Annotated in this window: 53 protein-coding genes and 1 riboswitch (1 of these 54 cut by a window edge); of the genes, 28 read left to right on the plus strand and 25 right to left on the minus strand. The window is 75.5% G+C overall.

Annotation, left to right across the window (positions count from 1 at the left end; all coding sequences use genetic code 11):
* From MY526_RS10000 to MY526_RS10010, 3 genes are all read left to right on the plus strand, one after another.
* The coding region (locus MY526_RS10000; RefSeq protein ID WP_436703809.1) for a LytR C-terminal domain-containing protein at positions 1-1233 on the plus strand (1233 nt) is incomplete at its 5' end.
* An 89-nt stretch (positions 1234-1322) separates the two neighbouring features.
* Positions 1323-4202 carry an alpha/beta fold hydrolase gene (locus MY526_RS10005; RefSeq protein ID WP_436703810.1) on the plus strand — a complete coding sequence of 960 codons (2880 nt, stop codon included), beginning with the start codon at positions 1323-1325 and terminating at the stop codon, positions 4200-4202.
* Positions 4199-5080, plus strand: coding sequence for an ABC transporter permease (locus MY526_RS10010; RefSeq protein WP_436695317.1), 882 nt, complete (start codon positions 4199-4201; stop codon positions 5078-5080). Before MY526_RS10005 ends, MY526_RS10010 begins: the two co-directional genes overlap by 4 nt.
* Positions 5081-5121: 41 nt before the next feature.
* Here MY526_RS10010 and MY526_RS10015 read toward each other — a convergent pair whose 3' ends face one another.
* The gene (locus MY526_RS10015) at positions 5122-5943 is read right to left on the minus strand and encodes an HAD family hydrolase (RefSeq protein WP_436695316.1); all 822 of its coding nucleotides are present in this window, start codon (positions 5941-5943) and stop codon (positions 5122-5124) included.
* Between the two features lie 59 nt (positions 5944-6002).
* A riboswitch (SAM riboswitch) is annotated at positions 6003-6130 on the plus strand.
* A gap of 12 nt (positions 6131-6142) precedes the next feature.
* Between MY526_RS10015 and thrC the strand changes: the two genes are divergently transcribed.
* From thrC to groL, 3 genes are all read left to right on the plus strand, one after another.
* Positions 6143-7444, plus strand: coding sequence for a threonine synthase (gene thrC, locus MY526_RS10020; protein WP_436695315.1), 1302 nt, complete (start codon positions 6143-6145; stop codon positions 7442-7444).
* 198 nt (positions 7445-7642) lie between these two features.
* The gene (locus MY526_RS10025; protein ID WP_436695314.1) at positions 7643-7843 is read left to right on the plus strand and encodes a cold-shock protein; all 201 of its coding nucleotides are present in this window, start codon (positions 7643-7645) and stop codon (positions 7841-7843) included.
* 300 nt (positions 7844-8143) lie between these two features.
* Positions 8144-9772, plus strand: a complete 1629-nt coding sequence (groL, locus tag MY526_RS10030; RefSeq protein ID WP_436695313.1) for a chaperonin GroEL — start codon at positions 8144-8146, stop codon at positions 9770-9772.
* 132 nt (positions 9773-9904) lie between these two features.
* Here groL and MY526_RS10035 read toward each other — a convergent pair whose 3' ends face one another.
* Positions 9905-10273 (minus strand): VOC family protein, encoded by a 369-nt coding sequence (locus MY526_RS10035; RefSeq protein ID WP_436695312.1) that lies wholly within the window; start codon positions 10271-10273, stop codon positions 9905-9907.
* Positions 10274-10398: 125 nt separating this feature from the next.
* Positions 10399-12123, minus strand: coding sequence for a fibronectin type III domain-containing protein (locus MY526_RS10040; protein ID WP_436695311.1), 1725 nt, complete (start codon positions 12121-12123; stop codon positions 10399-10401).
* Positions 12124-12464: 341 nt separating this feature from the next.
* On the opposite strand from MY526_RS10040, the gene MY526_RS10045 reads away from it, so the two are divergent.
* The gene (locus MY526_RS10045) at positions 12465-13250 is read left to right on the plus strand and encodes a DUF72 domain-containing protein (RefSeq protein WP_436695310.1); all 786 of its coding nucleotides are present in this window, start codon (positions 12465-12467) and stop codon (positions 13248-13250) included.
* A 49-nt stretch (positions 13251-13299) separates the two neighbouring features.
* Here MY526_RS10045 and MY526_RS10050 read toward each other — a convergent pair whose 3' ends face one another.
* Together MY526_RS10050 and MY526_RS10055 are read right to left on the minus strand one after the other, a co-directional pair.
* Positions 13300-14043: a hypothetical protein gene (locus MY526_RS10050; protein WP_436695309.1), complete on the minus strand. Its 744-nt coding sequence runs from the start codon at positions 14041-14043 to the stop codon at positions 13300-13302.
* Positions 14044-14132: 89 nt separating this feature from the next.
* Positions 14133-15131: a Gfo/Idh/MocA family protein gene (locus MY526_RS10055; protein WP_436703811.1), complete on the minus strand. Its 999-nt coding sequence runs from the start codon at positions 15129-15131 to the stop codon at positions 14133-14135.
* A 35-nt stretch (positions 15132-15166) separates the two neighbouring features.
* Between MY526_RS10055 and MY526_RS10060 the strand changes: the two genes are divergently transcribed.
* Entirely contained in the window at positions 15167-15469 is a 303-nt protein-coding gene (locus tag MY526_RS10060; protein ID WP_436695307.1) for a DUF4031 domain-containing protein, read from the plus strand.
* On the opposite strand, the gene MY526_RS10065 is transcribed toward MY526_RS10060, so the two are convergent.
* Both MY526_RS10065 and MY526_RS10070 read right to left on the minus strand, forming a co-directional pair.
* On the minus strand, positions 15414-16067 hold the full coding sequence (locus MY526_RS10065) for an HD domain-containing protein (RefSeq protein ID WP_436703812.1): 654 nt from the start codon (positions 16065-16067) through the stop codon (positions 15414-15416). The two genes, MY526_RS10060 and MY526_RS10065, sit on opposite strands and share 56 nt — an antisense overlap.
* The gene (locus MY526_RS10070) at positions 16064-17335 is read right to left on the minus strand and encodes an ArgE/DapE family deacylase (RefSeq protein WP_436695305.1); all 1272 of its coding nucleotides are present in this window, start codon (positions 17333-17335) and stop codon (positions 16064-16066) included. The genes MY526_RS10065 and MY526_RS10070 overlap by 4 nt, the downstream gene beginning before the upstream one ends.
* A 62-nt stretch (positions 17336-17397) precedes the next feature.
* Between MY526_RS10070 and MY526_RS10075 the strand changes: the two genes are divergently transcribed.
* From MY526_RS10075 to MY526_RS10095, 5 genes are all read left to right on the plus strand, one after another.
* The gene (locus tag MY526_RS10075; RefSeq protein ID WP_436703813.1) at positions 17398-18201 is read left to right on the plus strand and encodes a phospholipid scramblase-related protein; all 804 of its coding nucleotides are present in this window, start codon (positions 17398-17400) and stop codon (positions 18199-18201) included.
* 301 nt (positions 18202-18502) lie between these two features.
* Positions 18503-19810 carry an MFS transporter gene (locus tag MY526_RS10080; RefSeq protein WP_436695303.1) on the plus strand — a complete coding sequence of 436 codons (1308 nt, stop codon included), beginning with the start codon at positions 18503-18505 and terminating at the stop codon, positions 19808-19810.
* A 131-nt stretch (positions 19811-19941) separates the two neighbouring features.
* Complete coding sequence (locus MY526_RS10085) at positions 19942-20073, plus strand: hypothetical protein (protein WP_436695302.1); 132 nt, start codon at positions 19942-19944, stop codon at positions 20071-20073.
* Between the two features lie 41 nt (positions 20074-20114).
* Entirely contained in the window at positions 20115-23165 is a 3051-nt protein-coding gene (locus MY526_RS10090) for a helix-turn-helix transcriptional regulator (protein WP_436703814.1), read from the plus strand.
* Between the two features lie 386 nt (positions 23166-23551).
* On the plus strand, positions 23552-24406 hold the full coding sequence (locus tag MY526_RS10095) for an IclR family transcriptional regulator (protein WP_436695300.1): 855 nt from the start codon (positions 23552-23554) through the stop codon (positions 24404-24406).
* 3 nt (positions 24407-24409) lie between these two features.
* On the opposite strand, the gene MY526_RS10100 is transcribed toward MY526_RS10095, so the two are convergent.
* The 3 genes from MY526_RS10100 to MY526_RS10110 all read right to left on the minus strand — a co-directional run bounded on the left by MY526_RS10100 (position 24410) and on the right by MY526_RS10110 (position 27630).
* Positions 24410-26197: a DEAD/DEAH box helicase gene (locus tag MY526_RS10100; protein ID WP_436695299.1), complete on the minus strand. Its 1788-nt coding sequence runs from the start codon at positions 26195-26197 to the stop codon at positions 24410-24412.
* A gap of 253 nt (positions 26198-26450) precedes the next feature.
* Complete coding sequence (locus tag MY526_RS10105; RefSeq protein WP_436695298.1) at positions 26451-27311, minus strand: CPBP family intramembrane glutamic endopeptidase; 861 nt, start codon at positions 27309-27311, stop codon at positions 26451-26453.
* Between the two features lies 1 nt (position 27312).
* On the minus strand, positions 27313-27630 hold the full coding sequence (locus MY526_RS10110; protein ID WP_436695297.1) for a hypothetical protein: 318 nt from the start codon (positions 27628-27630) through the stop codon (positions 27313-27315).
* A 104-nt stretch (positions 27631-27734) separates the two neighbouring features.
* Here MY526_RS10110 and MY526_RS10115 point away from each other — a divergent pair, with 104 nt between their 5' ends.
* On the plus strand, positions 27735-29981 hold the full coding sequence (locus MY526_RS10115) for an ATP-binding protein (RefSeq protein WP_436703815.1): 2247 nt from the start codon (positions 27735-27737) through the stop codon (positions 29979-29981).
* A gap of 48 nt (positions 29982-30029) precedes the next feature.
* Here the strand turns inward: MY526_RS10115 and MY526_RS10120 are convergent, their stop codons facing one another.
* The 4 genes from MY526_RS10120 to MY526_RS10135 form a co-directional block, all read right to left on the minus strand.
* Positions 30030-31712 carry a DNA repair helicase XPB gene (locus MY526_RS10120; RefSeq protein WP_436692532.1) on the minus strand — a complete coding sequence of 561 codons (1683 nt, stop codon included), beginning with the start codon at positions 31710-31712 and terminating at the stop codon, positions 30030-30032.
* A gap of 105 nt (positions 31713-31817) precedes the next feature.
* Positions 31818-33053, minus strand: a complete 1236-nt coding sequence (locus MY526_RS10125) for an FAD-dependent oxidoreductase (RefSeq protein WP_436692531.1) — start codon at positions 33051-33053, stop codon at positions 31818-31820.
* On the minus strand, positions 33050-33907 hold the full coding sequence (locus tag MY526_RS10130) for a fumarylacetoacetate hydrolase family protein (RefSeq protein ID WP_436703816.1): 858 nt from the start codon (positions 33905-33907) through the stop codon (positions 33050-33052). The genes MY526_RS10125 and MY526_RS10130 overlap by 4 nt, the downstream gene beginning before the upstream one ends.
* A complete protein-coding gene (locus MY526_RS10135; RefSeq protein ID WP_436703817.1) occupies positions 33904-35052 on the minus strand; it encodes a cupin domain-containing protein in 1149 nt (382 codons plus the stop codon). The genes MY526_RS10130 and MY526_RS10135 overlap by 4 nt, the downstream gene beginning before the upstream one ends.
* Positions 35053-35222: 170 nt before the next feature.
* Here MY526_RS10135 and MY526_RS10140 point away from each other — a divergent pair, with 170 nt between their 5' ends.
* Positions 35223-35999: an IclR family transcriptional regulator gene (locus MY526_RS10140; protein ID WP_436703818.1), complete on the plus strand. Its 777-nt coding sequence runs from the start codon at positions 35223-35225 to the stop codon at positions 35997-35999.
* A 7-nt stretch (positions 36000-36006) separates the two neighbouring features.
* Here MY526_RS10140 and MY526_RS10145 read toward each other — a convergent pair whose 3' ends face one another.
* Positions 36007-37290 (minus strand): class I SAM-dependent methyltransferase, encoded by a 1284-nt coding sequence (locus MY526_RS10145; RefSeq protein ID WP_436703819.1) that lies wholly within the window; start codon positions 37288-37290, stop codon positions 36007-36009.
* Positions 37291-37374: 84 nt separating this feature from the next.
* Positions 37375-39636: a helicase-associated domain-containing protein gene (locus MY526_RS10150; protein WP_436703820.1), complete on the minus strand. Its 2262-nt coding sequence runs from the start codon at positions 39634-39636 to the stop codon at positions 37375-37377.
* 101 nt (positions 39637-39737) lie between these two features.
* Between MY526_RS10150 and MY526_RS10155 the strand changes: the two genes are divergently transcribed.
* The 3 genes from MY526_RS10155 to MY526_RS10165 all read left to right on the plus strand — a co-directional run bounded on the left by MY526_RS10155 (position 39738) and on the right by MY526_RS10165 (position 42255).
* On the plus strand, positions 39738-40265 hold the full coding sequence (locus MY526_RS10155) for a hypothetical protein (protein WP_436703821.1): 528 nt from the start codon (positions 39738-39740) through the stop codon (positions 40263-40265).
* Positions 40266-40348: 83 nt separating this feature from the next.
* Complete coding sequence (locus MY526_RS10160; protein ID WP_436703822.1) at positions 40349-40603, plus strand: hypothetical protein; 255 nt, start codon at positions 40349-40351, stop codon at positions 40601-40603.
* A complete protein-coding gene (locus MY526_RS10165) occupies positions 40600-42255 on the plus strand; it encodes an AMP-binding protein (protein ID WP_436703823.1) in 1656 nt (551 codons plus the stop codon). Before MY526_RS10160 ends, MY526_RS10165 begins: the two co-directional genes overlap by 4 nt.
* Before the next feature lie 97 nt (positions 42256-42352).
* Here MY526_RS10165 and MY526_RS10170 read toward each other — a convergent pair whose 3' ends face one another.
* Positions 42353-43117 (minus strand): endonuclease/exonuclease/phosphatase family protein, encoded by a 765-nt coding sequence (locus MY526_RS10170; protein ID WP_436692522.1) that lies wholly within the window; start codon positions 43115-43117, stop codon positions 42353-42355.
* A gap of 75 nt (positions 43118-43192) precedes the next feature.
* Here MY526_RS10170 and MY526_RS10175 point away from each other — a divergent pair, with 75 nt between their 5' ends.
* Both MY526_RS10175 and MY526_RS10180 read left to right on the plus strand, forming a co-directional pair.
* Positions 43193-43792 carry a hypothetical protein gene (locus tag MY526_RS10175; protein WP_436692521.1) on the plus strand — a complete coding sequence of 200 codons (600 nt, stop codon included), beginning with the start codon at positions 43193-43195 and terminating at the stop codon, positions 43790-43792.
* An 81-nt stretch (positions 43793-43873) separates the two neighbouring features.
* A complete protein-coding gene (locus MY526_RS10180) occupies positions 43874-44269 on the plus strand; it encodes a cold-shock protein (RefSeq protein WP_436692520.1) in 396 nt (131 codons plus the stop codon).
* A gap of 120 nt (positions 44270-44389) precedes the next feature.
* On the opposite strand, the gene MY526_RS10185 is transcribed toward MY526_RS10180, so the two are convergent.
* Positions 44390-44860 carry a DUF2771 family protein gene (locus tag MY526_RS10185; RefSeq protein WP_436692519.1) on the minus strand — a complete coding sequence of 157 codons (471 nt, stop codon included), beginning with the start codon at positions 44858-44860 and terminating at the stop codon, positions 44390-44392.
* Positions 44857-46407: an MFS transporter gene (locus MY526_RS10190; protein WP_436703824.1), complete on the minus strand. Its 1551-nt coding sequence runs from the start codon at positions 46405-46407 to the stop codon at positions 44857-44859. Before MY526_RS10190 ends, MY526_RS10185 begins: the two co-directional genes overlap by 4 nt.
* Positions 46408-46498: 91 nt before the next feature.
* On the opposite strand from MY526_RS10190, the gene MY526_RS10195 reads away from it, so the two are divergent.
* Positions 46499-47311, plus strand: coding sequence for a DUF3027 domain-containing protein (locus tag MY526_RS10195; RefSeq protein ID WP_436692517.1), 813 nt, complete (start codon positions 46499-46501; stop codon positions 47309-47311).
* A 107-nt stretch (positions 47312-47418) separates the two neighbouring features.
* Here the strand turns inward: MY526_RS10195 and MY526_RS10200 are convergent, their stop codons facing one another.
* Positions 47419-47640, minus strand: a complete 222-nt coding sequence (locus tag MY526_RS10200) for a DUF2530 domain-containing protein (protein WP_436692516.1) — start codon at positions 47638-47640, stop codon at positions 47419-47421.
* A 150-nt stretch (positions 47641-47790) separates the two neighbouring features.
* Here MY526_RS10200 and MY526_RS10205 point away from each other — a divergent pair, with 150 nt between their 5' ends.
* The 5 genes from MY526_RS10205 to thpR all read left to right on the plus strand — a co-directional run bounded on the left by MY526_RS10205 (position 47791) and on the right by thpR (position 52157).
* A complete protein-coding gene (locus MY526_RS10205; RefSeq protein WP_436692515.1) occupies positions 47791-49314 on the plus strand; it encodes an NCS2 family permease in 1524 nt (507 codons plus the stop codon).
* A gap of 10 nt (positions 49315-49324) precedes the next feature.
* Positions 49325-49759 carry a MarR family winged helix-turn-helix transcriptional regulator gene (locus tag MY526_RS10210; protein ID WP_436692514.1) on the plus strand — a complete coding sequence of 145 codons (435 nt, stop codon included), beginning with the start codon at positions 49325-49327 and terminating at the stop codon, positions 49757-49759.
* Complete coding sequence (locus MY526_RS10215; protein ID WP_436703825.1) at positions 49756-51108, plus strand: MFS transporter; 1353 nt, start codon at positions 49756-49758, stop codon at positions 51106-51108. Before MY526_RS10210 ends, MY526_RS10215 begins: the two co-directional genes overlap by 4 nt.
* Positions 51109-51177: 69 nt before the next feature.
* Positions 51178-51582 (plus strand): hypothetical protein, encoded by a 405-nt coding sequence (locus tag MY526_RS10220; RefSeq protein WP_436692535.1) that lies wholly within the window; start codon positions 51178-51180, stop codon positions 51580-51582.
* A gap of 32 nt (positions 51583-51614) precedes the next feature.
* Positions 51615-52157 (plus strand): RNA 2',3'-cyclic phosphodiesterase, encoded by a 543-nt coding sequence (gene thpR / locus MY526_RS10225; RefSeq protein WP_436703859.1) that lies wholly within the window; start codon positions 51615-51617, stop codon positions 52155-52157.
* A gap of 7 nt (positions 52158-52164) precedes the next feature.
* On the opposite strand, the gene MY526_RS10230 is transcribed toward thpR, so the two are convergent.
* Positions 52165-53127, minus strand: a complete 963-nt coding sequence (locus tag MY526_RS10230) for an aldo/keto reductase (RefSeq protein ID WP_436692512.1) — start codon at positions 53125-53127, stop codon at positions 52165-52167.
* A gap of 28 nt (positions 53128-53155) precedes the next feature.
* On the opposite strand from MY526_RS10230, the gene MY526_RS10235 reads away from it, so the two are divergent.
* Positions 53156-53980, plus strand: coding sequence for a thioesterase family protein (locus tag MY526_RS10235; protein ID WP_436703826.1), 825 nt, complete (start codon positions 53156-53158; stop codon positions 53978-53980).
* Positions 53981-53987: 7 nt separating this feature from the next.
* On the opposite strand, the gene MY526_RS10240 is transcribed toward MY526_RS10235, so the two are convergent.
* The 3 genes from MY526_RS10240 to MY526_RS10250 are packed head-to-tail and all read right to left on the minus strand — an operon-like array spanning position 53988 to position 56160.
* Complete coding sequence (locus MY526_RS10240; protein ID WP_436692510.1) at positions 53988-54551, minus strand: TetR family transcriptional regulator; 564 nt, start codon at positions 54549-54551, stop codon at positions 53988-53990.
* A gap of 59 nt (positions 54552-54610) precedes the next feature.
* A complete protein-coding gene (locus MY526_RS10245; RefSeq protein WP_436692509.1) occupies positions 54611-55384 on the minus strand; it encodes an ABC transporter permease in 774 nt (257 codons plus the stop codon).
* Positions 55381-56160, minus strand: coding sequence for an ABC transporter ATP-binding protein (locus MY526_RS10250; protein WP_436692508.1), 780 nt, complete (start codon positions 56158-56160; stop codon positions 55381-55383). The genes MY526_RS10245 and MY526_RS10250 overlap by 4 nt, the downstream gene beginning before the upstream one ends.
* Positions 56161-56264: 104 nt before the next feature.
* Here MY526_RS10250 and MY526_RS10255 point away from each other — a divergent pair, with 104 nt between their 5' ends.
* Positions 56265-57074 (plus strand): TrmH family RNA methyltransferase, encoded by an 810-nt coding sequence (locus MY526_RS10255; protein WP_436692507.1) that lies wholly within the window; start codon positions 56265-56267, stop codon positions 57072-57074.
* A gap of 11 nt (positions 57075-57085) precedes the next feature.
* Here MY526_RS10255 and MY526_RS10260 read toward each other — a convergent pair whose 3' ends face one another.
* Positions 57086-57424: the 3' portion of a PEP/pyruvate-binding domain-containing protein gene (locus MY526_RS10260; RefSeq protein ID WP_436692506.1), read on the minus strand. Its footprint extends 486 nt past the window's final position; 339 of the gene's 825 nt are visible here — the last part of the coding sequence; its start codon lies beyond the right edge, outside the window; it ends in the stop codon at positions 57086-57088.

Raw genomic sequence — 57424 nt, forward strand, 5'->3', positions numbered from 1 at the left:
GCACGGCCCGCCGCGCGGCCGCGTCCGGTGGAGCCGGCGCCCGAGACCCGCGTGCGGCTCCCCCTCCCGCCCGCCGCGGCGGCCGCTCCGGTGGCCCCCCCGGCGCCGGTGGCGCCACGCACCACGGTCGCGCCGTTCCAGGCCGTCCCCACCCCGAGCCACGGCAGCGACGAGCCCCGGCCGGAGGCGGGTCCGCGCCGCGGCGCCGGCACCGAGCCGGCCGCCGAGCCGTCCTGGCGGGCCGGCCGGCCGGCCGCCGTCGAGGCGCCGTCGCGGAACGGCTCCGGCTCCCGCGACTGGACCAGCCCCTCACGCGTCGAGCCGGACCGGCCGGCCCCCGCGCCGATCACCACGGCCATCCCGGACCGCAACCCCGCCCGGGCCGAGGACTCCGCGCGGCGGACCCCGGCACCGGCCACCGAGGCGATCCCCGACCGGAACGCCACCACCCGCGACCGCGGCGACGCCGACGACCGCTGGGCCGACGAGGACGACCGGGTCGACGAGGACGACGACCTCGACGAGCCCGCGGACCTGCGCCGCGGGCCGGTGACCGGCCCGGTCACCGGGCCGTCGACGGAGGTCGTCGGCGGCCGGGCGGCGCTGCGCGCCGAGCGGCAGGCCGCGGAGGCCGAGCGCCGCAGGTCCGGCCGTCGCAGTGGGGCGACCGCGGTCCGGCTCGACGACGAGGACGGCCCGCGCCGCCCCTCGGGTGTCCGCCGCGCCGCGACCGGCCTGCTCGCCGTCGCGGTCGTCGCGCTGGTGGTGCTGGGCGTCTACTCCTTCGCCGTCCCGGACGCCGAGGAGGCCTCGCGGTCGCAGTCGACCGCGACCACCCCCTCGACGTCGGCCGCCACCGCGCCGCCGAGCTCGGCCCTGCCCCCGCTGGAGGTCGAGCCGCTGCCGCCGGCCGAGGGCGCCGCCCCGGCCGCGGACGTCCGGGCTCCGGTGACCGTGCTCAACGCCACCGGCATCACCGGGCTGGCCGCCGACGTCGCCGGCGCGATCGGCGGGCAGGGCTTCGAGTCGCCGGGGGTGGGCCAGTACCAGGGCGGGGACATCGCCGTCACCACCGTCTACTACACCGAGGGCGACGAGACCCAGCGCCAGGCCGCGGTCCGGCTGGTCGAGCTGTTCCCCGAGATCCACGGCCCAGCGGTGCGGTTCTTCGAGGTCCCCGACGTGGCCGTCCCCGGTCTCGTGCTCGTGGCCACCGGAGAGTGGCGGCCCTGACGCCGGGCCGCGCCGAGCCGGTGCGGCGGGTCCGGAACACCGGGCTGCGGTCGACCGTTGGCCGCTCCGTGCGTCCCCATCGCGGGCCCGTGCGTCCCCGCCCGCGCCCCGGCGCCCGCGGAGCGCTCGTCGCCCTGCTCACCCCGCTGCTCGCCGGCGTCCTGCTCGTCGTCTCGCCGGCCGCGCCGGCGGCGGCCGCGGAGGACGTCGCCACCGAGGAGTCGCTCGTCCCCTCCGGCTCGGGCGCGGACGCCGTCGAGCTCGACACCACCCTCTACCTGCCGGGCTCCGCGACCGCGGACCGGCCGGCCCCCGCCGTCGTCCTCGCGCACGGCTTCGGCGGCAGCAAGGACTCCGTGGCCGAGGACGCCCGGCTGCTGGCCGAGCGCGGCTACGTCGTCCTCGCCTACTCCGCGCGCGGCTTCGGCCGCAGCACCGGCCAGATCGGCCTCAACGACCCGCGCTACGAGGTCGCCGACCTCTCCACGCAGCTCGACCGGCTGGCCGAGCGCGACGACGTGCTGCTCGACGGCGAGGGCGACCCCCGCGTGGGCGTCGCCGGCGCCTCCTACGGCGGGGCGCTGTCCCTCCTCGGCGCGGCCTACGACGACCGCATCGACGCCATCGCTCCGCAGATCACCTGGAACTCGCTGACCGCGGCGCTGTTTCCCTCCCAGGTCGGTGCCGCCGACGGCGAGACCGTCGCGGCGACTCCGCAGGGCGCGGACGCCGGGGTCTACAAGCGGCTGTGGTCGGGGCTGTTCTTCGGCGTCGGGTCGGTGCCCACCGGGGGCCTGCTCGACGCCCTGGGCGGCGGCACCGGCGAGGACGACGAGGGCGGGCTGCCGGCCGCGGCAGGTGCGGGCCTCCCGCAGCTCGGTCCGGCGTCCGTCGACCCCGCGCAGGTGGAGCAGCTGCTGACCTGCGGCCGGTTCCGGACCGACATCTGCGCCGCCTACCAGACCGCCGCGGCCACCGGCACGCTGACGCCGGAGATCGCCGCGGTGCTCGACCGCAGCAGCCCGGCGACCGTCCTCGACCGCATCGACGCCCCGACGCTGCTGGTCCAGGGCACCCGCGACTCGCTGTTCGGCCTGGGGCAGGCCGACGCCAACGCCCGGGGCATCGCCGCCGACGGCACCCCGGTCAAGGTGGTCTGGTACACCGGCGGCCACGACGACTCCGGCTCGGAGCGGACCCGGGAGCGGCTGCGCGAGCAGGTCGCCGGGTGGTTCGACTGGCACCTGCGGGGCGAGGGCGAGGACCCGGGCACCGGCTTCGAGTTCCCCGTCCCCGCCGGGGTCGGCGCGGGCGTCGGAAACGTGCAGGGCGGCAACCAGACCGTGGTGGCGCCGGCGTACCCCGGCCTGGCCGGCGCCGAGCCCGCCACCCGGTCCACCTTCCCGCTCAGCGGGTCGACGCAGCCGGTGGTCACCCCCGCCGGTGGCACCCCCGCGGCGATCACCGTGGTGCCCGGGCTGGGTTCGCTCAGCGCGGCCCTGGGTGGCAGCTCCTTCGAGATCCCCGGCCAGTTCGCCGCCTTCGACAGCGAGCCGCTCGACAGCGCGGTCGAGGTCGTGGGCGCCCCGACGGTCGACCTCGCGGTCGCCTCGGCCCGCGGCACCGCGACGCTGTTCGCCAAGCTCTACGACGTCGGGCCCGACGGCTCGATGACCCTCCCCGCCGGTCAGGTGGCGCCGCTGGCGCTGACCGGTCTGTCGGCCGACCCGACCGCGCCCACCGAGGTGTCGGTGACCCTGCCGGGCATCGTGCACCGCTTCGAGGCGGGGCACACCCTGCGGGTCGTCGTCTCCTCGACCGACCAGGCGTTCGCGCTGCCGGCCGAGGCGATCGTCTACTCGGTGGCCCTCGCCGGCGGGGACGGCGCCGCGCTCAGCGTCCCGGAGGTCGACGGCCGGACCGAGGCCGTCGGCGGCACCTCCCGCTGGTGGGTGCTGCTGGGCGCCGTCGTCGCCCTCGGGCTGCTCGGCTGGCTGGTCGCCGTCCTGTGGGGCCGCCGGCGCCGCCGCCGGGTGTCGGCCGTCGAACCCGATGGCGAGGACGTCCCGCTGCGCTTCACCGGCGTGACCAAGGCCTACAAGGACGGCTTCGTCGCCGTCCGGGACCTCTCCTTCGAGGTGCGCCGCGGCCAGGTGCTCGGCCTGCTCGGGCCCAACGGTGCGGGCAAGACCACCTCGCTGCGCATGCTCATGGGGCTGATCCGGCCCACCGACGGGCGGATCAGCATCTTCGGCCACGCGGCCGGCCCGGGCGCGCCCGTCCTCTCCCGGCTGGGCTCCTTCGTCGAGGGCACCGGCCTGCAGCCGCACCTGTCCGGCCGCGACAACCTCCGGCTGTACTGGGCGGCCACCGGCCGGCCGGCCGCGGACGCGCACATGGACGAGGCCATCCAGGTGGCCGGGCTGGGGACGGCGATCGACCGCCCGGTGCGCCGCTACAGCCAGGGCATGCGGCAGCGGGTGGCGATCGCCCAGGCGATGCTCGGCCTGCCCGACCTGCTGGTGCTCGACGAGCCGACCAACGGGCTGGACCCGCCCCAGATCCACGCGATGCGCGAGGTGCTGCGGTCCTATGCCGCGACCGGCCGGACGGTCATCGTGTCCAGCCACCTGCTCAGCGAGATCGAGCAGACCTGCAGCCACGTCGTCGTCATGACCAAGGGACAGAAGATCGCCCAGGGCACGGTGGAGGAGATCGTCGGCACCGGCGGCGCGGTGCTCGTCGGCCTGGTCGACGACGCCGACACCGACCGCGCGATCGCCGTCCTCGAGGGGCTGCCGGGGGTGTCGGCCGTGCACACCGACGAGGGGCTGGTCGCCGAGCTCGACGGCACCAGCCGGGTCCGGGCGCTGCAGGCTCTGGTCGAGGCCGGCCTCGAGGTCGACGCCTTCACGCCGCGGCGCCGGCTGGAGGACGCGTTCCTGGCGCTGGTGGGGGAGGAGGCGTGAGCCGGAGCATGGAGACCGAGCACGTCCAGCCGACGGGGGCGATCGCCGGGTACCGGCCCGAGCGCACGCTGCGGCTGTCGGTCGAGCTGCGCCGGCAGTTCAAGCGCCGGCGCACCATCGGCGTCTTCGCCCTGATGGTCGCGCTGCCGCTGATCCTGATCGCGGCGCTGCAGCTGGGGGCCAGCGAGGAGGCGGCGGAGAACAGCCGGCTGAACCTCGTCGACGTCGCCACCTCCAGCGGGCTGAACTTCACCCTGTTCGTGCTGTTCGCGACGACCAGCTTCTTCCTGGTCGTCGTCTACGCGCTGTTCTTCGGCGACACGGTTGCCGCCGAGGCGCAGTGGGGGTCGCTGCGCTACACGCTGGCCACGCCGGTGCCGCGGATGCGGCTGCTCCGGCAGAAGTGGTACGCGGCCCTGGTGCTCTCGGTGGGGGCGCTGCTGGCGCTGGTCCTCACCGGACTGGTGGCCGGTGGCATCGCCTTCGGGTTCGAGGCGATCCAGACGCCGATCGGCGTGACGCTCGGCCAGGGTGAGGGGCTGCTGCGGCTGGCCGGGATGGTCGGCTACCTCGCCGTCCACCTGCTCGTCGTCGGCACGCTGGCGTTCTGGTTCTCCACGATCACCGACGCGCCCCTGGCCGCGGTCGGCGGCGCGGTGTTCACCATGTTCGTCTTCGCGATCCTCGACCAGGTCGAGCAGCTCGGCGCGGTCCGCGACTGGTTCCCCACCGCGGAGGAGTTCGCCTGGACCGACCTGCTGCAGACCCCGGTCGACTCCGGCGACCTGTTCCGGGGCGTGGTCCAGTCGCTGGTGTACGCGGCGGTCTTCACCGCGCTGGCCTTCCGCCACTTCGCCCGCCGCGACGTCACGAGCTGATGGAGTGGTTCTGTCGGCGTGACGCCGACAGAACCACTCCATCAGAGACTCGCGCGGACGGCCTCGGCCCAGCCCTCGCCCATCGCGGCACCGGTCACCGCCACGTTCGGGACGGCGGCCAGCAGGTCGGCCATCCCGTCGACGGTCGCCCCGTTCGCGGTGATCCACAGCCGGCCGACCGCCGGCGCCATCTCCAGGTCGCTGACGCTGTCGCCGATCGCCACCGCGTCGTCGGGGGTCAGGCCGCGTCGCTCGAGGTCCCACGCGATCGCCGCGCCCTTGGAGATGCCGCGCGGCATCAGGTGGTAGACCCGCGGCGGCAGCGCGTCGGGGGCCAGGGTCATCCGGGACGTCGCCGGGATGGACCCGTTGTCGTTGAGCGTCAGCCAGCCGTGCCCGCGCTCGGCGAGGTACGCGTCGACGGCCAGGGGGTCCACCCGGCCGCGCAGCAGCGCGTCGGTCGTGTGGGTGGCGTGCCAGGGGGCGTGCCACTCCAGCCGGCCGGCGTGGCGCGCCAGCAGGTCCTCGACGACGCCGAGCTCGGCCATCACCTCCATCGGGGCCCGCGCGGCGTGCTCGGCGGGCAGCTCCCCGGTCAGCCGGTGGACGCCGCGGCCGCCGTCCCAGCCGACGACGGAGCCGAGCTCGGCGATCGCGCCGTCCGCCGCGAAGATCCGCGCCGCCTCCACCACCTGCTCGAACGTCCGCCCGCTGACCAGCACGAGCGGGACGCCGGCCCGGTGCAGGTCGAGCAGTGCGGTGGCCGGGCCGGCGGTGAGGTCGCGGGCGGCGGTGTGCCAGAAGGAGCCCCGGGGGCCGACCATCGTGCCGTCGAGGTCGGTGTAGACGATCCGCGCAGTCACGGACTCATCGTGGCCGGGTCCGCAGCGACGACGGTCACCTGGGTACAGTCGGTGCGTTCCACTCATCCAGAGGGGCAGAGGGACACGGCCCGATGAAGCCCCGGCAACCGCCGACCGCGCACTCCGCGGCGAGAGGTGCCAATTCCGTCCCGCGCGGCTCGACGGCCCGCCGCGGGGAAGATGAGGAGGTAGTCGTCGCATGACCCTGACCGCTCCCGGTTCCCTTCAGGCCGACTCCGGTGCCGGTGGCCCGGTGCCCCCGTGTCCGGCACGCGGGCTGGTGTGCCGCAACTGCGGCGCCACCTTCGGCCTGGTCGCCGAGCACGCCTGCGCCGAGTGCTTCGGCCCGCTCGAGGTCGACTACGACCCCGAGATCATGCGCGCGGTCACCCGCGAGCAGATCGAGGCCGGCCCGCAGAACATCTGGCGCTACGTCGCACTGCTGCCGGTGGGGCAGGACCCGGCCGACCGCGTCTCGCTCGACCCCGGCCTGACCCCGCTGGTGCGGGCCGACCGGCTGGCCGCGGAGCTGGGCGTCACCGGGGGCCTCTGGGTCAAGGACGACTCGGCCAACCCCACCCACTCGTTCAAGGACCGCGTGGTCAGCCTCGCGGCGACCGCCGCCAAGCGCCTGGGCTACACCAAGATCGCCGCAGCCTCCACCGGCAACCTGGCCAACTCGGTCGCCGCGCACGCCGCGCGGGTCGGCATCCCGTCGTTCGTGTTCATCCCGAGCGACCTGGAGCCGGGCAAGGTCGTCCAGTCGGCGGTCTACGGGCAGACGCTGGTCGCCGTCGACGGCTCCTACGACGACGTCAACCGGCTGACCAGCGAGCTCGCCGAGACCGACGAGTTCGAGGACACCGCCTTCGTCAACCAGAACGTGCGGCCCTACTACGCCGAGGGCTCCAAGACGATGGGTTACGAGATCGCCGAGCAGCTCGGCTGGCGGATCCCGGCCCAGGTCGTCATCCCCATGGCGTCGGGCTCGCTGCTCACCAAGGTGGACAAGGCGTTCCGCGAGCTGACCACCGCCGGCATCGTCGAGGCGAGCGAGTGGACGATCTTCGGCGCCCAGTCGGCCGGCTGCGACCCGATCGCCACGGCCTTCGACAACGGGTGGGACGTCGTCAAGCCGGTGAAGCCGACCGGCATCGCCAAGTCGCTCAACATCGGCAACCCCGCCGACGGCCCGTACGCGCTCGACGCGATCCGGCGCACCGGTGGCGCGGTCGGCCGGGTGGACGACGAGCAGATCGTGCAGGGCATCCGCGACCTCGCCCGGACCACCGGGGTGTTCGCCGAGACCGCCGGCGGCGTCACGGTCGCGGTGCTGCGCCAGCTCCTGGAGGACGGCCGGCTGGACCCGGCCAAGGAGACCGTCGTCCTCAACACCGGGGAGGGCCTCAAGACCCTCGACCCGCTGGAGCCGGTCGTCGGGCCGACCCACCGGGTGCAGCCGTCGCTGAAGTCGGTGCGGGCGGCCGGTCTCATCGGGTGACGGAGTAGGGTCGCAGCCGGATCGGGGGACGTCGTCCCTCCATCCGTGTCCGGCGTGGGTGAGGTTGCTCTCACCACGCCCTTCGTGTTGTACCTTCTCCCGCGGTTCGGTTCCACGTTCGTGTTCGACGGGCGGAAGAGCTAGACCCGGCGCTGGAATGGCTGGCGTCGTCCGCACGCACGAAACGTGGGAGCACACGTGGCACAGGGCACCGTGAAGTGGTTCAACGCCGAGAAGGGCTTCGGCTTCATCGCCGTCGACGGCGGCCAGGACGTCTTCGTCCACTACTCCGCCATCCAGATGGACGGGTACAAGAGCCTCGACGAGGGCCAGCGGGTCACCTTCGAGGTCGTCCAGGGTGAGAAGGGGCCGCAGGCCGACAGCGTGCGCTCCGCCTGAGCTCGCAGGTCCTCGCCGAGGCCCGGTTCCCCGCCAGGGGGCCGGGCCTCGGTCGTGTCCGGGAGGCCGCAGAGGCACTCGGTCGGGCCGGGGAACAGCCGGCGCCCACCCCCCGTTCTTGCACTCGGCAGGGTCGAGTGCCAAACTCTCGGTTGGCACTCGACAGTGCCGAGTGCCAATCAGGTCGGATGCGGTGAGGCACTGGTGTGCGGGCCGACGGAGTGCCCGTGCCACCGGTGTCGTCCGTCGCGGGCGCCGAACCCGGCCGTGCAGCGATCCATGCATGGAGGACATCACCACATGGCCAAGATGATCGCCTTCGAGGAAGAGGCTCGCCGCGGCCTCGAGCGGGGCATGAACACCCTCGCCGACGCCGTCAAGGTGACCCTCGGCCCCAAGGGCCGCAACGTCGTCCTCGAGAAGAAGTGGGGTGCCCCCACCATCACCAACGATGGTGTGAGCATCGCCAAGGAGATCGAGCTCGAGGACCCGTGGGAGAAGATCGGCGCCGAGCTGGTCAAGGAGGTCGCCAAGAAGACCGACGACGTCGCGGGTGACGGCACCACCACCGCCACCGTGCTCGCCCAGGCGCTCGTGCGCGAGGGCCTGCGCAACGTCGCCGCCGGCGCCAACCCGATGGCCCTCAAGAAGGGCATCGAGAAGGCCGTCGAGTCGGTCACCGAGTACCTCCTCTCGACCGCGAAGGACGTCGAGACCAAGGAGCAGATCGCCGCCACCGCGTCGATCTCCGCCGCTGACCCGGCCATCGGCGAGCTCATCGCCGAGGCGATGGACAAGGTCGGCAAGGAAGGCGTCATCACCGTCGAGGAGAGCAACACCTTCGGCCTCGAGCTCGAGCTCACCGAGGGCATGCGCTTCGACAAGGGCTACATCTCGCCCTACTTCGTCACCGACGCCGAGCGCATGGAGGCCGTCCTCGACGACCCGTACGTGCTCGTCGTCAACAGCAAGATCAGCTCGGTCAAGGACCTGCTCCCGCTGCTGGAGAAGGTCATGCAGTCGGGCAAGCCGCTGGCCATCATCGCCGAGGACGTCGAGGGCGAGGCCCTCGCGACCCTGGTCGTGAACAAGATCCGCGGGACCTTCAAGTCCCTCGCGGTCAAGGCGCCCGGCTTCGGCGACCGCCGCAAGGCCATGCTGACCGACATCGCCATCCTCACCGGTGGCCAGGTCATCAGCGAGGAGGTCGGCCTCAAGCTGGAGTCCGCCGGCACCGAGCTGCTGGGCCGCGCCCGCAAGGTCGTCGTCACCAAGGACGAGACGACGATCGTCGAGGGTGCCGGTGACAGCGACCAGATCTCCGGCCGGGTCAACCAGATCCGCGCCGAGATCGAGAAGTCGGACTCCGACTACGACCGCGAGAAGCTGCAGGAGCGTCTGGCCAAGCTGGCCGGTGGCGTCGCCGTCATCAAGGCCGGCGCCGCGACCGAGGTCGAGCTCAAGGAGCGCAAGCACCGCATCGAGGACGCGGTGCGCAACGCCAAGGCCGCCGTCGAGGAGGGCATCGTCGCCGGTGGTGGCGTCGCCCTGGCGCAGGCCACCACCGTCGCGTTCGAGAAGCTCGAGCTCGAGGGTGACGAGGCGACCGGTGCCAACATCGTGCGCGTCGCGCTCGAGGCGCCGCTGAAGCAGATCGCCATCAACGCCGGCCTCGAGGGCGGCGTCGTGGCGGAGAAGGTGCGCAACTCGGAGACCGGCTGGGGCCTCAACGCCGCCACCGGCGAGTACGTGGACCTGGTCGCCAGCGGGATCATCGACCCCGCCAAGGTGACCCGCTCGGCGCTGCAGAACGCCGCCTCCATCGCGGCGCTCTTCCTCACCACCGAGGCCGTCATCGCCGACAAGCCGGAGAAGTCCGCTCCGGCCATGCCGGGTGGCGACGGCGGCATGGGCGGCATGGACTTCTAGAAGGACCACGTCGCCCCCCACGACGCGCTCTGCGCGCCGCGGGTCCCTGCGACGTAGCCGTTCCATCGCGTCACCTCGGCAGGGGCGGTCCGCTCAGGCGGGCCGCCCCTGTCGGCGTCTTCGCCCTCGTGTTCAGGCGTCGGGGGCGAAGACGCAGAACTCGTTGCCCTCGGGGTCGGCGAGCACGTCCCACCGGATCTCCGTGTCCCTGGCGCGCAGCAGCGTCGCCCCGGCGGCGAGCAGCGCGGCGGTGTCGCCGTCGACGTCGAGGTGCATCCGGTTCTTCACCGTCTTGCGCTCGGGGACCGGGTTCACCCAGATCAGCGGGCCGGCCCCGGACGGATCGGCGATCGGCACCGGCCCCGCCCGGTCGAAGGGCGTGCCGTCGTCCCGGGTGTCCCGTCGGACGTAGCCCAGGGCCGCGCACCACCAGTCGGCCAACGCCTGGTGGTCGTGGGCGTCGAGGCAGAGGTCCTTGAAGCGGGCGGGTGCGTCGGCCATGGCGGCAGCTCAGCACACCGGCGCGGCCCCCGGCAGGCCGAGGGCCCGTCACCGGATCGGTGACGGGCCCTCGGGGGTGCGGTCGTGCTGCGGGGCGTCAGCGCTGCCCCGGGTGCGGTCCCGGGTCAGCGGGACCGGGTCACCGCCGTCGTCAGGCTGGCGCCAGAGTCGGAGGTGACGGTGATCCGGTTGTCCGTCGGCAGCGCCGGACCGTTCCGCAGGTCGACCGACCAGGTGCCGTCGGCCGCGACGGGGACGTTGACCTGGATCGTCGCGCCGGCCGAGGTGCGGACGTGGACCCGGTTGGCCGTGGTGTCAGCCGCGGTGCCCTGGATCCGGTACTCCCGCCTGTCGGCGCGGTATGTGGCCCGGCTGACGGTGACGACGTCGCCCGGCGTGACCGTGGCGACGACGCCGCTGGCCGTCGTGCCCGGCGTCGCCGCCGTGCCCGACAGCGCACGGACCGACACCGTGTACTCGGTGCCGTTGGCCAGACCGCTCACCGTGCCGCTGGTGCCGGAGGCGACGGTCGTCGTCACCGCGTCCCCGCCGGCGGTGGGCGTGGCGGCGAGCTCGTAGCCGGTGACCGGGCTGGTCGCGCTGCCCGGCTGCGCCGCCGTCCACTCCGCGGTGATGGACTCGTGACCGGCGAGGACGCGGGTCAGGGTCGGCGCCGTCGGAGCCACGACAGCCGGGGTCTCCGTGCCGCCGCCGGTGTCGCCGCCGGTACCCGTGCCGCCGCCGGTGCCGGTCCCCCCGCCCGTGTCCGGGTTGGTCGGGTCGACCGCCGGCGTGATGGTGCCGTCGGCGTTGAGGGTGCCGAGCTGGACGACCGGGCTCCACAGCCCGTTGTTGGCCTCCAGGATGAGTGCGTAGGACTGCTCCGCGTTCAGGCCCCGGATGGTGGCCTCGTTCGGGCCGGTGGTGTTGGCGCCCTGACGCACGGCGATCTCCTGGCCGGTGACGCCGTCGATCGCGGCCACCCGGTACTGGGTGACGGCCTTGGCGTCGGCCGGCTGGGCCGGGGTCGTCCACGTCAGCGAGACGTCGCCGCCCGAGCGGACGGCCGTGACGCGGGTCGGGGGCACCGGGGCCTGGGAGGCCGGGCCGGCCGGGCAGCCACCGAATCCGGGGCCGTCGGTCTCCCCGAACTCGTAGAGGGTGTTTCCCAGTGCCAGCTCGCCGGAGTCCAGCATCCACGAGGTGACGACGTGCTCTCCGTCGGCCACCCGCTCGGCGTCGGCGGCGGAGAACATGCTGAAGGTGACCGAGAAGACCCCTCCGCTGGCGCTGCCCTCCACGGTGTAGCCGGGTCCGCCGTTGGGCTCGGCCGGGTCGACGACCGGCGTCCAGCCGATGGCGCGCTCACCGATCAGGGTCGGGGGCGTGGCCGGGTCGGGACGCCGCATCTCCGGGTTGACGACCTCGACGACGAACCGGTCGAGGCTCACGTCGTCGCCGTAGGTGCCGCTGATCGTCACGGTGCCCTCGACGTCGCCCTCCGCGGGAGTGGCCACGACGTCGCTGACCTCGACCGCGTCGATCTTCGCCGAGCTGGTCGTCGCGCCGTCGCTGAAGGCGGTCTCGCTGAACCGCACCTCGACGAGGTCGCCGCCCCGGATGTCGGGCGTCACGCCGGTCCAGCAGGAGCCACCGGGGTGGTTGAACTCCAGGAACCCGGTGGCGTCGATGACGCCCTCACCGATCCCGACCTGCTGGCCGTTGCGGTTCACCGTCACGGTGGCCGTCTCGCCGGCCTGGTCGGCGTAGCCCTCCAGCGCGACCATGTCACGCTTGGGGAAGATCTCGATGTTGCCCGGGCCCAGAGGTGGGGTCCCGGCTTGGGCCATGGCCGCGAACGTCACCAGGGCGCCGGTGGCGGTGGCGGCCGCCAGGCCGCCGGCCAGGAGCCGCTGGCGAGGCCGCGTCCGTCCGGTCGCGGGAGGTGCACCTGTTCCGTGCGCGCCCCCGTGACCGCCCCGCGAGGTCGGTCGTGCAGTGGTCATCGATGTCTCCGCTGGTCGATCCGGTAGGAGCCTCCGGGTCGGGCCAGGAGGCGCTCCGAACGGTCGCCGCATGATCGACTGCGGGGCAGCCGTGCGAAGGGGGGGCGCGGACCCCCAAACGGGGAGGACGGGGGTCGACGGCCTGTGTCCGCGTCAGCGGGAGCCCACGCGGGTAGGCGAGATCCGTGGCGGTGGTCATCGGGACGTCGGGCTGGCAGTACCGCGACTGGCGCGGCCGCTTCTACCCGCAGCGGATGCCGCAGCGGCTGTGGCTGGAGCACTACGCCGCCCACTTCGCCACGGTGGAGAGCAACAACGCCTTCTACCGGCTGCCGGAGCGCAGCACGTTCGAGGCCTGGCGCACCCGCACCCCGGCCGACTTCCGCTGGGCGGTCAAGGCCAGCCGGTTCCTCACCCACATCAAGCGGCTGCGCGAGCCCCAGGAGCCGGTCGCCCGGCTGATGGGGCGCGCGGAGGGGCTGGGCGAGCGGCTGGACGTCGTCCTGCTGCAGCTGCCCCCGACGCTGCGGGCCGACGTCGACCTGCTGCGGGAGTGCCTCGCGCAGTTCCCGCCCGGCGCCCGGGTGGCCGTCGAGCCGCGGCACGAGACCTGGTGGACCGACGAGGTCCGCGCCCTGCTCGAGCGGTACGGCGCCGCGCTGTGCTGGGCCGACCGCGACGAGGAGCCGGTCGCGCCGCTGTGGCGGACGGCCGGGTGGGGCTACCTGCGGCTGCACCGGGGCGTGCAGGACTGGCGCTACCGGCCGGAGACGCTGCAGCTCTGGGCCGACCGGCTCGCGGCCACCTGGGCAGCGGACGAGGACGTCCTCGTCTACTTCAACAACGACCCCGGCGGGGCCGCGGTGGTCGACGCGGTCGTCTTCGCCGAGGCGGTGCGCCGCACCGCCCGCACGCCGACCCGGGTGCCGACCGCCGAGCAGGCCAGCGGCCTGGCCTGGGACGCGGCCTGAACCGACGGGTGGTCAGGCCGACCGGGAGGCCGGCCCAGCCGCCACCCGATCAGTCGTCGTCGCGGTCCCGGTCGTCGTCGCCGCTGTGCCGGCCGGACTCGGCGCTGCGCTCGGCGGCCTCGCGGGCCTCCTCCGCGGCCTCCTCGGCGGCCCGCTGGGCGTCGCGGCGGGCCCGCTCATCGGCCTCGCGCTGCTCCTCGGCGGCCTCGCGGGCCTCCTCCGCGGCCTCTACGGCGGCCCGCTGGGCGTCGCGGCGCGCCCGCTCATCGGCCTTGCGCTGCTCCTCGGCGGCCTCGCGCGCCAGCCGGGCGGGGTCGTCGGAGTCGTCCGGGCCGTCGCTGGGGTCGGCGGCGCCCGCGTCCCCGCGGCCCTGGTCGGGCGTGCCGTCGTCGTCGGAGCTGCCGTCGTCGGACCCGTCGAGCCCCGAGTCGTCGGTCTCGCCGGCGTCGCCGGAGCCCTGGTCGGGCGTGCCGTCGTCGTCCGACGCGGTCGGGTCGGCGGCGCCCGGGATCTCGGTGGGGTCCGCCCCGGGGCCGTCGCCGGCTCCGTCCCGGCCGGAGTCGTCGATCTCGCCGGCGTCGGACACCGGATCGTCGGAGGACGGCGCGTCGAAGGGGGTCACCGCCTCGATGGCGCCGGCGATGCCGTCCTGGACGCCGCCGGGCAGCACGCCGGCTGCCCCCGCCCCGGTGACGCCGGCGACGGCCACGCCGACGCCGGCCGCCGTCTGCACGACGACCGAGGCGGAGCCGAACTTCGCGGCGAGTGCGGTGATGCCCTGGATGAGGAACACGGTCGGCTCCCTGGATGCCGGTGGGTGTAGTCACTCCACTCATCGGCAGCCGGCGCCAGAACTTGAACTTTGGAGGAGATCTCCCCTCATCAGGTGAAGGCGGCCGGGTCATCGGCGTGCCGGATGCCGAGCTGGTCGGCGGCCTGCCCCAGCACGGCCTGCACCGCGAGGGTGTCGGACAGCGGCATGACGGCGCTCTCGGTGCGCCCGGCCTGCAGGCAGGCGGTCACCTCGGCCAGCTCGTGCGCGTAGCCGGTGCCGGTCGCCGGCCGGGTGATCGTCTCGGGCTCGGCGCCCGCGCGGTGCAGCACGATCGTGTCCGGGTGGTGGAAGCGGGGGAGGACGTCGATCCAGCCGCCGGTGCCCATCACCCGCGCCGCGCCGGGCGTCGGGTACCGCAGCGACGTGGTCAGCGTCGCCGTCCGGCCGTCGGCGTAGCCCAGCAGCAGCGCGGCCTCGGCGTCGGCCCCCGTCGGGAACAGCGAGCCGGCGACGTGCACCGTGTCCGGCGTGCCGAGCAGCATCTGCGCGAACGAGACGACGTAGACGCCGAGGTCCAGCAGCGCGCCGCCGCCGAGCTCGAGGGCGAACAGCCGGTCCAGCGGGTCGTAGTCGCGGGCCACGCCGAGGTCGGCCTGCACCGAGCGGACCCCGCCGATGGCGCCGTCGGCCACCAGATCGCGCAGCCGGACGACGGCCGGCTGGAAGCGGGTCCACATCGCCTCCATGACGAACACGCCGCGCTCGCGGGCCCGCTCGACGACCGCGGCGGCACCGGCGGTGGTCGCGGTGAACGCCTTCTCCACCAGCAGCGCCTTGCCCGCGTCGATGGCGGCCAGGGCGATGGCGGCGTGCTGCGGGTGCGGCGTCGCCACGTAGAGGACGTCGACGTCCGGGTCGGCCAGGATGCCGGCGTAGGAGCCGTGCGCCCGCTCCAGCCCGTGCCGGCCGGCGAACGCCGCCGCGCGGTCGGCCGACCGGGAGGCCACCGCCACCGGCCGGGCGCCGTGCACGTGGGCGAAGTCGGCCATCACGTTCTCCGCGATGCGCCCCGGTCCCACGACGCCCCAGCGGATCTCGGCACTCACCGGCACGACGCTAGCGGCGCGGGCAGACTGGCGCCGTGGCTGTCCTGATCGACACCCCGGCATGGCCGTGGCGTGGCCGGCTGTGGTCGCACCTGGTCAGCGACGTCTCCTACGAGGAGTTGCACGCGTTCGTCGCCGTCGAGCTCGGCATCCCGCGGCGGGCGTTCCAGGGCGACCACTACGACGTCCCGGAGGAGCTCTACGACGTCGCCGTGGCCGCCGGCGCCGAGCCGGTGGGCGCGCGGGAGCTGCTGGCCCGGCTGCGCGGCGCCGGGCTGCGGCTCAAGAAGGCGCGGCCGCCGGAGGCGGCTCGGCGGCCCGCGTCCTCAGCAGGCTGAGCTCGGCGGCGATGTTGGCCCGGGCCAGGGGCGTCCACTCGGCGGCCACGGCCGGGAGCCGGTAGAGCGCCGGCAGCGCGAGCAGGTGCTCCAGGACGGCCGTGCGCCCGGCGGTGAACTCGGCGTCGGAGAGGTGCCCGTACTCCGCTCGGATCGCCGAGGCGTAGCCGGCGTAGGCCGCCGGCGGGCCGGCCAGCACCGCGAGGTCGGCGTCGCAGAGCACCGCGCCGTTCGGATCGTCCGGCGCCGGGTCGTGCCCGGCAGTGAGCAGCACCAGCCGGACCACCTCGGCGACCCGCTCCTCCGGCACCAGCCCGCGCAGACCGGCGCGTGCCCGCTCGGCGCTGACCTGCTCGTTGTCGCCGCGCCGCGGGTCGTAGACGACGTCGTGGTACCAGGCGGCCAGCCGGACCGCGGCCGGGTCGGCCGCGGCTGCGGAGAGCTCCCCGACCAGGCCGAGGACGGCGGCCAGGTGCGCGAGGTCGTGGTAGCGCCGGTGCGGCTCGCTCCACGCGGCGACGACGGCGGCCCACTCCGTGCGCGACGTGGGCGAGTCGCCGGCCAGCTCCGCCCACGCCTCGAAGCCGACGAGGCTCATGCCACCCCGCAGCTGCGCAGGGTCAGCAGCGCGAAGGCCCGCGCCGCGGTGACCAGCTCGGCGAGCGGCACCCGCTCGGTCGGCCCGTGCGCGAGGTGCAGGTCGCCCGGCCCGTAGTGCAGTGTCGGGATGCCGGCGGCGGCGTACAGCCGCAGGTCGCTGCCGGCCGGGATGGCGCGCTCCGGCGGGGCGCCGGCTCCGGTGTCGGCGACCGACTGCCGGACGGCGGCCAGCAGCGGGTGCCCGTCGGGTAGCGAGCCGCTGGCGAACACGCCGCCGGTCCAGGTGAGCCGCACCGGATGGGCGGCCAGCCACGGGGAGCCCGCGCAGATCTCCGCCAGCCGCGCCTCGAAGGCCGCCCGCGCATCGGCCACCGGCTCGCCCAGCCGGACGCCGTAGCGCCCGTCGGCCACCAGCCGGTCGGGCACCGAGCTGGCCCAGTCGCCGGCCCGCACCCGCCCGATGCTGATGCCGTACGGGTAGCGGACGCCGCCGAAGCGCGGGTCGGCGTCCACCTGCCGCTCGGCCTCGAAGGCGCGCAGCCCGGCGTGCACGTCGGCGAAGAGCTCGACCGCGCTCACGCCCTGCTCGCGGTGGGCGGCGTGCGCGGCGTGCCCGGTCACCTCCAGCCGGAAGGTGAGCGCCCCGGCGTGGGCGGTGACCACGGCGCCGGCGGTCGGCTCGGGGATGACGCAGACGTCACCGCGGTGCCCGCGCCGCAGCGTGGCCCAGGCGCCGAGCCCGCCGTCCTCCTCGCCCACGACGGCGTGCACGGCGACCGGCCGGGCCAGCCGGACGCCCGCCGTCCGCACCGCGGCCAGCGCGGCGAGGGAGGCGACGACGCCGGCCTTCATGTCGCACGCCCCGCGGCCGTGCAGCGCCCCGCCGGCGATCCGCGGCTCGAACGGGTCGCCGGGCCACAGCGCCCGGTCGCCGGCCGGCACGACGTCGGTGTGCCCGGAGAACACCAGGGCCGGGACGCCGCCCTGGGCGGCCGGCGCGGTGCCGACGACGCCCCAGGCCTCGGAGCGGTCGACCTCCTGGCCCGGCGCGTCGGGGGCGGCGGCCGCCTCGGCCAGGTCGATCTCCCACCGGTCCACCGCGCAGTCGAGCTCCTCGAGCCACCCCGCGACGAGGTGCTGCACCTCGCTCTCCGCGGCGGTCCCGCCGATCGACGGGACGGCGACCAGCTCGCGCAGCCGGTCGACCAGCCACTCCTCGTCCACCGCGGCGAGGACGCGGGTCTCGGCGTCGGAGAGGTCGGTCACCCCGCGGAGTCTGGCACGCGGTGGACGGGTCGCGACCGCTCCGGGCACTAGCCTGACCGGCCGTGACGCAACCACCCGCGCCGCCCGGCTGGTACCCCGACCCCGCCGGCAGCGGCGGCACCCGGTGGTGGGACGGCGCGGGCTGGACCCAGCACGTGCAGCGGCCCGCACCGCCACCGAAGCCCGCCCCGACCGTGGTCGCGCAGCTGCCGCCGCCGCCACCCCCGGCCGCATCCCACGCCGCCGCGCCGGCGCCGCGGGATGCGGGGCCCTCGCTGTACGAGCAGCCGGTGCTCGTCGTCTCGCAGCAGACCAAGCTCGTCGAGTTGACCAACGAGTACGCCGTCCTCGACGGGCAGGGCCGGCAGATCGGCGCGGTCGTCCAGGTGGGGCAGAGCGCGCTGAAGAAGGCGGTGCGGTTCCTGTCCAGCGTCGACCAGTTCCTCACCCACCGGCTCGAGGTCCGCGACGCCGCCGGTGTGGTGCTGGTGCTCACCCGGCCGGCGAAGTTCGTGAAGTCGCGCGTCGTCGTCCAGCGGCCCTCCGGGGAGGTGCTGGGCGAGATCGTGCAGGCCACCGTGTTCGGGAGGATCCGCTTCGACCTGGTGGTGGCCGGCCAGGCGGTCGGGGCCATCCAGGCGGAGAACTGGCGGGCCTGGGACTTCTCGATCACCGACGCGGCGGGCACCGAGGTGGCGCGGATCACCAAGACCTGGGAGGGGCTGGCCCGGACGCTGTTCACCACCGCCGACCGGTACGTCGTCCTCGTCCACTTCCGGCTCCCCGAGCCCCTGGCCAGCATGGTCATCGCCTCGGCGCTCACCGTCGACACCGCACTGAAGCAGGACGACCGCGGGTTCAACTGACTCGGGCCGATCCGTGTGCGGGGGCGCGACCGCGGGTAGCCTCGGGAGCGTCCGGGCCGGGTGCATCGTGCCCCCGGGTGCCAATTGGATACCGCCTCCGCGGACTACCGCCCCGACCTCGGTCGGGGGCCTGGAGCCGCGTTGTGCAACTCGCCGCGAGGCGGCCGTCACCCGGTCCGGACCCTCGTCCCGCAGCCCCCGCCCTCCCGGACGGGGGCTGCCGCGGTTCGACGTGCCGCCGCCGGACACCCCGCCTACCGTCGTCCGGAGTCGGGGAACCGGGCGACGTCGGGAGCGACCCATGGCAGGCGCTGTGCACCAGGGAGCCGGTACGACGGCGGTCGAGGAGCGGCACCGGCTGCCGGTGCGGACGCTCGTCTCGGCGAGCATCGGCAACGCCGTCGAGTGGTTCGACTGGACGGTCTACGCGACGTTCGTCGTCTACTTCTCCGGCCAGTTCTTCCCGTCGGAGAACGAGGCGCTCGCCCTGGTCGGGGCCACCTCCGCGTACGCCCTCGCGTTCTTCTTCCGGCCCCTGGGCGGCTGGCTGCTCGGCCGGTACGCGGACCTGCGCGGCCGCAAGGCCGGGATGCTGCTGACCATCCTGCTCATGGCCGGCGGGTCGATGGCCATCGCCGTGCTGCCGACGTACGAGGCGGTGGGCTGGCTGGCGCCGATCCTGCTGCTGCTGGCCCGCATCGCCCAGGGCATGTCGCTGGGCGGCGAGGTCTCCAACGCCTCGGCCTACCTGGCCGAGATCGCCCCGCCGGAGCGCCGCGGCCGCTACTCGGCGTTCTTCTACATCTCCACCGGCACCGCGCTGCTGCTGGCCTCGCTGCTCGGCGTGCTGCTGACCAACGTCCTCACCGAGGACCAGCTGCAGACCTACGGCTGGCGGATCGCCTTCGCCGTCGGCGGCCTGCTCGGCCTGATCGGGCTCTGGCTGCGCCGCTCGCTGGAGGAGACCGACCAGTTCGAGGAGAACGCGGCCAAGGCCCGGGCCACCAAGGACCCGCTGCGCCAGACCCTGCGCCACCACCCCAAGGCGGTCGGCCAGCTGATCGCCTTCACGATGCTGTCGACGCTGTCGTACTACACCTTCTTCAGCGCGCTGACCCCGTTCGCGATCAGCTTCCGGGGCGCCGACGACGGCGACGTCTTCCTCGCCCTGTCCATCGGCACCGCGCTGTTCGTGGCGCTGTGCTACCCGTTCGGCGCGCTGTCGGACCGGTTCGGCCGCAAGCCGCAGATGCTGGTCTGGTCCGGCGCCTACGCGGTGCTGATCGTGCCGCTGTCGCTGCTGGTGCAGGACGACCTGCTGTCGCTGGTCGTCGTCTTCTGCACCGGGCTGGGGCTCTACGCCCTGCTGGCCTCGATCGCACCGGCGGTCATGAGCGAGCTGTTCCCCACCGAGCTGCGGGCCACCGGCATCGGCGCCTGGTACAACCTCACGGTCGCGACCTTCGGCGGCACCGCCCCGCTGGTCATCACCGCGCTGTCGGGGGCCGGCTACCCGCTGGTCTTCTTCGTCTACGTCGCCGTCGCAGCGGTGATCGCCTTCGTCGTCATCCTCACCCTGACGGAGACCAAGGGCACCGAGCTGCGCTGAGGTCCGTCTGAGGGGCCTCAGACCGACCTCAGGGCCGCCGGAGGGGTCAGGACTGCGCGACCGGCGGATGCCCGGCCGCCCCCTCAGCACGACCGTCGACGTCGTCGAACGAGACGACGGAGGAGACGGTCATGGCGACGTACCCGAACCCCGGCCTGGAGGCCGAGCTGGCCTACCGGCGCGAGGTGCTGCAGCAGATCGGCCGGGGGACCCGCACCCGGCGCGGTCCGTGGTTCTCGCGCCGCACCCGGCGGGTGAGCTGAGAGAGGACCTCCTCCTCCCCACCCCTCGCACGGTCGGGGCGGTGCCCTGGAGGGGGCCGGCCGCCCCGGCCGTCGCGGTCCCGTCGGGGGTGCGTGCCACGATCCTCGACGTGCCGCAGTGGGACGACCGACCGTTGGTCGGCCGGGACGACGAGCTCGCCCGGCTGCTCGCCTCGGTCGACCGTGCCCAGGAGGGGCGGGCCTGCGCGGTCCTGCTCGCCGGCGACGCCGGTGTCGGCAAGACGCGGCTGCTCGACGAGCTCGCCGTCCGGGCGGGTGACCGCGGCTTCCGCGTGCTCACCGGCCACTGCGTCGACCTCGGCGACGTGGGGCTGCCCTACCTGCCGTTCGTCGACCTGGTGCGGCCGGTCGCCGGCGAGCCGCTGACCGCGGCCGGGCAGCCGGCGCTGGCCGGCCTGCTCTCCGGTCGGGCGCCGGTCGCCGTCCCGGACGCGCCGGCCGGCGAGGCGGCCGACCTCGGCCGGCCCCTGCCGCAGCTGGCCCGCCCGCAGCTGGACGACGGCCGGCTGCAGCTGTTCGAGTCCGTCGCCGGGCTGCTCACCGAGCTGGCGGCGGCCACCCCGCTGCTGGTCGTGCTGGAGGACGTGCACTGGGCCGACCGCTCCAGCCGCGACCTGCTCCGCTACCTGCTGGCCCGGCTGGACGACGACCCGATCGCGCTCGTCGTCTCCTACCGCGCCGACGACCTGCACCGCCGCCACCCCCTGCGCCCGCTCCTGGCCGAGCTGGTGCGGCTGCCGGGTGTCGAGCGGCTGGAGCTGGGCCCGCTGCCCGACGCCGCCGTCGGCGAGCTGGTCCGCGGGCTCGGGCAGGACGTGCCGGAGTCGACCGTCGAGGACGTCGTGTCGCGCGCGGAGGGGAACGCCTTCTACGCCGAGGAGCTGCTCGCCGCCGGGCTGGCCGGGGAGACGCTCCCGCTCGCGCTGACCGACGTGCTCCTCGCGCGGGTGGAGCAGCTCGGGGAGGCCGCCCAGCGGATCCTGCGGGTGGCCGCGGTCGCCGGGCGGCAGGTACGGCACGACCTCGTGGCCGCGGTGAGCGGCCTCGGACCAGCGGAGCTCGAGGCGGCGCTGGCCGAGACCGTGCACCGCCACCTGCTGGTCGTCTCCACCGACGGCCGCTACCGGTTCCGCCACGCGTTGCTGCGCGAGGCGGTCCTCGCCGACCTGCTGCCGGGTGAGCGGGTCCGGGTGCACGCGGCGATCGCGGCCCACCTGGCCGCGACCCCGGGCGCGGGTACCGCTGCGGAGCTGGCCCACCACGCCCGCGGCAGCAACGACCTGCCCGGCGCGCTCGCGGCGTCGCTGGAGGCGGCGGCGGAGGCCGCCCGCGTCGGTGCCCCCGCCGAGCAGCTGCAGCACCTGGAGGCCGCCCTGGCGCTGTGGCCGGCGGTGCCCGACGCGGCCGAGCGCGCCGGGCGCGACCAGGCCGCGCTGCTGCTGGACACCGCGGCGGCCGCCCGCCGGGGCGGTGAGCTGCACCGCGCGGTGGCCCTGCTGCGCGCGGCCCTCGACCTGCTCGGGGCCGACGGCGACCCGGTCAGCCGCGCCCGGGTGCACTACACGCTGGCCCAGGCGCTGGGACGCATCGAGGACCAGGCCGCGGCCCACCGGGAGAGCAGGCGGGCCATGGCGCTGGTCCCGGCGCAGCCGCCGTCCGTCGTCCGCACCTGGGCCGCGGCGACCCACGCGCGCACGAGCTACGACCTGAACCGGTGGGCGGAGGGGGATGCCGCCGCCGAGGAGGCGCTCGCCGCGGCCGACGCGCTCGGTCTGGACAGCGCCTGGGCCGACACCGCGGTGTCGCTGGCGCGGGTCCGGGGCTTCGGGGACCGCGCCGCCGTGTGCGCCCGCCTGGAGGAGGCGCTGGCCCGGGCCCGCCGGTCCGGCGACACCGACGTCGAGATGCGGGTGCTGTTCAACCTGGCCGTCGTCCCGTACGAGGCCGGTGCCGTGACCGAGGCGCTGCCGTGGATCGACGCCGGGCTCGACCGGGCACGGACGCTCGGCGTGGAGTGGGCGTTCTACCCCGCGGAGCTGCGGCACCTGGGCGTGGTCGGCCGCTACGTGTCCGGCGACTGGGACGGCAGCCTGCGGTTGGCCGAGGTGCTCGCCCGGGTGCCGGAGATGTCGGCGCACGTCCGGGCGGCCGGGCTGCTGGTGCAGGTGGGCCGCGGCGACCCGGCGACCGCCGAGCGGGTGGCCTGGGCCCGGGGGCTGGCCGCCCGGCTCGACGCGCACGTGCTGCTGCTGCTGGCCACCGCCGGCGCGGAGATCGACCTGGCGGCGTGGGCGGGCGACCCGGCGACCGCCGCCGAGCGGGCCCGGTCGGCGGTGCGGCAGGTGCACGCGCTGTGGGGGTCCGACCGGCTGGCGGTCGTGCGGCTGGTCGCGACGGCGCTGGCCCCGCTGGCCGACGCCGCCGCGGCCGCGCGCCTGACGGGGGACGACGCCGGCGCGCGCCGCTGGGTGTCCGCGGGGGAGGAGCTCGCCGACCAGGCCCGGGCGGCGGTCGACGACCACCTGCGCGCGATCGGCGGGTTCGGCGCCGAGGGCGCCGCCTGGCAGGCGCGGGTCGAGGCCGAGGCGGCCCGCCTGGCCGGCCGGGTCGAGCCGCGGCGGTGGCGGGCCGCGGTCGACGCGTTCGGCTACGGGCACGTCTACGAGCAGGCGCGGTCCCGATGGCGGCTGGCCGAGGCGCTGCTGGCTGCCGACGAACGCGAGGCCGCGGCCGAGGAGCTGCGCGCGGCTGCCGCGGTGGCGGTGCGCCTGGGTGCGGCGCCGCTGCGCGCCGCCGTGGTCGCCCTGGCCCGGCGGGGCCGGCTGGCGTCGGACCTGCCCGGCGCCGGTCGGGTGGTCGAGACGGCCTCGGTGTTCACCCCCCGCGAGACCGAGGTGCTCCGGCTGCTGGCGCAGGGCCGCACCAACCGGCAGATCGGCGCCGAGCTCTACATCAGCGAGAAGACGGCGAGCGTGCACGTGAGCAACATCCTGGCCAAGCTGGGCGCCGGCGGGCGCACCGAGGCGGTCGCGCTCGCCGCCTCCCGTGGGCTGCTGCCGACCGCGAGCTGAGCCGTCGCGGTCCGGGCGGGCCGGGGGTCGCCGCTCCGACCGCCGCGGGCCGCGCCGGAATCGCCGCCGGACCGACCAGGTCCACCTGCGGGAGCTCGTGCTCTGCCCCCTGTGGTGGGCAGAGCACGAGCACCGCCGGGGGTGCACGGCCCGCACTGCTTTCGTGCTCTGCCCACGGTGGTGGGCAGAGCACGAGCGTGCGGGACGGGGTGCCTGCCCGAGGGAGCGGCCGCTCCGAGGCCGCGGCGCCGCCCCGGCCCGGTTTCCACGCCGTGGAAAGACGGCTGGGCGGTGGCCGCCCGCGCTTCCTACCGTCGCAGCGAGGGACGGCGGTCGGCCCGGGCATCCGCGCGCCGCGGGAACCCGCAACCGGCCAGGGAGGCCCGATGACAACGATCGACGGGGACGTGCAGGCGGGTCCGGTGCGGCCGGCGGCCGCCGCTGTGGAGAACCCCGAGCGCCGGCTGTCCCCGACGCAGCGCGCGCTGCGGGTGCTCACCTGCTTCTCATCGTCCCGGCCGGAGCTCACGCTCACCGAGCTCTGCCGGATGACCGGCCTGCCGATGTCCACCACCCACCGCGTGGTCGGCGAGCTGGTGCGGGGCGACGCGCTGGTGCGCGGGTTGAACGGCCGGTACCGGGTCAGCCTGCGGCTGTGCGAGGTGGCCGCCTCCTCGCCGGACGGGGCGGGCCTCCGGGAGCTCGCCTGGCCGTTCCTCGAGGACGTCTACGAGGCGACCCGCGAGACGGTGGTGCTCGCCGTCCGGGACGGTCTGCAGGCGGTGTTCGTGGCCCGGCTCTCGGGCCGCGAGTCGGTGCCGGTGTTCTCCCACCTGGGCCGACGGCGGAAGCTCACCGAGTCCAGCGCCGGCCTGGTCCTGCTCGCCCACGCCCCGGCCGAGGTGCAGGAGACGGTGCTGCGTGGGCCGCTGCCCCGCTACACCGCCAAGACCATCACCGACCCGAGCCGGCTGCGGTCCGTGCTCGCCGAGATCCGCCGGTGCGGGCACGCGGTCAGCGACGGGGCGCTGAGCCTCGACTCGCTGTCCTGCGCGGCACCGGTGCGCGACGGCGACGACCGGGTCACCGCCGCGCTGTCCGTGGTGCGGCACGCCCAGGACGCCAACACCCGCCATCTCGTCCCGGTGGTCATGGCCTCGGCCCGCGGCATCTCCCGCGCGCTGGGTGCGCCGTCCGCGACGCGGGCGACGTCCGGCCCGAGGAGCCGCTCGACCGCCTGACGGTCAGAGCATCGTGCGCAGGCGCTCCCGCCGCGCCCGCAGGACGTCGACCGAGGCCGAGGCCGACGGTGGCCCGGGCACCGACTGGCGCAGCTGGGTGTGCACCACCGCGTGCGGCGTCGAGGTCTTCGCCGACACCCGGCTGACCAGCCGGTTGATCTCCCGCCGCAGCTCGGCCGCGTCCCGCCAGGAGCGGCCGGCGTCCTGCTCGTCGGGGTGGTCCTGGACGAGCGGCAGCTCACCGGTGTCGTCGTCGTGGTGGGCACGGGAGGCGATCCGGATCCGCAGCTCGTCGTCCCGCTTGGCCAGCAGCTCGGCGGTCTGCTCGGCGGTGAGCAGACCGGGGATGCCCAGGAAGTCCTCGTCCTCGGGGGCCACCGAACCCGGGGTCCCCTCGCCGGTGTGCGCCGTCCCGCCCTGCAGCACGTGCGCGAACCGGGCGTCGGCCTCCAGGGCCTCCCACTGCGTGACGCCGTCGACCTCGCGCTCCTTGGGCGGCAGCGGCTCGAGGTCGAGTTCGTCGCCCTGCTCGGTCTTCGGCGGGGGCATGACGTGGTTGCGCTGCTCCTCCATCGACGCAGCCAGGCCGAGCAGCGGCCGGACGGCGGGCAGGAACACGGTGGCCGACTCGTGCGGCGCCCGGGACCGGACCACGCGCCCGACCGCCTGGGCGAAGAACAGCGGCGTCCGGTAGGAGGTCATCCAGGCCAGGACGGCGGCCCGCGGGACGTCGACGCCCTCGGAGATCATCCGCACGCAGACCGCGATCCTGGCCGACCCGGTGGCGAAGCGCTCGATCTTCTTCGACGCCTTGGGGTCGTCGGAGAGGATCAGCTCGGCCGCCTTGCCGGTGACCCGGCGGACGATCTTGGCGTAGGCGCGGGCGTCGTCCTGGTCGCTGGCCAGCACCAGCCCCGCGGCGTCGGGCATGCCGTTCTCGCGCAGGTGGGTGATCCGGTCGTCCATCGCCGCGATCACGTGCGGCACCCACTGGCCCTTGGGGTCCAGCGCCGTCCGCCAGGCCTGCATCTCCACCGACCGGGTGCCGGCCTCCGACAGCGAGGCGGCGACCACCTCGCCGGCGGAGTTCCGCCAGCGCGAGGTGCCGGTGTAGGCGGCGAAGACGACCGGCCGGACGACGCTGTCGGCCAGCGCCTCCTTGTAGCCGTAGGTGTAGTCGGCGCGGCTGACCAGCCCCATGCCGCCCTCGCCGTCGTCACCCTCGAAGCCGTCCTCCTCGTACCGGACGAACGGGATGCGCTCGTCGGCCTTGGTGCGGAACGGCGTCCCGGTCAGGCAGAGCCGACGGGCGGCGCGGCCGTAGGCCTCCTCGACCGCCTCGCCCCAGGAGAGGCCGTCGCCGGCGTGGTGCACCTCGTCGAGGACGACCAGCGTCTTGACGGCGGTCGCGCGCGCGGCGTGCAGCATCGGCTTGCCGGCGACCTGCGCGTAGGTGGTCACGTAGCCCTGGGTGCCGGCCCGCACCGGGCCGACGGCGTTGGTGAGCCCGGGGTCGAGCACGATGCCCATGCGGTCGGCCGCGTCGGCCCACTGCAGGCGCAGGTGGTCGGTCGGGCAGACGACGATCACGCGGGCGACCTCGCGGCGGGACAGCAGCCGCGCGGCCAGCGTCAGGGCGAACGTCGTCTTGCCCGCGCCCGGGGTCGCGGTGACCAGGAAGTCCTTCGGGGAGCTCTCCTCGTACCTGTCGAGCGCGGCCTGCTGCCATGCCCGGAGCGGTCGGCTGGTCGTCTGCGGGCCGATGGCCTCCGCTCGTGCTGCGCTCCCCATGTCGAGGGCCATTCTGGTCGGGCCGGGGGAGACACGCCCAACCGGCCACCTCCGGCGCGCCTCCCCTCCGGGGACGTATGGCGGCCGCCGACGCGCCGCTGACCTGCGCGGACGGCGCGAGCCGGGGTGCGGTGTGGGGATCGTCATGCCGCGTGGCGGACCGGCACGTCACGCCCCGCGGGTCCCAGCCGTCCCGCGGCACGCAGTGGAGTGCCCCGGGCGGGAACCCCGCCCGGGGCACTTCGGCGCGCGCTCAGCGCCGGGCACGCACGACGAGCAGGGCACCCGCGGTGTACAGCGCCGCCGCGACCACGGCGTACAGCGTCGGCTGGCCCCCGCTGAGCAGGTCGTCGACCAGGTTGCCCTCGTTGTTGGCGGCGTTGAACGTCGCGTGCACCAGGCCGGCGGCCAGCAGGCTGCCCGCGGCGCCGCGCACGGTGGCGCCGACCATGAGCCGGATCAGCGCGCCGACGACGAACAGCGCGCCGACCGCCAGCGCGATCCGCCCGGGGTCCAGCTCCCCGATGAACTGCAGCGGCAGGTGGACCAGGGCGAACGGGACGGCCGTGAGGACGGCGGCCGGCAGGAACCCGTGCCGCCGCTCCAGCCGCCCCTGGAAGAAGCCGGCCCAGACCGTCTCCTCCCACAGGTGCACGAGCAGCACCGCGGTGAGCACCGAGAACGCCCCCGAGGCCAGCGTGGCCAGCAGCTCGCCGGTCACCAGCTCGCGCCCGCCGGCGACCCCGGCGGCGAGGGTGAGCACCGGCAGGGCGAGCAGCACCGCCGCCCACCAGCCGGCGCCGAACCGCCACCGCACCGCGCGGCGCAGCAGGGTCCGGACGCCGGCCCGCCCCTCGGTGACCGAGGTGACCCACAGGGCCGCGGGGAGCATGACGAGCACCGTGAGCGCGAGCGCGAACGGCTCCTCGGGCAGCGCACCGCCGGGCAGGACACCGTGCGCGGTCAGGGCCGGGACGGAGACCAGCGGCCAGCCGACCGCCAGCACGAGGACGAGGAACGCGGTCAGCGGGTGCCGGGCGACCCGGGCCCGGAGGCCGGTGCCGGCCGGTGGGGTGCCGGGGCGGAGCGGACGGGGTGCGTCGAGCGCGGACATGTCAGGACCTGCTTCCGGATCGGGACGGGGGGTCCCCGGCCAGCGCGCGGGCGGGGGAGACCGACGCGGTGGTCAGGGCGGCCAGGTCGCGGGCGAGGACGACGTCGGCCTCCCGGGCGGCGTGCACCAGGCACAGGCACCGGCACTCGTCCGGGAGCAGCCAGGCGGCGCACCAGCGGATGGCCGTCCCGGCCGAGCCGAGCCGGGTCACCGCGCGGTGCAGGGCGCGGTGCATCTCCACCGCGTCGTCCGCCGACGGCGGGCAGCTGCGGACCTCGACCAGGTAGAGGCCCGCTCCGCCGTACCGCCGCTCACCCACGCCGGCCACGCTCCCGCCGGGGTCGCGGCGGCACATCGGGGGAGCTACGGAGGGCGGTACGGGTACTGCCGCGGACCCGTACCCGGCGGTTACCGTGCCGGGCCATGGCGAGGCGGGCTGCCCCCGGCGCGGGCGCCCGGCTGCCCGCCGAGCGCAGCTCCTTCGTCGGCCGGCGGGCCGAGCTCGGCCGGCTGCGCGGGCTGCTCGCCGGCGCGCGGCTGGTGACCCTCGTGGGCCCGGGCGGGGTCGGCAAGACCCGGCTGGCCCTCCGCGCGGCCGACGGGCTGCGCCGGTCCTTCCCCGACGGCGTCGCGCTGGCCGACCTCACCGCGGTCGCCGACCCGGCGCTCGTGGCCGCGCAGGTCGCCGCCGCGCTCGACGTCCGGGACAGCACCGGCCGCTGGCTGCCGGCCTCGCTGGCCGAGGTCCTCGGCGGGCGGCGGGTGCTGCTCGTGCTCGACAACTGCGAGCACCTGCGGGACGCCGCCGCGGTGCTGGTCGACGCGCTCACCGGCACCTGCCCCGGGCTGTCGGTGCTGGCCACCAGCCGCACGCCGCTCGACGTCCCCGGCGAGGTGCTGTGCGCGGTGCCGCCGCTGGCCGGCGCCGACGGGGTGGCCCTGCTCGAGCAGCGGGCGCGGGCCGCGGTCCCGGACCTCGAGCTGACCCCCGCGGACGACGCCGCGCTGGCCGAGCTGTGCTCCCGCCTGGACGGCATCCCGCTGGCGATCGAGCTGGCCGCCGTCCGGCTGCGCGCGCTCACGCCCGGCCAGCTGCTCGACCGGCTCGACGACCGGTTCGGCCTGCTGCGGCGGTCCGGGCCGGCCGGGCCGGAGCGGCACCGCACGCTGCGGGCGACGATGGAGTGGAGCGCCGACCTGATCGACGAGCCGGAGCGGGTGCTGTGGCGGCGGGCGGCGGTCTTCGCCGCGGGGTTCGACCTGGCCGCCGCCGAGGCGGTCTGCGCGGACGGCGAGCTGCCCCGCGCAGACGTGCTCGACACCCTCACCCGCCTGGTGGACGCCTCCCTGCTCGGCGTCGACCGGACCGCCGACGGGACGGCGTTCCGCATGCTGGAGACCGTCCGGGCGTTCGGCCGCGAGCTGCTGGACGGCTCGGGCGAGGGCGAGGTGGTGCGCCGGCGGCACCGGGAGTGGTGCGCCGGCCGGGTGGCGGAGGCGGCGGCGGGCTTCCTCGGGCCCGGCCAGGTCGCCGCCTTCGACCGGCTGGCCGCCGTCCACCCGGAGGTCTCGACCGCCCTGGAGCACTGCCTGGACACCCCGGGCGAGGCGGCGGCCGGCCTGGCACCGGCCGCCGACGCGTGGCTGTACTGGGAGGCCCGCGGCCACCTCGGTGAGGGGCGGCGCTGGCTGGACCTGCTGTTGGCGGCGGCACCGGGAGACGCGCCGGATCGTGCGCACGCCCTCGTGGTGGCCGGCTACCTCGCGCTGGCGGCGACCGACCCGGCGACCGCCGTCCCGCTGCTGGAGCAGGGGCTCGCGGCCGCGGCCGGCCGGCCGCAGGTGGCGGCGATGGCCACCCAGTACCTCGGCCAGGCGGCGCTATTCAGCGGGGACCTCGAGCGCGCCGACCGGCTGCTGCGCGAGGCGGCCACGGCGTACGCGGCGCTGGGCGAGCCCGCGGCGGCCTTCTGCTGGGCCGACGTCGGGGTCGCCGCGCTGCTCGCCGGGGACCCGACGGCGGCCGATCCCGCGTTCGCCACCAGCCTGGCGACCGCGGCCGACCCGTGGACGCGCTCGCACGCGCTGTGGGGTCGCGGCCTGGCGCGGCTGACCGAGGGCGACCCGGCCGAGGCGGCGCGGCTGGAGGAGCGGGCGCTGCGGTTGATGCGCGAGGTGGACGACCGCAGCGGTGTCGCGCTGTGCGTGGCCGCGCTGGGCTGGGCGGCCGCGGCGTCCGGGGACGCCGACCGGGCGGCGCGGCTGACCGGCGCGGCCGAGGCGGTCTGGCGGTCGATCCCGGCGTCCGCGCCGGCGCCGCTGGCCGCCTGGCAGGAGCGCTGGGCCGGCCCGGCCCGCCGTGCCCTCGGGGAGCAGCGGTGGGCGGCCCGGGTGGCCGAGGGGCGCGCGCTCGACCGGCCGGCGGCGGTGGCGCTGGCGCTCGGCGAGGGGCCGGCACCCGCGGCGCCCGCTGCACCGCCGTCCGGGCCGCTGACCCGCCGCCAGCTGGAGGTCGCCGGCCTGGTGGCGCAGGGGCTGACCGACCGGGAGATCGCCGCCCGGCTGGTCATCTCCCCGCGGACGGCGGAGTCGCACGTGGAGCAGATCCTGGCCCGGCTGGGCTTCCGCTCACGGGCGGAGATCGCCGCCTGGGCCGTGACGCGGCGTTGACCGGAGTCGCCCGGTGACGGGAACCGCCGCCGGGCGACTCCGCTGCGGTCAGGCGCCCTCGTCGACCCAGTCGGGACCGTTGACCTCGCCGGGGCCGGCCAGGTCGGCGGCGTCGACGATCGTGTACGCGTAGCCCTGCTCGGCGAGGAAGCGCTGCCGGTGGGCGGCGTACTCGCTGTCGAGGGTGTCCCGGCTGACCACCGTGTAGAAGTGCGCCTGCCGGCCGTCGGCCTTCGGCCGCAGCACCCGGCCGAGCCGCTGGGCCTCCTCCTGGCGCGAGCCGAAGGTGCCCGACACCTGGACGGCGACCGCCGCCTCGGGCAGGTCGATGGAGAAGTTGGCCACCTTGGAGACCACCAGGGTGCGGATCTCCCCGGCGCGGAAGGCGTCGAAGAGCTTCTCCCGCTCGCGGTTGGTGGTCGAGCCCTGGATCACCGGGGCGTCGAGCGCCCGGCCGAGCTCGTCGAGCTGGTCGAGGTAGGCGCCGATGACCAGCTTCTGCTCGTCGGGGTGCCGCTCGAGCACCCGCCGGATCACCGGCAGCTTCGACGACGCCGTCGCCGCGATCCGGTACCGCTCCTCGGGCTCGGCGACCGCGTATGTCATCCGCTCCTCGTCGTCGAGCGACACCCGCACCTCGATGCACTCGGCCGGGGCGATGTAGCCCTGGGCCTCGATGTCCCGCCACGGCGCGTCGTAGCGCTTGGGCCCGATCAGGGAGAAGACGTCGTCCTCCCGGCCGTCCTCGCGCACCAGCGTGGCGGTGAGGCCGAGCCGGCGTCGGGACTGCAGGTCGGCGGTCAGCCGGAAGATCGGCGCCGGCAGCAGGTGCACCTCGTCGTAGACGATGAGGCCCCAGTCCTGCGCGTCGAACAGGTCCAGGTGCCGGTACTCGCCCTTCCGGCGGGTGGTGATCACCTGGTAGGTCGCGATGGTGACCGGGCGGATCTCCTTGCGCTCGCCGGAGTACTCGCCGATCTCCTCCTCGGTCAGCGAGGTGCGGGCGATCAGCTCCCGCTTCCACTGCCGCCCGGCGACGGTGTTGGTGACCAGGATCAGCGTGGTCGCCTTGGCCTCGGCCATCGCCGCCGCGCCGACCAGCGTCTTGCCGGCGCCGCAGGGCAGGACGACGACGCCGGAGCCGCCGGACCAGAACCCCTCGACGGCCTCCTGCTGGTAGTCGCGCAGGTGCCAGCCGCTCTGGTCGAGCTCGATCGGGTGGGCCTGGCCGTCGACGTAGCCGGCGAGGTCCTCGGCCGGCCAGCCGATCTTGAGCAGCGCCTGCTTGAGCCGCCCGCGCTCCGACGGGTGGACGACGACGCTGTCCGCGTCGATCCGGGCACCGAGCATCGGCGCCACCCGCTTGCTGCGGATGACCTCCTCGAGCACCGCGCGGTCGGAGGTGGCCAGCACCAGCCCGTGCACCGGGTGGTTGGCCAGGGTCAGCCGGCCGAAGCGGTCCATGGTGTCGGCGACGTCGACCAGCAGCGCGTGCGGCACCGGGTAGCGGGAGTAGCGGACCAGCGCGTCGACGACCTGCTCGGCGTCGTGTCCGGCGGCGCGGGCGTTCCACAGCGCGAGCGGGGTGACCCGGTAGGTGTGCACGTGCTCGGGGGAGCGCTCCAGCTCCGCGAACGGCGCGATCGCCGCCCGGCAGTCGCGCGCGAGCGGGTGGTCGACCTCGAGCAGCAGCGTCTTGTCCGACTGGACGATCAGGGGTCCGTCTGTCACGGGAACCTTTCGACAGGCGTCCTGCCGACGGGCGCGGTCAGCAGGGGGACGGGGTCGCGAAGACCTCCGTCACCGTAACCACGCCCGCCGACAGGACCTTCCCGATCAGGCCCGGGCCGGCACCTCGAGCGGCTGCGGCCGGAACATCGGCGGCTCCTGCTCGGGGGTGAGGGCGGTGGGCCCGTACAGCCAGTCCACGAAGCCGTAGTCGTGCACGTCCCGCTGCCGCAGGACGGCGTTGCGCGCCTCCCGCTCCGCGCCGGTGAGGTGCCAGAGCTCACCCCACGCGCGGGCCGTGGTCAGGACCCGCCGGCAGTGCTCGGGCCGCACCGCCTGGTAGGCGGCCAGCGCGGCGTCCCAGTCCAGGTCCCCCTCGGCCAGCTGGGCGCCGACGTGCTCGGACAGCACCCAGGCGTCCTCCATCGCCATGACCGCCCCCTGAGCCAGGTACTGCAGCGGCGGGTGGGCGGCGTCCCCGGTGAGCGCGAGGCGACCCTGGACCCAGGTGGTGATCGGGTCGCGGTCGTACATCCGCCACCAGCGGTCCCGCCACATCAGCGGCAGGCCGTCCCGGACCTGCGGGCAGGTGCCGGCGAAGGCGGCGTCCAGCTCGTCGGGGGTGCCCCAGTCCTCCTCGCCGGCGAGCGCCTTCGGCGACCGGAACACCGCCACCTGGTTGAACATCTCGCCCTGCCGCAGCGGGTACTGCACGAAGTGGCAGTGCGGCCCGACGTAGACCACGACGTCGGTCATCGAGACGTCCATCTCGGCGACCTTGTCCACCGGGATCGCGCCGCGGTAGGCCACGTACGCCGAGCTCACCGGCTCGTCGTCGCTGATCGTCTTGCGCGCCACCGAGTACAGGCCGTCGGCGGCGAGCACCACCGGGGCGACCTCCCGGCCACCCCCGTGGACCACCGCGACGCCGTCGTCCACGTGCTCGTACGCGGTCACCGCCGCGCTGGTGACCAGGTCGACGCCGGCCCGCCGGCAGGCGCGCAGCAGCGTGCCGTGCAGGTCGCTGCGGTGGATCACCACGTACGGCGAGCCGTAGCGCTCCCGCGCGTCGGTGAGGTCGAGGCGGGTGAGCACCGTCCCGTCGACGGCGTCCTTCATGACGAGGTTCTCCGGCCGCACGCCGAGGGACAGCACCTCGTCGAGCAGACCCCAGGAGTCGAGGATCCGCGTGCAGTTCGGCGCGATCTGCAGCCCGGCACCGACCTCGCCGAACTCCGCCGCGCGCTCGAGGACGCGGACCCGCAGGCCCTTCCGCGTGAGCGCCAGGGCGTTGGACAGCCCGCCGATGCCGCCGCCGACGACGAGGACGTCGACGTCGCTCACGACGACAGCTCCGCGGCGGCCAGGTCGGCGACGACGGTGTTCTCACAGCGCCCCAGGCCGGCGATCTCGGTGGTCAGGTGCTGCCCGGCCTCGAGGTAGCGGGCCGGCTTGCGGGCGTGGCCGACGCCGCCGGGGGTGCCGGTGGCGAGAACGTCGCCCGGGCGGAGGGTGATCATCGTGGAGACGTACTCGACCAGGGCGACCGGGTCGAACAGCAGGTCACCGGTGGTGTCCTTCTGCACGGTCTCGCCGTCGATCCTCGTGCTGATCTCCAGCGTGGGCCGGACGCCGCCGGGCAGCTCGTCGGAGGTGACCAGGTAGGGCCCCAGCGGGGTGGTCGCCTCCCAGTTCTTCCCCTGCAGCCACTCGCGGGTGCGGAACTGCCAGTCGCGGCAGGTGACGTCGTTGAGCACGGCGAACCCGGCGATGGCCGCCTCGGCCTCGACCCCGCGGGCCCGGCGGACGGGCGCGCCGATGATCACGGCGAGCTCGCACTCCCAGTCGAACTCGGTGGTCTCCGGGGGCTTGACGATGTCGTCATTGGCCCCGACCAGGGTGTCGGCGTACTTGGAGAACAGCGTCGGGTACTCGGGCAGGTCCCGGCCCATCTCCAGGATGTGCGTGCGGTAGTTGAGCCCGACGCAGACGATCTTGCCGGGGTGCGGCACGACGGGGGCGTAGGCGGCGCCGCGCACCTCGGCCACGCGCTCGGTGGCCGCGACGGCGCGGTCCTCCCAGCCCGGGGTGGCGAGGAACTCGCCGAGGTCGGCGGCGCCGAGGTCGACGAGGTGGTCCTCGTCCACGCGGACGGCGCGGGTCCGGCCCTCCAGCGTGCGGATGGTGGCCAGCTTCACCGGGCACCCCCGTCGACCGCCGCGCGGTCGAGGTGCAGCGCCTCGAAGATCGGGGTGTCGCTGAACCGGAACAGGTCCAGCGCGCCGGAGTCCGAGTCGCTGGCCGAGGCCTCGGAGCGGACCGACAGCGGCTGCCACGAGGGGACGACGAACATGTCGCCGCGGGTGACGGTCCACGAGGTCTCCCCGACGGTCACCGTGCCGCTGCCGTCGAAGACCTGGAACACCGACGACCCGGCCTCGCGGCGCGGCGCGGTCTCCCTGCCGCTGCGCACCCGGTGCATCTCGGCGCGGATGGTGGGCAGCACGTCGCCGCCGGTGGTCGGGTTGGTGTAGCGGACGGCGGCGTGGCCGTGCTCCACGGTGCCGGGGTGCCCCTCGTCCTCCAGCTCCAGCTGGTCGGCCAGCGCAGCGTCGGTGTCGGCCCACCGGTAGTTGAGCAGCGGCGTGCCGGGCGTCGAGCCGGGCGCGGACACCGGGCGCAGCCCGGCGTGGCCCCACAGCCGCTGCGAGCGGGACCGCTCCGGGGTGGTGCGCTCCGCGTCGCTGATCGACTCGCGGCCGAACTCGAAGAACTGCGACTCGGTGGCGTACTGGAACGGGATGTCCAGCCCGTCGATCCAGGCCATCGGCTGCTCGGCGGCGTTGTGGTGGGCGTGCCAGTTCCAGCCGGCCTGCGGCAGGAAGTCCCCGCGGTTCATCGGCACCGGGTCGCGGCCCACCACGGTCCACACCCCCTCGCCCTCGACGACGAAGCGGAAGGCGTGCTGGGTGTGCCGGTGCTCCGGGGCGTTCTCGCCCGGCATCAGGTACTGGATCGCCGCCCACAGCGTCGGGGTGGCGTAGGGCTTGCCGCCGAGCGAGGGGTTGGCCAGCGCGATCGCCCGGCGCTCGCCGCCGCGGCCGACCGGCACCAGGTGGCCGGCCCGGTCGGCCAGCCGCAGCAGGTTCTGCCACCGCCAGACGTGCGGCACGGCGCGCGACCGCGGGTGCAGCGGCATCAGGTCGCCGATCTCGGTCCACAGCGGCACGAGCAGCTCCTGCTCGAACCCGCGGTAGAGCTCCTCCAGCTCGGCGCTGGGGGTCGGCTGGTCGGGCGCGTCGAGAGCGGTCAGCCGGACCGGCGAGGCCACGTTCTGCGTCATGGCGGCGTTCCTTCCGTGCGGTGCGTTCAGTGGACCGAGGACGGCGGTCGGCGGGTGGAGGCACCCGCGGGCCCTGCGGCGTGGGTACCCACACCGCGGCGGATGACCGCGCGGACCGTCATGGATGTACGGTCGCGCGCGTTCTGCTGGCGGTGGTACATCATTCTGGTGTGAAGAACGCACCGGCCTACGCCATCGCCAGCGTCGACCACGCCCTGCAGCTGGCGACGGCGCTGCAGGTGGAGGGGTCCCTGAGCGTCAGCGAGGCCGCGGCCCGGCTCGGCGTCGCCCGCTCGACGGCGCACCGGCTGCTGTCGATGCTCGTCTACCGCGACTTCGCCGTACAGGACGACTCCCGGCGCTACGTCGCGGGGCCGGTGCTCTCCCTCGGTGCCCGGTCGCAGTCGCGGACCGCGCTGCTGCGCACCATCGCCATGCCGCACCTCCAGGTGCTCGTGGAGCGGGTCGACGAGACCGCCAACCTGCAGATCCTCGCCGGCGACCACGTGCGCTTCATCGCGTCGGTGGAGTGCAGTCAGGCGCTGCGCGTGGGCGACCGCGAGGGCATGGTCTTCCCCGCGCACCTGGTGTCCGGCGGCAAGCTCATGCTCGCCGACCTGCCCGACGCCCAGCTCGAGGCCTTCTACGCCGAGGAGAAGTGGGTCGACCGCCCGGGGGAGCGGCCCGACCTGGCCGCGTTGCGCAAGGAGCTGCGCGTGGTCCGGGAACGGGGGTTCGCGATCAACGCCGGGCGCACCGAGACGGGGCTCACCGCGATCGGGCGGGCCGTCCGGTTGCCGGGTGAGCCGGCCGAGGCGGCGGTCTCGGTGTCGATGCCCACGGTCCGCTTCTCCGAGAGCCGGCTGCCCCAGCTGGTGGCCGCGCTGGCGCTCACCGCCCGGGACGTCGAGCAGGACCTGGCCCGCGCGCTGGCCGGAGGCGGCTGACCGACCCTCAGACCCAGTCGCGGCGGCGCATCGGCGGGGGGTCCCCGCCAGGGCGCTGCACCAGCACCTGGTTCACGCCCAGCTTCCCGGCCTCGAACGCCAGGGCGCTGGCCGCCATGTACAGCCGCCACACCCGCGCCCGGCCGGGGCCGGCCAGCGACACCGCGTGGTCCCAGTGCTTCTCCAGGCGCTCCACCCAGGCCCGCAGGGTGAGCGCGTAGTGCCGGCGCAGCGCCTCGACGTCGAGGACCTCCAGCCCGCCGTCCTCCAGCGCCGAGACGGTGCCGGCCAGGTCGAGCAGCTCGCCGTCGGGGAAGACGAACCGGGTGATGAAGGTGTCGGGGTCCCAGCCGGGCGAGCCGGCGTTCCACGCGATCGCGTGGTTGAGCAGCCGGCCGCCGGGGCGCAGCAGCGCGTGCAGGGTCCGGACGTACCCGGCCATCCCCGCGGCGCCGACGTGCTCGGCCATCCCGATCGAGGCCACCGCGTCGTAGGGCCCGTCGGGCACGTCGCGGTAGTCCTGGACCCGGATCTCCACGCGGTCGGCCAGGCCCGCCTCGGCCACGCGGCGCCGGGCCAGCTCGGCCTGCGCGGCGGAGAGGGTGATCCCGACGACGTGGGCGCCGTACCGCTGCGCCGCGTGCAGGGCCAGGCTGCCCCAGCCGCAGCCGACGTCCAGCAGCCGCGCGCCGGGGACCAGCCCGAGCTTGCGGCAGACCAGGTCGAGCTTGGCCTCCTGGGCGGCGTCCAGGCCGGTGGCCGGCGACTCCCAGACGGCGCACGAGTAGACCATCGACGAGCCCAGCACGAGGGCGTAGAAGTCGTTGGAGACGTCGTAGTGGTGGGCGATCGCGGCCGCGTCCCGCGCGCGGGAGTGCCGGCGTCCGAAGCGGCGCAGGCGCACCTCCTCCGGCGGCGGGGCCGGCTCGGGCCCGAGGGCGCCCAGCCGCGCCGCCGTGCGCACCAGACCGAGCCGGTCGCGCAGGGTCGGCGCCGGGGGCGGACCGGCGACCGCGAGCCGGCCGGCCGACGTCAGCGCCGACAGCGTGGCGAAGACGTCGCCCTCGATCTCCAGTTCCCCGGCCACGTAGGCGCGGCCCAGGCCCAGCTCACCGGGCGCCCAGACCAGCCGGCGCAGCGCCCGCGGCGTGCGGACGCCGATCACCGGGGCGCCCTCCGGGCCGGCGACGGTGCCGTCCCAGGCACGCAGCCGCACGGGCGCCTCTGCGACGCCCAGCACGCTCCGCACCGCCACTGCGAGCAGGGCGGCGACACTCTCCTCGCTCTCCATGACCTGGTCGTCCTCGTCTCGGGGCAGGTTCCGAGCCGGAGACTGGTCCGCCGCACTGCTCGCGGCAAGCGGTTCGGGCGCGACTCACGACGGGGGCAGCGGGTCCTCGTCGTCGTCGACCAGCGCGACCGAGGTGATGCGGTGCACCGCGAAGGTGCGGCTCTCGCCGCGCCGCTCGTCGTACCCCTGGAGGAAGCCACCGGCCAGGGAGACCGGCTGCACCACGCGCTGGCTGCCGCTGCCCTGCGCGTCGACGTAGCCCAGCCACACCGGCACGCCCTCCCGGACGGCGCGGGAGAGCAGCTCGAGGGTGCCGGCGGTGGTCACCCCCGGCACCTGGCGGACCGCCTCCCCCCGGCGGGCGGCCAGGGCGGCGTCGCCGGCGCGGATCTCCCTCACCGTGGCGGACAGCTCGTCGCCGGTGAGTGGTCGCGGGAGCTGCGCCGGAGCGGAGCCGGGACGGCGCCCCGCGGCCCGCGGCCGCGCCGGTGGCCGGGTGAGGACGGCGCCGCCCGGCGACTCGCCGGCCGGTGCGTAGCCCGCCTCGCGCAGCACGGTGAGCACCTCGTCGGCGCCCAGGCCGCTGACCAGTACGCCCGGGGCCAGCCGGCGCAGTTCGGCGCCGGCCGTGCGCCGGTCGTTGAGCACCTGCGACAGCAACCCGTGGTCGTCGGAGCGCACGTAGCTCTCGATCGCGCCCACCCGCAGCCGGCCGTGCTGTCGGGCGACGTCGTCGACCAGGTAGTCCAGTGCCTGGGGCACCGGGGTCCGCGACGCGCGGGCGAAGAAGTCGTGCAGGTCGGTCGCCGACCAGCCGGAGTCCAGCGCGCGGCGGACGCTGGCCTCCGACACCCGGAACACCGTCGCCCCGCCGGAGGACTCGATGTCGGCGACGACGGCGAGGGTGTCGGCGAGCTCGGCGACCAGCGGACCGGGGGCGATCAGCGAGAGGTCGGGCTGGGCGAGCACGTGGTCGACCGGCTGCGGGAGCAGCCCCGCCATGCCGTCCGCCGCGCCGTCCTCGCCGGCGGCGAGCAGGCCGCGTCCGCCGGTGGACAGCACCCCGCCGACCAGCACGCCCAGCCGGGCGGCCTCGGCCAGCAGGTCGGGGACCGGCGCCAGCCGGTCGGCCCGCCGGGGGGTGCGCCAGCGCAGCAGCGCCACGAGGTCCTCGGGCGCCAGGCCGGTGCCCCGCGGGTACTCGGCCAGCGCGGTCAGGGCGGAGCGGCGGATGGCCGGCGCGGTGTGCCGCACCAGGTCGGGGGAGAGGGCGTTGACCGCCTTGCCCGCGACGTCGCGCTGCCCGGCCAGGGACGGCAGCCGGACCGCGTCCAGCCAGCCGCCGGCCAGCGTCGCCCATCGGGCGGGCAGGTCCTGCTCCCGCCACAGGTCGAAGGAGCGGGTGGGCAGCCACTCGTCCCGGTGCGGGCCGCCCACGTCGAGCAGGCCGCCGACGTGCGCCAGCTCCAGCAGCCAGCCGGCCTCCGGCTCGGTCACGTGCAGCGCGCGGGCCAGGCGTTTCTGGTCGCGGACGCCGATGCCGCCGCTGCGCAGCAGCCCGGCCGGCTCCTCCTCGAGCAGCACCAGCAGCTCGCCGACCCGCCCGATCGACTCCAGCGCGGCTCCGGCCGCCTGCCGGTCGACCACCGCCGCGTCGCGCTCGACAACCGCCGGCGCGGGGCGCAACCGCGGCGGGCCGTAGGGCCGGTCGCCGCGCAGCAGCAGCCCGACCTCCCGGGGCAGTTCCACGTTGAGCGCGTCGATGCGGGCGAGCAGGCCGCGCTGCAGCAGCCGGCGGGCCGGGGACGCGCCGTTGCCGGTGGTGTCGGGCAGGTGCCCGACCGGCCGATCGCCGGCCAGCCGCTCCAGGACCTCGCGCTCCTCGGCGGTCAGCTCGCCGACGGCGGCGGGCAGGTCGCCGGGGAGGGTCAGCCGCAGGTCGACGGCGCGCCGGCCGAGCCCGGCGGGGTACCGGACGGCGCGGCGCACCGGGTCGGGGGCGTGCAGCACCTCGTCGCCCCACAGCAGCGCCCGGGTGGCCAGCCGCTCCAGCGCGGCCCCGAGCACCTCGTCGGGCAGCTCGGGCAGCGCCGTGGGGAGGTCGGCGGCGTCCACGCCGTGGGTGCCGGCCAGCAGGACGACGTCGAGCACCTGCAGTGTCGCGGCGTCCAGCTCGTCGAGGGCACGGTCCACCGAGACCGGCACCGCCAGGCGGCTGGCCAGCGCGACGACGTCCGACGGGGCCGGCCGGGCCACGTCGGGGCGGGCCGCCAGGAGCGCGCCCAGCTGCTCGTCGCTGCGGGTGCGCAGCCAGGCAGCCAGGGTGGCGGGGCGTTCGGCAGGCATCCGGTCCACGCTACGTCGTCGCCGGCGGGACCGGGTGCTCCCGCCGTCGTCGCGGCGACCCCGTGGCGCCGCGAGCGGGGCCGCTGGGCCAGCATGATCGCGTGCACCCGGCCGCCGACGACCCGCAGACCGCCAGCGCGCTGACCGGTTACCAGGCCGGGGCGCTGCGCTGGCTGGCCGGGGGCGTCATCGCCGTCGTCCTCGGGGTGCTGCTGGGGGCCGCGCTCGTGGCGGTCGCCGGCAGTTCCGGACGGCGGGTGCCCGGGCTGGGCCTGGTCGTCGTCGTGCTGGTCGTCGCCGGGATCGTCGCGGCCGTCGCCGGGACCGGCGCCCTGGTCCGGCACCACCGCTGGCACCGGGCGCTGCGCACGGTGCCGTGGCAGACCGGCGTGCTGCGGATCGCCGGACCGGCGGTCCTCTCCTTCGAGCCCGAGGGCTACGACGAGTGGGACCCGCTGGACGCGCCGGTGCGGCTGCGCCTGGTCAGCACCTCGGTCTGGCGGACCCGCGCCGTCCAGCAGCTCAACGGCGCGGTCGTGCGCGCGGCGCCGGTCGGCCCGCGGGAGTGGGTGCTCACCGCCGAGGGCGTGCCGACCGTCTACGGGGCTCGCGTGCCGCACCGGCGCTGACCCGCGGGGGCGACGGAGGGGCGTAGTGCGTGCGTTCCGGGTATGCCGTCCGAGAAGATGAGCGCCGACGCGGGCACCGCGCGGTGCACCGCACAGAGGACACGGAGGCGAACGGCGACATGGCCAAGCGGAAGACCAAGCACGCGCACCTGGTGGAGCCCACCTGGGGGCAGTCGGACACCGGCGGCCCGCCGCTGACCGAGTTCACCGCCGAGCCGGCCGGCCCGCTCAACCCCTTCGGTGAGGACCACCAGTTCCCGCTGCCGCCCAACCGCCTCCGCTACGCGCACCCGACCGACAAGCCCAACCGGGCCGGCGTGATGGCGGGCGAGCGGTGACGTCGCCCGCGCTGCCGTCCTACAGCAACGGGACCTCGACCGTTCCGCTGCTGGGCGACACCATCGGGGCCAACCTCGACCGGACGGCGGCGCGGGTGGGCGACTCCGAGGCACTCGTCGAGTGCGCCACGGGTCGCCGGTTCACCTATCCGCAGTTCTTAGCGGAGGTGGACGCGGTCGCCCTGGGGCTGGACGCCCGGGGGGTGGCCAAGGGCGACCGGGTCGGCATCTGGGCGCCCAACTGCGCGGAGTGGGCGTTCGTCCAGTACGCGACCGCCAAGCTCGGCGCGATCCTGGTCAACATCAACCCGGCCTACCGCACCCACGAGCTGGCCTACGTGCTGAAGCAGGCCGGCATCTCGGTGCTGGTGTCCGCGCCGGAGTTCAAGACCAGCGACTACCGGGCGATGGTGGGCGAGGTCCGCGGCGAGTGCCCGGAGCTGCGCGAGGTGGTCTTCCTCGGCTCTGCGGAGTGGGAGCAGCTGGTCGCCACCGGCCGGGCCGGCGACCGCGAGCTGCTGGTCCGCCGCGAGGCGGAGCTGTCGGCCGACGACCCGATCAACATCCAGTACACGTCGGGGACGACGGGCTTCCCCAAGGGCGCCACGCTCACCCACCACAACCTGCTCAACAACGGGTTCTTCGTCGGCGAGGGCTGCGGCTACACCGAGGCCGACCGGATCTGCATCCCGGTGCCCTACTACCACTGCTTCGGCATGGGGATGGGCAACCTCGCGGCCACCAGCCACGGCGCGACCATGGTCATCCCCGCACCCGGGTTCGACCCGGCGCTCACGCTGCAGGCGGTCGCCGACGAGCGGTGCACGTCGCTGTACGGCGTCCCGACGATGTTCATCGCCGAGCTGGCGCTGCCCGACTTCGCCACGTACGACCTGTCGTCGCTGCGCACCGGGATCATGGCCGGCTCGCCGTGCCCGGTGGAGGTGATGAAGCGGGTGGTCGCCGAGATGGGCATGACCGAGGTGACCATCTGCTACGGCATGACCGAGACCTCCCCGGTCTCCACCCAGACCGGCGCCGACGACGACCTCGACCGGCGCACCTCCACCGTCGGCCGGGTGCACCCGCACCTCGAGGTGAAGATCGTCGACCCCGAGACCGGGCTGACCGTGCCGCGCGGGACGCCGGGGGAGTTCTGCACCCGCGGCTACTCGGTGATGCTGGGTTACTGGGAGCAGCCGGAGAAGACCGCGGAGGTCATCGACGCCGCGCGCTGGATGCACACCGGCGACCTGGCGGTGATGGACGGCGAGGGCTACCTCAACATCGTCGGCCGGATCAAGGACATGGTGATCCGCGGCGGGGAGAACGTGTACCCGCGCGAGGTCGAGGAGTTCCTCTACACCCACCCCGACGTCGTCGACGCCCAGGTCATCGGCGTCCCCGACGAGCGCTACGGCGAGGAGCTCATGGCCTGGGTGCGGCTGCGGCCCGGCGCCGAGCCGCTGACCGCCGAGGCGCTGCGGGAGTTCTGCTCCGGCAAGCTCGCCCACTACAAGATCCCCCGCTACGTGAAGATCGTCGACGCCTTCCCGATGACGGTCACCGGCAAGGTCCGCAAGGTCGAGATGCGCGAGGTGTCGGTCGAGGAACTGGGCCTGCAGGCCGCCGCCGCCGTCCGCAACGCCTGACCGGCCCACCGCCTCGTACAGGTATTGGAAGCGATTCCCACGTCCCGGGCCCGGATACGCGGGTATGGCTTCCTAAACCGCGCGGGCGCCCGGGCGGTCAGACCCGGCAGGGGACGACGAGGGCGCGGTGGTCCGACAGCGGCAGCCGCACCGCCTCGGCGGCGCCGGTCGCGGCGATCGGGCCGCGGGCGAGCACGTGGTCCAGCTGGCGGGCGGGGGCGTCCAGCGGGAACGTCGGCGCCGTCCCCAGCGGCTGCAGCCCGCTCAGCCGCACGGCCTGGCCGCGCTCCATGTTGAGGTCGCCCATGAGCACCAGCGGCTCGCGGGTCCCGGTCAGCGAGCGCACCAGCTTCGACAGCTGCAGCGCGTTCCAGCCGGGGATGAACGACAGGTGGGTGTTGGCCACCGTGAACTGCCCCGCCGGCCCCTCCAGGACGGCGGCGACGGCGACCCGCGGCTCGTCGCCGACCAGCTTCGGCCGCGACGCGCCCCGGAACCACACCGGCACCCGGCTGCGCAGCGCCGGCAGCCGGACGACGCGCCACGACACCACCGGATAGCGGGACAGCAGCGCGATCCCGTAGGTCGCCGACCCGGGCTGCTCGTCGCCGGTGGCCGCCATCCAGGTGCCGCCCGGCGTGCCGTGCAGCGCCGCCACGAACTGCGAGTCGACCGCGCCCATGGCCTCGGCGGCGACCGCGGTGAGGTCGGCGCCCATCGACCGCGGCTGGTCCCGGTCGACCTCCTGCAGGCCCAGGACGTCGGCGTCGAGGGTCTTCACGGCGGCGGCGAGGCGCTCGACGTCGACTCGGTCGTCGACGGGGGAGCGGCCGTGGAGGATGTTGAAGGTCGCGATCCGCACGCAGGTCCAGTGCCCCGACCGGCGCCGTCCACACGGGCACGTTCCGAGCACGGCGCGCCGGGTAGCAGCTAGCGCGTGCAGCCATCGGACCGGGACGAGATCCGTGACCTCCTCAAGCGCGTCGCCGTCGCCCTCAAGCAGGGCGACGTCCCCTTCGCCCTGTGCGGTGGCTACGCGGCGTGGGTGCGCGGAGCGCCCGAGCCCGACCACGACGCGGACTTCCTCGTCCCGGCCGCGGAGAGCGAGCGGGCGGCCAAGGTGCTGGCCGAGGCCGGCCTGGAGGTCGTCGACCCGGCCGAGGACTGGCTGACGAAGGTGGTGCAGGGCAACTCGTTCGTCGACGTCCTCTGGCGCACCTGCGGCGTCCCGGTGGAGAACGACCTCATCGACCGCGCCGAGGAACTGCCGGTGCTCTCGGTGCACATGCCCGTCCTCGAGGCCACCGACATCGTCGTCACCAAGCTGATGGCCCTCGACGAGCACTACTGCGACTACTCCCGGCTGCTGCCGGTGGCCCGCGCGCTGCGCGAGCAGGTGGACTGGGAACGGGTCCGTCGCGACGTCGAGGGCAACGACTTCGCCGCGGTGTTCCTGGTGCTCCTCGACCGCCTCGGGGTGGTGGAGCAGCCGGTCGACGAGGAGGACGCCGGCCGGGTCGGCGCGGGCCACGACTAACCTGTGGGTCAGCGCGGCGCCGTGCCGCGCCGTCCTCCCGGCCCGGTGCCGGGCCCGTCCGCGACCGACTGAGGGATCAACGTGCCCACCGGCAGAGTCAAGTGGTTCAACCCGGAGAAGGGTTTCGGCTTCCTCTCGCGGGAGGACGGACCCGACGTCTTCGTGCACAAGGACGCCCTGCCGACGGGTACCAGCGAGCTCAAGCCGGGCCAGCGGGTGGAGTTCGGCATCGTCGCCGGCCGGCGGGGCGACCAGGCGCTGCAGGTGCGGGTGCTCGACCCGCTGCCCTCGGTGACCGCGGCGCACGCGGCGGCGACCCGCAAGAAGCCCGACGAGCTGGTCCCGATCATCGAGGACCTCATCAAGCTGCTCGACGACGTCTCCAACGGCCTGCGCCGCGGGCGGTACCCGGACAAGCCGGTGGCCCGCAAGGTCGCCTCGGTCCTGCGCGCGGTGGCCACCGACCTGGAGCACTGAAGGACCACCCTTCCCCCCGCGCCTCGCAAGCTCGGCGCGGGCCCCTGAAGGGTGGCCGCCCCTGGCCCCCCACCGCTCGCAGGCTCGCGGTGGGACCCTGCGGGAGGCCGTTCCAGCACGTCAGCCAGAGGGGGCCGACGCCGTGCCGCCGGTGGCGCCGCCGGCGCGCAGGAAGCCGATCGGCCACGCGCCGCTGAACCCGTCGCAGTCCTCCCGCGCCTCCTCGACGACGACGAGGTAGAACGCCGGCGGGACGACGTCGGAGGTGTTGATCTCGTCGTACACCGCCTCGCCGGCGTCGACCTCCACCTCGCCGAGCTGCTCCACCAGTTGCTCGTCGAAGACCTGGACGCTCCAGCCGCGCTCGGCCACCGCGTCGGGGACGGTGAGCCGGATCGTCGTGTCGGGGGAGACCTCGACGACCGGCGGCGTCGTGTCGTAGCGCAGGCCCTCGCCGTCCAGGCAGGCCTGGGTGGGCGAGACGCTGACCTCCTGCGGCCCCGCCGTCACGACGACGTCCTGCGGGCCGTCGGGCTCCGAGCCGCACCCGGCGAGGAGGAGGACGGCGGCCAGGCCGGCCGCCGGCCTCACGGCTGCCACTCCGGCGCGGGCTCGGCGAACGGTTCGGTGCGGCGCCGGCGCGGTCCCCACAGGACCAGGCCGATGGCGAGCACGAGCAGCGCGGCGGCGACGGTGAACCCGAGCCAGCCGACGGGCGGCAGGGCGATGCCGAGCGCGCCGCCGACCACCCAGGCCAGCTGCAGCATCGTCTCGGAGCGGGCGAACGCCGAGGCGCGCAGGATCTCGGGCACCTCGCGCTGGATGATCGCGTCGAGCGCCACCTTGCCCAGCGCGTTGGCCACCGCGGCGACGCCGGCGACGACGGCGGCCATCGGGAGGCTGTAGAAGACCGCGGCGAGGACCGTGATCGCCGCCGCGCTCCCCGCCGACCACAGCACGACCGGGTCGGGGTTGACCCGGTGCAGCCGCGAGCCGATCCCGGTGCCGAGCACGCTGCCGACCCCGGCCGCGCCGGCCACCGCGCCCAGGGCGAGGGTGCCCTGCCAGCCGCCGTCGACCGTGGCCTGGACGAGGAACGCGGAGAAGATCGTCAGGAACCCGCCGAGCCCGCGCAGCGCGGCGTTGGCCCGGAGCGCCACGACCACGCGGGGGTTGACCGGCCGCCGCCGGCGGCCGGTCGTCACCGGCTGGGGCGCGGTGGTGAGGACGTCGGCGGGCACCTCGCCGGTCGGGACGTCCACGTGGCGGGGCAGCCGGACGGCGAGCACGGCACCGACCACGAAGACGGCGGCGGTCGCGCCCAGCAGCCAGTCGAAGCCGACCGCCCACGCCAGCCCGGCGCCGATCCCGCCGAACACACCGGCGGTGAGCAGGCCGAAGACCGACGTCCGGGCGTTGGCGGAGGTGAGGGACATCGCGTGCGGCAGCACCCGGGGGACGACCGCCGCGCGCAGCACGTTGTGCGCCTTGGACAGCACCAGCACCCCGAGCGCGGCGGGGTAGAGCAGGAAGTCGTCGAAGTGGCCGGCCATGACGACCGCCAGCACCGCCCGCCCGAACAGGCTCGCGCCCATGGCCCAGCGCCGGCCGCGCTGCAGCCTGTCCAGCAGCGGCCCGATCACCGGGGCGACGATCGCGAACGGTGCCATCGTGACCAGCAGGTAGAGCGCCACGTTGCTGCGCTGGGCGTCGGTCGTGGCGGTGAAGAACAGCGTGCCGGCCAGGGAGACGGCGATCATCGCGTCGCCGGCCATGTGCACGGCGTTGACCCACAGCAGGTGCGTGAGGCCGCTGTCGCCGGCGCCGTCGGCCCGGCTGGCCGCGCGGACCCGGCGGACGGCCGCGCCGGTCAGCTCCCGGGACCGGGCGGCCGCGACCCGGGTGACGGTCAGCTTCCGCGGGGGGAGCGGCGCGGTCGGGGGCGGTGCGGGTGGCCCGGGTGGCAGCGCGGGCGGGGGTTGCCCGTTCCCCCCGCCGGCCGGCGGCTCCGCCGACAGGGGACGGGTCTCCGGGCGGGGGACGTCGATCGGGGTGGTGTCCATCCGCTCCGCCGCGGGCGGCAGCGGCCGTCCGCGCGGGACGCCGCGCCGGGGGGCGGGCGGGAGCGAGCCGGACACCGCCCCATCGTGCCGCACCTCCCTGAGCAGGCGGTCGGCGCGCCGCACCCGCGCCGTCCGGCGCGGCGCGGGCGTCAGGGAGAATGGGGGCGTGGCGGACCACCCCGAACCGGCGTCGACGTCCAGCGACCCCCTGAGCGAGGCGGCCGAGCAGGCCCGGGCTGCGGCGGTCGAGACCGCCGGCTCCCCTGAGCTGGTCGGCGAGCACCTGGGCGCGACGGCCGAGGTGCTCACGCCGGGCCCCGGGAGCGAGGCGGTCGACCCCGCCCTCCTCGGCGAGGTGGTCACCCACTCCTTCGCCAGCCGGCTGCCCGGCTACGTCGGGTGGCACTGGGCGGTCACCCTCGCCCGCGTGCCCGGCGAGGCGCAGCTGACCGTCGACGAGGTCGTGCTGCTCCCCGGCGACCAGGCCCTGCTGGCCCCGGCCTGGGTGCCGTGGCACGAGCGGCTGCGCCCGGGCGACCTGTCGGTCGGCGACGTGCTCCCCTCCACCGAGGACGACCCGCGGCTGGTCCCGAGCTACGCGGTGGACGACGACAGCGCCGACGACCCCGAGGCCGCCGCCCTGGCCGCCGAGCTCGGGCTCGGGCGCGAGCGGGTGATGTCGTGGGAGGGGCGCAGCGAGACGGCGGCCCGCTGGAGCGCCGGCGACTTCGGTCCGCGCTCGGCGATGGCCCGGCACGCGCCCGGCCCGTGCGGCACCTGCGGGTTCTTCCTGCCGCTGGCCGGCTCGCTGCGGCTCGGCTTCGGCGCCTGCGGCAACGTCTACGCCCCGGCCGACGGGCACGTGGTCACCGTCGACTACGGCTGCGGCGCGCACAGCCAGGCGACGCTGGTGCCCGACGACGCCACCGAGGTGGTCACCTCCGCCCGCTACGACACCGGCGCCTTCGACGTCCTGTGACACCGCGGTCCGTCCCGCGCTGAGCGTCGGTTTCCGCGGAAACCGACGGGGGCCCGGCCCAGCCGCGCCCCGCAGAGCGGCGGTTTCCGCGGAAACCGACGGGTCGCTCAGTCGCGGCGGCGGAGCTGGCCCTGCCAGCGCATGACGCCCAGCCCGACGGCGGCCAGCGCGATGCCGGCGACGCAGGTCCACGTCCACACCCGGTCGACGCGGTCGCCGAGCAGCAGCAGCACCACCAGCGCGACCGCCCACAGCGCCGTCCCGGCCAGGACCACGCGGACGGTGTCCACGCGCAGCGGCGGCGGGGCCTGCTTCGTCGGACCGGGCACCCCTCGACCCTAGGTCCTGACGGTCGCGCGGCCTCCATCTGGGCGAAACACGCGTGTGGCACGCTGTCGCCGCTCGTTGCAGACACCACCGGTCGGCCGGCGCGCGCTCCCCCGCCGCCGCCGTCCGGACACCCGCCCGGGGAGTCGTACATGGCAGACAAGTCCCGTTCGTCCACGGAGAGCGGCGCCCCCGGCGCCACGCCGGCCGACGTCGCCGCCGGCGGGCCGACCGTGCGGCGCAGCGACGGCCCGCGGGTCAGGCCGCGCAACGGCGTGGACCGCTACTTCGAGATCAGCGCCCGCCGCTCGACGGTGGTCCGCGAGCTGCGCGGCGGCGTGACGACGTTCTTCACGATGGCCTACATCGTGGTGCTCAACCCGATCATCCTGTCGGGCGCGGACATCACCGGGACGCAGCTGCCGTTCGCCTCGGTCGCGGCGGTGACCGCGCTGATCGCCGGCGTCATGACGATCCTGATGGGCGTCGTCGGCCGGTACCCGCTGGCGCTGGCCGCGGGGCTGGGCATCAACGCGATCGTCGCCGTCTACGCGAGCACCCAGCTCGCCTGGCCGGAGATCATGGGCCTGATCGTGCTCGAGGGCCTCGTCATCACGGTGCTCGTGCTGACCGGGCTCCGGAAGGCGGTCTTCGAGGCGATCCCGCCCCAGCTGAAGACGGCGATCGCGGTCGGCATCGGCTTCTTCCTCACGATCATCGGGCTGGCCGACGCCGGCGTCGTCCGCCCCGGCATCCCGCTGATCAGCTTCGGCGTCAACGGCCAGCTGGTCGGGTGGCCGCTGCTGGTGTTCGTCGTGGGCCTGCTGCTGACCAGCGTGCTCGTCGTCCGCCGGGTCAAGGGGGCGCTGCTCATCGGGATCGTCGTCTCCACGGTGCTGGCCATCGTCATCGAGGAGATCGCCGACATCGGCGTCCGCGTCGGTGAGGACAACCCGCGCGGCTGGGCACTGCAGCTGCCGCGGTGGCCCGACGAGGTGATCAGCGCGCCCGATCTCTCGCTGGTGGGCAACTTCTCCCTCTTCGGCGGCTTCGAGCGGATCGGCGTCATCGCCGCGCTGCTCATCGTCTTCTCGATCATGATCGCCGACTTCTTCGACACGGTCGGCACGGTGACCGCCGTCGGCGCCGAGGGCGACCTGCTCGACGACAAGCGGAACCTGCCGAGGTCCCAGCCGGTGCTGCTGGTCGACTCCCTGGCCGCCGCCGCGGGCGGGGCGGGCAGCGTGTCCTCCAACACCAGCTACATCGAGAGCGCCGCCGGCGTGGCCGACGGCGCGCGCACCGGCCTGGCCAGCGTGGCGACCGGGGTGCTGTTCCTCGTGGCGATGCTGTTCACGCCGCTGGTGCAGATCGTGCCGTCGGAGGCGGCCGCACCCGCACTCGTCATCGTCGGCGCGCTCATGATCAGCCAGATCCGCAACCTCGAGTGGGACGACATGTCCCTGGTCATCCCGGCGTTCCTCACCATCGCGCTCATGCCGTTCACCTACTCGATCACCAACGGCATCGGCGCCGGCGTCGTCACCTACGTGCTGCTGCGCAGCGTCGTGGGACGGCGGCGGGAGATCCACCCGCTGATGTGGGTGGTCGCCGCGCTGTTCGTCGTCTACTTCGCCCTCGAGCCGCTCCGGGAACTCTTCGACATGCTGAGTTAGGCTAACGACCGTGAGCCGGACGACGCTGGACACCGCGGCGCTGGCTCACGACCTCCGGCTCGCGGTGATGCGCTTCTCCCGCCGGCTGCGCAACCAGCGGGTCGACCAGTCGGTGACCCTCACCCACCTCGCGGCGCTGTCCACGCTCAAGCGGCACGGCCCGATGAGCCCGGGGGAGCTGGCCGCGCACGAGCGGGTCCAGCCGCCGTCGATGACCCGCGTCGTCGTCGCGCTCGAGGGGATGGGGCTGGTCACCCGCAGCCCGCACCCGACCGACGGCCGGCAGGTCGTCATCGACCTCACCCCGGCCGCGCGGGAGCTGCTCGACGCCGAGGCGCAGGCGCGGGAGGCGTGGCTGGCGGGGCGGCTGCAGGAGCTCACCGCCGAGGAGCGGGCGGTGCTGCGTGAGGCATCGGCGATCATGGACAAGCTGGCGAGTGGGTGACCGGGCGCTCTGACCGCTCCGGCTCGTTCCGGTCGCTGCGCGTGCGCAACTACCGGATCTACGCGTCGGCCAACCTCGTCAGCCTCACCGGCACGTGGATGCAGCGCATCGGCCAGGACTGGCTGGTGCTGCAGCTCTCCGGCGACAGCGGCATCGCCCTCGGCCTGATCACCGCGCTCCAGTTCGGCCCCACCCTGCTGCTCAGCATGTACGGCGGCGTGCTGGCCGACCGGTACGCCAAGCGCCGCATGCTGGTCGCCACCCAGGCGCTGATGGGGCTGCTGGCGCTGGTGCTCGCCGTGCTCGTCGCCGCCGACGGCGTCGCGCTCTGGCACGTGTTCGTGCTGGCCGGCGCGCTCGGGGCGGTGTCAGCCATCGACGCACCGGTCCGCCAGGCGTTCGTCTCGGAGATGGTCGGCCCGGAGCTGCTGGCCAACGCCGTCAGCCTGAACTCGACCATCTTCAACGGCGCCCGGCTGGTGGGCCCGTCGCTGGCCGGGCTGCTCATCGGGGCGGCGTCGGGGGACACCGCACCGGCGTTCTTCGTCAACGCGGCCAGCTTCGCGTGCACCATCGGCGCGCTGCTGAGCATGCGCGCGCGGGAGCTGCACCCCAGCCCGCCGCTGGCCCGGGCCAAGGGGCAGCTGCGCGCGGGCCTGGCCTACACGTGGGCCCACCCCGACCTCGTGCTCGCCATGGCTCTGGCGTTCGTCCTGGGCACCTTCGCCTTCAACTACCAGGTCACGATCGCGCTGATGACGCGGGAGGTGTTCGACCTGGGCGCGGAGGCGTTCGGCCTGCTCTCCACCTGCTTCGCCGTCGGATCGCTGTCCGGGGCACTGCTGTCCACCCGGCGCAGCCGGCGGCCCCGGCAGCGGTTCCTGGTGGGGACGGCGATCGTCTTCGGTCTGCTGACGATGGCCTGCGGCCTGGCGCCGGGCTACGTCTCCTTCGCGGTGCTGCTCGTACCGGCCGGCGCGGCGGGCCTGGTGTTCAGCGTGGCCAACAACAGCTTCGTCCAGCTGGGCGTGGACCCGCAGCTGCGCGGGCGGGTCATGGCGTTGTACTTCATGTGCTTCATGGGCGGCACGCCGCTCGGCGCGCCGCTCATCGGCTGGGTCGCCGAGCACCTGGGCGCACCGTGGGGCTTCCTGATCGGCGGCGCGGTCGCCGTGGCAGCCGGGCTCGGGGCGGGGGCCTGGCTGGCCCGGGGGCGGCGGGTCCGCCTGGAGGCGCACGTCTCCCCGCCGCGGGTGCAGCTCCACGTGGGCCCGCGCACGGCGCCGGTCCGGGCGGCGGTGGAGGCCGCGGCGGGCCAGGCCACGGGCCGGCGGTCCGCGGGCGGCTGACCGGTGCCGGACGGCGGCGCGCGGACGTACCGTGACGGGGACCACCGTCGAGTCGTCCGCGGAGGCGACATGACCAGTTCGCTGCTGCACCTGGGGGCCATCGTCTCGGGGGTCGTGGGGGCGGTCGCCCTGCTCGACTGGCTGGCCCGGTGCGCGTTCGGGTCGGCGCGGCTGCCGGAGGTCGTCCGCCGCCGCGCCCCGGAGCCTCCGCCGCCGACCCGCCGTCCGCTGGAGGTGGTCGCCGCGGACCTGCGCCGGCTCTCCCGTCAGCTCGCCCGGGTCCCCGCCGGCGCCCCGATGGCCCGCCGCCGCGGGCTGCAGGCCGCCTACGACGACGTCCTCATCGAGGCGGCGGAGCTGCTCGAGGTGCCGCACACGCTGCTGCCCGGCACGTCCACGGGGCTGTCCCGGGACGCCGAGCGGCTCCGGCTGCAGGCCGCACTCGCCGGCGCCGGCCTCGTGGTGCCCGACTGAGCCCGGCACCGGCCGGAGCGGGCACGCGGCGGCTGTTCTTCGCGGTCACGCCCCCGCCCGCGGCGCGGGACGACCTCGACCGGGCGCTGACGCCGCTCCGGGACGCCCCCGGCGCGCCGCGGTGGACCGCCCCGGACCGCTGGCACCTCACCCTGCTGTTCCTCGGCGCGGTCCCGGCCGGCGACGTCGACGCGCTGGTCGCCGGCTCGACCGCGGCGGTGACGGGCACGCCCGCGCTCACCCTGCAGCTGGCCGGGGGCGGCCGGTTCGGCTCCCGGCGCCGTCCGCAGGTGTGCTGGGTCGGGGTGACCGGGGACGGCGACGCGCTCGGCGCTCTGGCCGGCCGGCTGGCGAGGGTGGCCCGCCGGCTGGGGCTGCCGGTGGAGGAGCGGCCGTTCCGCGCGCACCTCACCCTCGGCCGCTGGCGCCCGGGCCGGCCAGGGGACGGCGACCTGCCCGACCGGCTGGCCGACTACCGCGGGCCGAGCTGGCCGGTGACCGAGGTCGAGCTGCTGGAGAGCCGGCTCGGACCCGCGCCCAGCTACCGGCAGGTGGCGGCCTGGCCGCTGGGCTGAGCGGGGCTCACCAGGCGTACTCCATCGGCGCCGCGCGGTACCCGGGGAAGATCTCGTCGAGGCGGGCCAGCTGCCCCTCCTCCAGGGCGACGTCCAGCGCGGCCAGCCCGCCGTCGAGCTGCTCCATCGTCCGGGGCCCGACGATCGGCGCGGTCACCGCGGGCTGGTGCAGCAACCAGGCGACCCCGACGTCCGCGGGCGCCAGGCCCCACTCCCGGCAGGCGTCCTCGTAGGCCTGCAGCGCCGGGCGGTGCCGCTCCACCCGCTCCTCGGCGGCGCGGCGGCGGGGGCCGCCGCCCTCGGCGAGGATGCCGGCGAGCAGGCCGCCGGCCAGCGGGCTCCACGGGATGATCCCGACCCCGTAGTGCCGGGCGGCGGGGAGCACCTCGAGCTCGACGTGGCGGGTGAGCAGGTTGTAGTGCGACTGCTCGCTCACCAGGCCGAGGAAGTGCCGGCGGGTGGCCGCCTCGTTGGCCGCGGCGATCTGCCAGGCGGCGTGGTTGGAGGAGCCGACGTAGAGCACCTTGCCCTGCGCGACCAGCGTCTCGCAGGCCTGCCAGATCTCCTCCCACGGCGTGGCCAGGTCGACGTGGTGGAACTGGTAGAGGTCGATCCAGTCGGTCTGCATCCGGCGCAGCGAGGCCTCGCAGGCGCGCACCAGGTTGCGGGCGGACAGGAACGTGTCGTTGGGCCACTGGGTCATCGAGCCGTAGACCTTGGTCGCCAGCACGGTCTTCTCGCGCCGCTGCCCGCCCTGGGCGAACCAGGTCCCGAGGACCTCCTCGGTCCGTCCCTTGCCCGCGTCGAAGCCGTAGGTGTTGGCGGTGTCGACGAAGTTGACCCCCTCGCCCTGGGCGCGGTCCAGGATGGCGTGCGCGTCGGCCTCCTCGGTCTTCCAGCCGAAGTTCATCGTGCCCAGGCACAGCCGGGAGACCGACAGGCCGCTGCGGCCCAGGTGCGTGTACTCCATGGACGCCCACCCTGGCAGTCTCGGTCGCGTGCCGCAGACCGACCCCGCCCTTTCCGTCTTCGACGCCGACACCGCGGTCACGCGCGTCGAGGGTGGCGGGCTGGCCGCCGACCTCGACGACGGGTGGGACGTCGCCCCCGGCATCCTCAACGGCGGCTACCTGCTGGCCGTGGTGGCGCGGGCGGCCCTCGCCGAGAGCCCGCACCCGCACCCGGTCGCGCTGGCGGCGAGTTTCCTGCGGGCCACGCCGCCCGGGCGCGCGGCCCTCGCGGTCACCCCCGGGCCGGCCGGCCGGACGCTCGCGCACTCCTCCGTCGTCCTGTCGGGGGACGGCGGGCCGTCGCTGACCGCCCAGGTGACCACGGCGACGCTCACCGACGCGGCGCCGGACTGGTCGGCCACCCCGCCGCCGGCGGCCACGCCCGTGGCCGACTGCCTCCCCCCGGGCGACGACGGCACGCTGGTCCACCCGATGCCCGAGGTGGGCCTGCGCACCCGCGTGCACACCCGGCTGGACCCGGAGACCGCCGGCTGGGCGCTCGGCCGGCCGGGCACCGAGCCGCGGATGCGGGGGTGGGTGCGCCTGGCCGACGGCCGCGAGCCCGACCCGCTGGCGCTGCTGCTCTTCGCCGACGTCCTGCCGCCGACCAGCTGGGCGACCGGCCGGTTCGGCTGGGCGCCGACGGTGCAGCTGCAGGTGCTGGTGCGGGCGCTCCCGGCGCCCGGCTGGTGCCTGGTCGAGGCGCGCGCCGGGGAGGTCGCCGGCGGCTGGCTCGACGAGGACTACCGGATCTGGGACTCCACCGGCCGGCTCGTCGCGCAGAGCCGACAGCTGGCCCGCGCACCGCGCTGACCCCGGCTCACCGGGGGCGCCGGTGCGGCAGCTCGACGTCGCCGGTGAGGTAGCGCTGCACCGTGGGGCCGACGGCGGCGACGACGTCCTCCCGGGCCGCCGATGCCAGCGGCTCCAGCCGGAGCACGTAGCGGGCCATGACCAGCCCCATCACCTGCGAGGCGACCAGCGAGCCGCGAGCGTCGCGCTCGGCGACCGGCATGTCGAGCGTGCCGATCACCCGCCGGATCACCCGGGCGACCAGGAACTCGCGCAGCAGCTTGGCGGTCCACTCGCTGCTCACCGCCGACCGGATGAGGGCCAGCCCGGCCGGCCGGGCCGGGCCGTCCCAGACCCGCAGCACCATGCGGACGACGGCGGCGCCGAGGTCGGCCGGGGCGGAGGCGAGCACTTCCGGCAGCAGCTCGGTCGGGTCGACCGGTGCCTCGACCGCCGCCAGGAACAGCTTGTCCTTTGTGCCGAAGTAGTGGTGGACGAGGGCGGGGTCGACCCCGGCGGCGGTGGCGATCCTGCGGATCGAGGCGCCGTCGTAACCGCGCTCGGCGAAGGCGGCGCGGGCCGCGTCCAGCACCGCCTCGCGGGTGCCCGGGTTGCCGGGGCGGCGACCCGTGGGCCGCCGGCGTGCCTCGCTCAGCCGCTCCTCCTCCGCAGGGTCGCCGCCGCCAGTGCGAGGGCGAGTACCGCGACGCCGGACACGATCGCCACGTCGGTCCACATCGTGCCCGTCGCCGACACCGAGCGCCCGACCTCCCGCAGCGCCTCGACGGCGTAGGTGAGCGGCAGGACGTCGCTGATCGCCTGCAGCCACCCGGCCATCTGCTCCCGCGGCACGAGCAGGCCGCACAGGAAGAACTGGGGGAGGACGACGACCGGCATGAACTGCACGGCCTGGAACTCGCTGCGGGCGAAGGCGCTGGCCAGCAGCCCCAGCGCCACCCCGAGCACGGCGTCGACGACCGCGATGAGGACGACCGCCCACAGCGACCCGGCGACGTCCAGGTCGTAGACGGTGGTCGCGACGCCGACGGTGACCACCGCCTGCACGGCCGCCGCCAGCCCGAACGCGGTGCCGTACCCCAGGAGGAGGTCCAGCCGCGCCAGCGGGGTGGTCAGCAGCCGCTCCAGGGTGCCGGTGGTGCGCTCCCGGAGCATGGCGATGCTGGTGACCAGGAACATCACGACGAACGGGAAGACGCCGAGCATCGTCAGGCCCACCCGGTCGAACAGGCCGACCTGCCCGGGCAGCGCCGGGACGTCGCGCCACAGCAGGTACAGCAGGCCGAGCAGGAGGCTCGGCAGCACGACCATCATCGCGATCGTGCGGTGGTCGTGCCGCAGCTGGCGGAGCACCCGGCCGGTCGTCGCCAGGGTGAGCCGCGGTGAGAGGACCGAGGTCGTGCTCACGTCCGGGTCACCTGCTCGGCTGCGCGCGGCGGAGCCGCAGCGGTGGCGGAGCGGCTCACGCCCACCCCCTCACGGGCCCGCACCAGCTGCAGGAACGCCTCCTCCAGGTCGGCGGTCCCGGCGTCGGCGCGCAGCCGGGCGGGGGTGTCGTCGAAGAGCAGTTCCCCCTCGCGGAGCAGCAGCAGCCGGTCGCAGCGGGCCGCCTCCTCCATGACGTGGCTGGAGACGAGCAGCGTCGTGCCGGCGTCGGCCAGGGCGTGGAACCGGGCCCACAGCTCGACCCGCAGCACGGGGTCGAGGCCGACGGTCGGCTCGTCGAGCACCAGGACCTCGGGGTCGCCGACCAGGGCGCAGGCCAGGGACACGCGGCCCTGCTGGCCGCCGGAGAGGTCGCGGACCAGCTGGCCGGCGGCGTCGGCCAGGTCGACGCCGGCCAGCGCGGCGTCCGCAGCGGGCGCGCCCCGGCCGTAGAGGGCGGCGAAGTAGCGGGCGTTCTCGCGGACGGTCAGGTCGGGGTAGACGCTGGGCGCCTGGGTGACGTAGCCGACCCGGGAGCGCAGGGCGGGCGAGCCGGCGGGCTGCCCGAGCACGGTGACGTGCCCGGAGCGCACCTGCTGGACGCCGACGACGGCGCGCATGAGCGTGGTCTTCCCGCTGCCGCTCGGCCCGAGCAACCCGGTGACCTGCCCGGCCGGGACGCCGAAGGACAGCCCGCGCAGCACCGGACGGGACCCCCGGTGCACGACGAGATCGGTGACGGTGACGGCGTCGGTCATGGAGACCTCCCGCGAAGAACTCAACGCCTGATGAACTCAACGGTAGGTGAGTTGTGCCGACCGCGTCAACGGGCGTTGTCCCCCCGGTTGGCAGGATCGGAGCCGTGCCCGCCGACCCCGTGACGATCACCGACCCGGCCGACGAGCGGGTGGCCGACTTCCGCGACCTCAAGGCGGGGGACCGCCCGCCCGGCACCGAGCGCGGGACCGGTCCGGTGATCGTGGAGGGCGTGCCGGCAGTGCAGCGGCTGCTGGCCTCGCCGTACCGGGTGCGCGCGGTGCTCGGGGTGCCCGGCCGGGTCGCGGCGCTGGACCTCCCGGCGGGCACCGCCGCCTACGAGGCGGACAAGTGGGTGCTGTCGGAGGTGATCGGCTTCCGGCTGACCCGCGGGGTGCTGGCCTCGGCCGAGCGCCGCCCGCCGGCCGACGTCGACGCGCTGCTGGCCGGGCCGGACCCGGCGGCGCCGCGGCGGCTGGCGGTGCTCGAGGCGCTCAACGACGCGGAGAACCTGGGGTCGATCGCCCGGTCGGCCGTCGCGCTGGGCGTGGACGGCCTGCTGCTGGACCCGCGCTGCGCCGATCCGCTCTACCGGCGCTCGGTGCGGGTCTCGATGGGGCACGTGCTGGCGCTGCCGTTCGCCGTCCTGCCCGACTGGCCCCGCGGACTGGCCCGGCTGCACGACGCCGGCTACCTGACGGTGGCGCTCACCCCGGCTCCGGACGCCGTCGACCTCGCCGCGGTCGACCCGCGGGCCCATCCGCGGACCGCGGTGCTGCTCGGGGCCGAGGGGCCGGGGCTCACCCCGGAGGCGCAGCGGGCCGCGCGGGTGCGCGCGCGGATCCCCATGCGGACCGGCGTCGACTCCCTCGGCGTGGCGGCCGCCGCCGCGGTCGCCTTCGCCACGCTGCGCTGAGCCACCGCCGCTCAGCGGGCCGGCAGCGGCACGGGCCGGCGCTGGAGCAGGACCGCCCCGTCCGCGGTCCACGCCCACTCCAGGTCCGACGGGCCGCCGAACACCGCGTCGCACCGGCGGGCCAGGTCGGCCAGCGCGGCCAGCTCCGCCGGGCCCAGGCAGGGACGGCGGGCCCGCTCCGGCCGGACCCCGACGACCGCCGTCCCACCCCCGGGCCGGGCCACGACGGCGCGGTCCTTGTCGCCCACCACCTGCTCGAGCAGCCGGCCGTCGGAGCCCAGCCGGACGAGGTCGGGCACGACGAGGCCCTCGACCACGGCCACGCCCAGACCCCAGGCGGCCTCGACGAC

Origin of the sequence: Geodermatophilus sp. CPCC 205761, from assembly GCF_051383655.1 — a bacterium.
In the GTDB taxonomy this organism is placed as follows: domain Bacteria; phylum Actinomycetota; class Actinomycetes; order Mycobacteriales; family Geodermatophilaceae; genus Geodermatophilus.

What these genes read in the sequence shown, in the direction of transcription:
- MY526_RS10115 (WP_436703815.1), top strand. Translation starts at nt 27,735, where the DNA reads ATGGCGAGGCGGGCTGCCCCCGGCGCGGGCGCCCGGCTGCCCGCCGAG.
- MY526_RS10085 (WP_436695302.1), top strand. Translation starts at nt 19,942, where the DNA reads ATGGCGACGTACCCGAACCCCGGCCTGGAGGCCGAGCTGGCCTACCGG.
- groL (WP_436695313.1), top strand. Translation starts at nt 8,144, where the DNA reads ATGGCCAAGATGATCGCCTTCGAGGAAGAGGCTCGCCGCGGCCTCGAG.
- MY526_RS10145 (WP_436703819.1), bottom strand. Translation starts at nt 37,290, where the DNA reads ATGGAGAGCGAGGAGAGTGTCGCCGCCCTGCTCGCAGTGGCGGTGCGG.
- MY526_RS10230 (WP_436692512.1), bottom strand. Translation starts at nt 53,127, where the DNA reads ATGGAGTACACGCACCTGGGCCGCAGCGGCCTGTCGGTCTCCCGGCTG.
- MY526_RS10095 (WP_436695300.1), top strand. Translation starts at nt 23,552, where the DNA reads ATGACAACGATCGACGGGGACGTGCAGGCGGGTCCGGTGCGGCCGGCG.
- MY526_RS10135 (WP_436703817.1), bottom strand. Translation starts at nt 35,052, where the DNA reads ATGACGCAGAACGTGGCCTCGCCGGTCCGGCTGACCGCTCTCGACGCG.
- MY526_RS10035 (WP_436695312.1), bottom strand. Translation starts at nt 10,273, where the DNA reads ATGGCCGACGCACCCGCCCGCTTCAAGGACCTCTGCCTCGACGCCCAC.
- MY526_RS10250 (WP_436692508.1), bottom strand. Translation starts at nt 56,160, where the DNA reads ATGACCGACGCCGTCACCGTCACCGATCTCGTCGTGCACCGGGGGTCC.
- MY526_RS10100 (WP_436695299.1), bottom strand. Translation starts at nt 26,197, where the DNA reads ATGGGGAGCGCAGCACGAGCGGAGGCCATCGGCCCGCAGACGACCAGC.
- MY526_RS10105 (WP_436695298.1), bottom strand. Translation starts at nt 27,311, where the DNA reads ATGTCCGCGCTCGACGCACCCCGTCCGCTCCGCCCCGGCACCCCACCG.
- MY526_RS10150 (WP_436703820.1), bottom strand. Translation starts at nt 39,636, where the DNA reads ATGCCTGCCGAACGCCCCGCCACCCTGGCTGCCTGGCTGCGCACCCGC.
- MY526_RS10080 (WP_436695303.1), top strand. Translation starts at nt 18,503, where the DNA reads ATGGCAGGCGCTGTGCACCAGGGAGCCGGTACGACGGCGGTCGAGGAG.
- MY526_RS10065 (WP_436703812.1), bottom strand. Translation starts at nt 16,067, where the DNA reads ATGAGCCTCGTCGGCTTCGAGGCGTGGGCGGAGCTGGCCGGCGACTCG.
- MY526_RS10040 (WP_436695311.1), bottom strand. Translation starts at nt 12,123, where the DNA reads ATGGCCCAAGCCGGGACCCCACCTCTGGGCCCGGGCAACATCGAGATC.
- MY526_RS10205 (WP_436692515.1), top strand. Translation starts at nt 47,791, where the DNA reads ATGGCAGACAAGTCCCGTTCGTCCACGGAGAGCGGCGCCCCCGGCGCC.
- MY526_RS10220 (WP_436692535.1), top strand. Translation starts at nt 51,178, where the DNA reads ATGACCAGTTCGCTGCTGCACCTGGGGGCCATCGTCTCGGGGGTCGTG.
- thrC (WP_436695315.1), top strand. Translation starts at nt 6,143, where the DNA reads ATGACCCTGACCGCTCCCGGTTCCCTTCAGGCCGACTCCGGTGCCGGT.